The sequence below is a fragment of the Flavobacterium frigidum genome (assembly GCF_048286735.1).
Lineage (GTDB): Bacteria > Bacteroidota > Bacteroidia > Flavobacteriales > Flavobacteriaceae > Flavobacterium.
On the sequence record NZ_JBLVPU010000009.1, the window covers coordinates 1 to 57,671 of the forward strand.

General features: G+C 34.2%; 49 protein-coding genes (1 of these 49 running past the window's edge). 33 read left to right on the forward strand and 16 right to left on the reverse strand.

Annotated features, from left to right (window positions below):
- The 3 genes from ACNQGO_RS06950 to ACNQGO_RS06960 all read right to left on the reverse strand — a co-directional run.
- Window positions 1-195: ISAon1 family transposase N-terminal region protein (locus ACNQGO_RS06950; RefSeq protein ID WP_470303445.1), on the reverse strand; the 195-nt coding region annotated here is incomplete at its 3' end.
- Window positions 196-373: 178 nt separating this feature from the next.
- Window positions 374-1,537: an iron-containing alcohol dehydrogenase gene (locus tag ACNQGO_RS06955; RefSeq protein WP_417984795.1), complete on the reverse strand. Its 1,164-nt coding sequence runs from the start codon at window positions 1,535-1,537 to the stop codon at window positions 374-376.
- 4 nt (window positions 1,538-1,541) lie between these two features.
- Window positions 1,542-2,312 (reverse strand): type 1 glutamine amidotransferase domain-containing protein, encoded by a 771-nt coding sequence (locus ACNQGO_RS06960; RefSeq protein WP_417945789.1) that lies wholly within the window; start codon window positions 2,310-2,312, stop codon window positions 1,542-1,544.
- Between the two features lie 86 nt (window positions 2,313-2,398).
- On the opposite strand from ACNQGO_RS06960, the gene ACNQGO_RS06965 reads away from it, so the two are divergent.
- From ACNQGO_RS06965 to ACNQGO_RS07005, 9 genes are all read left to right on the forward strand, one after another.
- Window positions 2,399-3,292 (forward strand): LysR family transcriptional regulator, encoded by an 894-nt coding sequence (locus tag ACNQGO_RS06965; RefSeq protein ID WP_417984796.1) that lies wholly within the window; start codon window positions 2,399-2,401, stop codon window positions 3,290-3,292.
- A 102-nt stretch (window positions 3,293-3,394) separates the two neighbouring features.
- Window positions 3,395-4,087 carry an NUDIX hydrolase gene (locus tag ACNQGO_RS06970; protein ID WP_417947816.1) on the forward strand — a complete coding sequence of 231 codons (693 nt, stop codon included), beginning with the start codon at window positions 3,395-3,397 and terminating at the stop codon, window positions 4,085-4,087.
- Between the two features lie 10 nt (window positions 4,088-4,097).
- Complete coding sequence (locus ACNQGO_RS06975; RefSeq protein WP_417984797.1) at window positions 4,098-5,300, forward strand: M48 family metalloprotease; 1,203 nt, start codon at window positions 4,098-4,100, stop codon at window positions 5,298-5,300.
- A 1-nt stretch (window position 5,301) separates the two neighbouring features.
- Window positions 5,302-10,710 (forward strand): AAA domain-containing protein, encoded by a 5,409-nt coding sequence (locus ACNQGO_RS06980; RefSeq protein WP_417984798.1) that lies wholly within the window; start codon window positions 5,302-5,304, stop codon window positions 10,708-10,710.
- Between the two features lie 93 nt (window positions 10,711-10,803).
- Entirely contained in the window at window positions 10,804-11,637 is an 834-nt protein-coding gene (gene prs / locus ACNQGO_RS06985; RefSeq protein ID WP_417945780.1) for a ribose-phosphate diphosphokinase, read from the forward strand.
- A 25-nt stretch (window positions 11,638-11,662) separates the two neighbouring features.
- Window positions 11,663-11,998, forward strand: coding sequence for a hypothetical protein (locus tag ACNQGO_RS06990; RefSeq protein WP_417984799.1), 336 nt, complete (start codon window positions 11,663-11,665; stop codon window positions 11,996-11,998).
- Between the two features lie 2 nt (window positions 11,999-12,000).
- Window positions 12,001-12,855, forward strand: a complete 855-nt coding sequence (locus tag ACNQGO_RS06995) for a hypothetical protein (protein WP_417945784.1) — start codon at window positions 12,001-12,003, stop codon at window positions 12,853-12,855.
- A gap of 3 nt (window positions 12,856-12,858) precedes the next feature.
- Window positions 12,859-13,932, forward strand: a complete 1,074-nt coding sequence (locus ACNQGO_RS07000) for an adenylosuccinate synthetase (RefSeq protein ID WP_417984800.1) — start codon at window positions 12,859-12,861, stop codon at window positions 13,930-13,932.
- 42 nt (window positions 13,933-13,974) lie between these two features.
- Window positions 13,975-15,447 carry a nicotinate phosphoribosyltransferase gene (locus tag ACNQGO_RS07005; protein WP_417984801.1) on the forward strand — a complete coding sequence of 491 codons (1,473 nt, stop codon included), beginning with the start codon at window positions 13,975-13,977 and terminating at the stop codon, window positions 15,445-15,447.
- Window positions 15,448-15,492: 45 nt separating this feature from the next.
- Here ACNQGO_RS07005 and nadD read toward each other — a convergent pair whose 3' ends face one another.
- The 7 genes from nadD to ACNQGO_RS07040 form a co-directional block, all read right to left on the reverse strand.
- A complete protein-coding gene (gene nadD, locus ACNQGO_RS07010) occupies window positions 15,493-16,074 on the reverse strand; it encodes a nicotinate (nicotinamide) nucleotide adenylyltransferase (RefSeq protein WP_417984802.1) in 582 nt (193 codons plus the stop codon).
- A 124-nt stretch (window positions 16,075-16,198) separates the two neighbouring features.
- Window positions 16,199-16,561: a four helix bundle protein gene (locus ACNQGO_RS07015; protein ID WP_417948155.1), complete on the reverse strand. Its 363-nt coding sequence runs from the start codon at window positions 16,559-16,561 to the stop codon at window positions 16,199-16,201.
- 99 nt (window positions 16,562-16,660) lie between these two features.
- Window positions 16,661-17,233 carry a guanylate kinase gene (gmk, locus tag ACNQGO_RS07020; protein WP_417948156.1) on the reverse strand — a complete coding sequence of 191 codons (573 nt, stop codon included), beginning with the start codon at window positions 17,231-17,233 and terminating at the stop codon, window positions 16,661-16,663.
- 30 nt (window positions 17,234-17,263) lie between these two features.
- The gene (locus tag ACNQGO_RS07025; RefSeq protein ID WP_417984803.1) at window positions 17,264-18,256 is read right to left on the reverse strand and encodes a PDDEXK nuclease domain-containing protein; all 993 of its coding nucleotides are present in this window, start codon (window positions 18,254-18,256) and stop codon (window positions 17,264-17,266) included.
- A gap of 10 nt (window positions 18,257-18,266) precedes the next feature.
- Window positions 18,267-19,127 (reverse strand): YicC/YloC family endoribonuclease, encoded by an 861-nt coding sequence (locus tag ACNQGO_RS07030; RefSeq protein ID WP_417984804.1) that lies wholly within the window; start codon window positions 19,125-19,127, stop codon window positions 18,267-18,269.
- Window positions 19,128-19,200: 73 nt separating this feature from the next.
- On the reverse strand, window positions 19,201-20,097 hold the full coding sequence (locus ACNQGO_RS07035; RefSeq protein WP_417984805.1) for a DMT family transporter: 897 nt from the start codon (window positions 20,095-20,097) through the stop codon (window positions 19,201-19,203).
- Complete coding sequence (locus ACNQGO_RS07040; RefSeq protein ID WP_417984806.1) at window positions 20,097-20,447, reverse strand: arsenate reductase family protein; 351 nt, start codon at window positions 20,445-20,447, stop codon at window positions 20,097-20,099. Before ACNQGO_RS07040 ends, ACNQGO_RS07035 begins: the two co-directional genes overlap by 1 nt.
- Window positions 20,448-20,525: 78 nt before the next feature.
- Here ACNQGO_RS07040 and ACNQGO_RS07045 point away from each other — a divergent pair, with 78 nt between their 5' ends.
- Window positions 20,526-20,984, forward strand: coding sequence for a DinB family protein (locus ACNQGO_RS07045; RefSeq protein ID WP_417984807.1), 459 nt, complete (start codon window positions 20,526-20,528; stop codon window positions 20,982-20,984).
- Window positions 20,985-21,249: 265 nt separating this feature from the next.
- On the opposite strand, the gene ACNQGO_RS07050 is transcribed toward ACNQGO_RS07045, so the two are convergent.
- Window positions 21,250-21,993, reverse strand: a complete 744-nt coding sequence (locus ACNQGO_RS07050; RefSeq protein ID WP_417984808.1) for a DUF3298 and DUF4163 domain-containing protein — start codon at window positions 21,991-21,993, stop codon at window positions 21,250-21,252.
- Window positions 21,994-22,185: 192 nt separating this feature from the next.
- Here ACNQGO_RS07050 and ACNQGO_RS07055 point away from each other — a divergent pair, with 192 nt between their 5' ends.
- Window positions 22,186-23,331, forward strand: a complete 1,146-nt coding sequence (locus ACNQGO_RS07055) for a cystathionine gamma-synthase (protein ID WP_417975841.1) — start codon at window positions 22,186-22,188, stop codon at window positions 23,329-23,331.
- 68 nt (window positions 23,332-23,399) lie between these two features.
- On the opposite strand, the gene ACNQGO_RS07060 is transcribed toward ACNQGO_RS07055, so the two are convergent.
- On the reverse strand, window positions 23,400-24,203 hold the full coding sequence (locus tag ACNQGO_RS07060) for a THC0290_0291 family protein (protein ID WP_417984809.1): 804 nt from the start codon (window positions 24,201-24,203) through the stop codon (window positions 23,400-23,402).
- Between the two features lie 276 nt (window positions 24,204-24,479).
- On the opposite strand from ACNQGO_RS07060, the gene gdhA reads away from it, so the two are divergent.
- The 9 genes from gdhA (at window position 24,480) to ACNQGO_RS07105 (ending at window position 36,463) form a co-directional block, all read left to right on the forward strand.
- Window positions 24,480-25,823 (forward strand): NADP-specific glutamate dehydrogenase, encoded by a 1,344-nt coding sequence (gene gdhA / locus ACNQGO_RS07065; RefSeq protein WP_309756852.1) that lies wholly within the window; start codon window positions 24,480-24,482, stop codon window positions 25,821-25,823.
- Window positions 25,824-25,957: 134 nt separating this feature from the next.
- Window positions 25,958-28,246 carry a type IX secretion system anionic LPS delivery protein PorZ gene (gene porZ, locus ACNQGO_RS07070; RefSeq protein ID WP_417984810.1) on the forward strand — a complete coding sequence of 763 codons (2,289 nt, stop codon included), beginning with the start codon at window positions 25,958-25,960 and terminating at the stop codon, window positions 28,244-28,246.
- 72 nt (window positions 28,247-28,318) lie between these two features.
- Complete coding sequence (recO, locus tag ACNQGO_RS07075; protein WP_417984811.1) at window positions 28,319-29,032, forward strand: DNA repair protein RecO; 714 nt, start codon at window positions 28,319-28,321, stop codon at window positions 29,030-29,032.
- 462 nt (window positions 29,033-29,494) lie between these two features.
- A complete protein-coding gene (locus ACNQGO_RS07080; RefSeq protein ID WP_417947871.1) occupies window positions 29,495-30,166 on the forward strand; it encodes a hypothetical protein in 672 nt (223 codons plus the stop codon).
- Window positions 30,167-31,124: 958 nt separating this feature from the next.
- A complete protein-coding gene (locus tag ACNQGO_RS07085; RefSeq protein WP_417984812.1) occupies window positions 31,125-31,589 on the forward strand; it encodes a hypothetical protein in 465 nt (154 codons plus the stop codon).
- Window positions 31,579-31,779 carry a helix-turn-helix transcriptional regulator gene (locus ACNQGO_RS07090; protein ID WP_309755511.1) on the forward strand — a complete coding sequence of 67 codons (201 nt, stop codon included), beginning with the start codon at window positions 31,579-31,581 and terminating at the stop codon, window positions 31,777-31,779. The genes ACNQGO_RS07085 and ACNQGO_RS07090 overlap by 11 nt, the downstream gene beginning before the upstream one ends.
- Before the next feature lie 128 nt (window positions 31,780-31,907).
- Window positions 31,908-35,366, forward strand: coding sequence for an isoleucine--tRNA ligase (gene ileS / locus ACNQGO_RS07095; protein WP_417984813.1), 3,459 nt, complete (start codon window positions 31,908-31,910; stop codon window positions 35,364-35,366).
- 6 nt (window positions 35,367-35,372) lie between these two features.
- Complete coding sequence (locus ACNQGO_RS07100) at window positions 35,373-35,753, forward strand: TraR/DksA family transcriptional regulator (RefSeq protein WP_099714108.1); 381 nt, start codon at window positions 35,373-35,375, stop codon at window positions 35,751-35,753.
- A gap of 113 nt (window positions 35,754-35,866) precedes the next feature.
- Window positions 35,867-36,463, forward strand: coding sequence for a lipoprotein signal peptidase (locus ACNQGO_RS07105; RefSeq protein WP_417984814.1), 597 nt, complete (start codon window positions 35,867-35,869; stop codon window positions 36,461-36,463).
- A gap of 67 nt (window positions 36,464-36,530) precedes the next feature.
- Here the strand turns inward: ACNQGO_RS07105 and ACNQGO_RS07110 are convergent, their stop codons facing one another.
- Window positions 36,531-36,725 (reverse strand): hypothetical protein, encoded by a 195-nt coding sequence (locus ACNQGO_RS07110; protein WP_417945397.1) that lies wholly within the window; start codon window positions 36,723-36,725, stop codon window positions 36,531-36,533.
- A 381-nt stretch (window positions 36,726-37,106) separates the two neighbouring features.
- Here ACNQGO_RS07110 and ACNQGO_RS07115 point away from each other — a divergent pair, with 381 nt between their 5' ends.
- Window positions 37,107-37,607 carry a CAP domain-containing protein gene (locus tag ACNQGO_RS07115; RefSeq protein WP_417984815.1) on the forward strand — a complete coding sequence of 167 codons (501 nt, stop codon included), beginning with the start codon at window positions 37,107-37,109 and terminating at the stop codon, window positions 37,605-37,607.
- 19 nt (window positions 37,608-37,626) lie between these two features.
- Here the strand turns inward: ACNQGO_RS07115 and ACNQGO_RS07120 are convergent, their stop codons facing one another.
- A complete protein-coding gene (locus ACNQGO_RS07120; protein ID WP_417984816.1) occupies window positions 37,627-38,193 on the reverse strand; it encodes a 5-formyltetrahydrofolate cyclo-ligase in 567 nt (188 codons plus the stop codon).
- Window positions 38,183-39,166, reverse strand: coding sequence for a succinylglutamate desuccinylase/aspartoacylase family protein (locus ACNQGO_RS07125; RefSeq protein WP_417984817.1), 984 nt, complete (start codon window positions 39,164-39,166; stop codon window positions 38,183-38,185). The genes ACNQGO_RS07120 and ACNQGO_RS07125 overlap by 11 nt, the downstream gene beginning before the upstream one ends.
- Window positions 39,167-39,292: 126 nt before the next feature.
- On the opposite strand from ACNQGO_RS07125, the gene uvrC reads away from it, so the two are divergent.
- The 11 genes from uvrC (at window position 39,293) to ACNQGO_RS07180 (ending at window position 56,063) form a co-directional block, all read left to right on the forward strand.
- Entirely contained in the window at window positions 39,293-41,086 is a 1,794-nt protein-coding gene (gene uvrC, locus ACNQGO_RS07130; RefSeq protein ID WP_417984818.1) for an excinuclease ABC subunit UvrC, read from the forward strand.
- 7 nt (window positions 41,087-41,093) lie between these two features.
- A complete protein-coding gene (locus ACNQGO_RS07135; protein WP_417984819.1) occupies window positions 41,094-43,466 on the forward strand; it encodes a patatin-like phospholipase family protein in 2,373 nt (790 codons plus the stop codon).
- A 187-nt stretch (window positions 43,467-43,653) separates the two neighbouring features.
- Entirely contained in the window at window positions 43,654-44,811 is a 1,158-nt protein-coding gene (locus ACNQGO_RS07140; RefSeq protein WP_417967501.1) for a homogentisate 1,2-dioxygenase, read from the forward strand.
- 260 nt (window positions 44,812-45,071) lie between these two features.
- The gene (gene hppD, locus ACNQGO_RS07145) at window positions 45,072-46,232 is read left to right on the forward strand and encodes a 4-hydroxyphenylpyruvate dioxygenase (RefSeq protein ID WP_417984820.1); all 1,161 of its coding nucleotides are present in this window, start codon (window positions 45,072-45,074) and stop codon (window positions 46,230-46,232) included.
- A 291-nt stretch (window positions 46,233-46,523) separates the two neighbouring features.
- Window positions 46,524-47,294, forward strand: a complete 771-nt coding sequence (locus tag ACNQGO_RS07150; RefSeq protein WP_417984866.1) for a DUF3108 domain-containing protein — start codon at window positions 46,524-46,526, stop codon at window positions 47,292-47,294.
- A complete protein-coding gene (locus ACNQGO_RS07155; protein ID WP_417945381.1) occupies window positions 47,294-48,229 on the forward strand; it encodes a tryptophan 2,3-dioxygenase family protein in 936 nt (311 codons plus the stop codon). The genes ACNQGO_RS07150 and ACNQGO_RS07155 overlap by 1 nt, the downstream gene beginning before the upstream one ends.
- 20 nt (window positions 48,230-48,249) lie before the next feature.
- Window positions 48,250-49,470, forward strand: coding sequence for a M23 family metallopeptidase (locus ACNQGO_RS07160; protein ID WP_417984821.1), 1,221 nt, complete (start codon window positions 48,250-48,252; stop codon window positions 49,468-49,470).
- 186 nt (window positions 49,471-49,656) lie between these two features.
- The gene (gene pgi, locus ACNQGO_RS07165; protein ID WP_417984822.1) at window positions 49,657-51,315 is read left to right on the forward strand and encodes a glucose-6-phosphate isomerase; all 1,659 of its coding nucleotides are present in this window, start codon (window positions 49,657-49,659) and stop codon (window positions 51,313-51,315) included.
- A 362-nt stretch (window positions 51,316-51,677) separates the two neighbouring features.
- Window positions 51,678-54,971 (forward strand): TonB-dependent receptor, encoded by a 3,294-nt coding sequence (locus tag ACNQGO_RS07170; RefSeq protein WP_417984823.1) that lies wholly within the window; start codon window positions 51,678-51,680, stop codon window positions 54,969-54,971.
- A 93-nt stretch (window positions 54,972-55,064) separates the two neighbouring features.
- Window positions 55,065-55,499 carry a hypothetical protein gene (locus tag ACNQGO_RS07175; RefSeq protein WP_417975806.1) on the forward strand — a complete coding sequence of 145 codons (435 nt, stop codon included), beginning with the start codon at window positions 55,065-55,067 and terminating at the stop codon, window positions 55,497-55,499.
- Between the two features lie 81 nt (window positions 55,500-55,580).
- Complete coding sequence (locus ACNQGO_RS07180; RefSeq protein WP_417975804.1) at window positions 55,581-56,063, forward strand: septal ring lytic transglycosylase RlpA family protein; 483 nt, start codon at window positions 55,581-55,583, stop codon at window positions 56,061-56,063.
- A gap of 1 nt (window position 56,064) precedes the next feature.
- On the opposite strand, the gene ACNQGO_RS07185 is transcribed toward ACNQGO_RS07180, so the two are convergent.
- Window positions 56,065-56,532, reverse strand: coding sequence for a CYTH domain-containing protein (locus ACNQGO_RS07185; RefSeq protein ID WP_417984824.1), 468 nt, complete (start codon window positions 56,530-56,532; stop codon window positions 56,065-56,067).
- A gap of 497 nt (window positions 56,533-57,029) precedes the next feature.
- Here ACNQGO_RS07185 and dinB point away from each other — a divergent pair, with 497 nt between their 5' ends.
- A protein-coding gene (gene dinB / locus ACNQGO_RS07190) for a DNA polymerase IV (protein ID WP_417984825.1) crosses the window boundary here: on the forward strand, window positions 57,030-57,671 show its 5' portion. Its footprint extends 441 nt past the window's final position; 642 of the gene's 1,083 nt are visible here — the first part of the coding sequence; it begins with the start codon at window positions 57,030-57,032; its stop codon lies off the right edge, out of view.

Here is a 57,671-nt window from a genome sequence, read left to right on the forward strand (position 1 = left end):
ATCTTGAACTGTTATCTCTTCAAAGAATCCTTTTGAGCTTAATTTATTCTGTCGGTACTCTTTGGGGACTGAATTAATTTCTTTTAAATATAAATGAAGTATCTCTTCTCCTTTTTCATACGAAGTCAATTTAAAATAATCCACAACAATTTCAGGTAATAATAATTTGATTAGCTCACTAGAAGAATCTTGCATTTGTATCTATTTTTAAAATACAAATATCGAAATTTAATATTTCCCCACAACTTTTAGACTTGATCCAAATTAATGCGAATTGAGTTAGTTAGTTATATTTTAGAATTTAAAAGGCGCTCCCACAAAATGAGAACGCCTTTTTATTTGACTTGAATTAACCCAGAAATAATTATGATGATTAATAGCTCATTTCCACAATTGCTTTTACTTTTTCTAAAGTGATATTTTGTTTTTCTCCCAATCCTAACCAGCCTCTTTCTTCGAAACGATTTACAATAAAATTAGCTGTTTTATCAAAATCTTTGGTATAATCAGATAATTTAGTGTCCATTCCCATGGTATGGAAAAACGCAACGGTTTTATTGATGGCTTCGTTTGCGATTTCGTCCTCAGTTCCAGTTAAATTGAAAATACGTTTTCCGTATTGTGCCAATTTTCCTTTTTTAGTTTCAAACATCACTCGGTATAAATTTGGACCCACAACTGCCAATGTTCTGGCATGATCTATTCCGTACAAGGCTGTCAATTCATGACCAATCATATGTGTAGCCCAATCTGAAGGAACTCCTTTTTGGATTAATCCATTCAGCGCCATCGTACAACTCCACATGAAATTAGAAGCTAGTGCATAATCTTTAGGATTTTCGACTACTTCAGGACCTACTTGGATTAAAGTTTGTAGAATTCCTTCGGCAATGCGATCTTGTAAAAAACCTTCATGCGGATAGGTTAAATATTGCTCTAAAACATGAGTATAAGCATCTACGACACCATTTTGCAATTGTCTTTTTGGTAAAGATTCAATTACTGTTGGATCACAAATGGAAAATTTTGGAAACAATGCGCTACCACCAAAAGCCAATTTTTCCTGCGTAGCTTCAATAGTTACTACAGCTCCAGAATTCATCTCGCTACCAGTTGCAGGTAAAGTTAATATTGTTCCAAAAGGAATTACTTTAGACAAATCTTTAATCAATAATCTCTTTTGAAGAATTTCCATTGGATTCCCTTCAAAATGTACGGCTGCTGAAATGAATTTCACGCCATCAATTACAGAACCTCCACCAACGGCAAGGATAAAATCTATGTTTTGTTCCTTGATAACGGCAACGGCTTTCATCAATGTCTCAAAATGCGGATTTGGTTCAATTCCCGAAAATTCTACGATTTCGTGTCCTTTTAAGTTATGTATTACTTGCTCGTGAATTCCATTTTTGAAAATGCTTCCACCGCCATACGCCAAAAGGATTTTTGCTCCTTGTGGTGCCAAAGTAGATAATTTTTCAATTTGTCCTTTTCCAAAAACTAAATTGGTAGGATTGTATAATTCGAAATTTAGCATCTTGTTATTTTTTTGAATTCAATTGGTTCAATAATTTTTCGGCTACTAATTTAGACGAAGCTGGGTTTTGACCTGTAATCAATAAACCATCTTCTACAGCGTAGGGCTGCCAATCTCCTATTTTTGAATATGAAGCACCGTTAGCTTTCAAGGCATCTTCTAATAAAAACGGAACAACATTTGTTAATCCCACCGCTTCTTCTTCTGTATTTGAAAATCCGGTTACTTTTTTACCTTTAACTAAAAATTCCCCATTTACTTTTACGTTTTTCAACACTGCTGGCGAATGACATACAAAAGCAACAGGTTTGTTATTCGTATAAAAAGCTTCAATTAAAGCACTTGAAGATGCATCAGTTGCTAAATCCCATAATGGACCATGACCTCCAGGATAAAAAACAGCATCATAATCAGCTTGTTTAACATCAGCTAGTTTGTGTGTTTTACTTAGTTTAGCTTGTAGTTCACTGTCTTTATCAAATCTTTTAGTGTCTTCAGTAGCCGAAGATGGATCTGAACTTTTAGGGTCAATTGGTGGCTGTCCTCCTAGTGGCGATGCAATATCAATGATCACTCCTTTATCTACTAACTCATAATAAGGAGCAGCAAATTCTTCAATCCAAAATCCTGTTTTTTCTCCTGTATTCCCAAGCTTATCGTGGCTTGTAAGAACAAATAATACTTTTTTCATAACTTTTTTATTTTGCTTCTGTGCAGTTGCTGAAATGCAACTTAATGTTAATACTATAATTGATAATAAGGCAATTTTTTTCATAACGTTATTCATAGATGCAAATTTAAGGCTATTATGCTATTAGTAAAAATAATTTAAGTTATGTTTGTGATAAAGAAATTTATATCATGACAAATCTAGAATGGTACCGAACTTTTAAATCCGTTTACAAAAACGGAAATTTTTCGTTGGCAGCTAAAGAATTATTTATTAGTCAACCCGCTGTTAGTCAACAAATATCAATGTTGGAAGCCCATGTAGGATATAAACTTTTCAATCGAAAGTCAAAAGGCGTTGAACCAACGGAATATGCTAAGTTACTCAATAATTTAATCATCGAGGCGCTTGACCGACTGGAAAATGTAGAGAATGGTTTTCGGGCCAAAGCCTTTAATGCCAACAGGTTAATTTCAATTGGAATCTCTAAACATTTGATGCAAAGTTTAGGGAGTGCATTGGTTTCAAAATTTGATTTTATCGATTTTAGCTTTCATGAAAACGACATGCTTTTTGAATTAGTTGATTCTAAAAAACTTGATTTTGCGGTTGTCACCAAACAATATGATACGTTTGACACGATTCAGAAAAAGGTTGGCGAAATCAAACAAGTAATTGTAGGTTCCAATACTATTGATGCTTCCGAGTTGAAATCTAGTATTAAAACAAAGGATTTCTCTGCTATCGAACATTGGTTGAACGACCAAAAATGGTTCAGTCATAATGCTCAAATTCCGCATATCAAATTATTTTGGTTGCATGTTTTTAATAAAAAAAGACCTTCGATGGTTCCCAATTATATTATTCCGTCTGAATATGAAATGATCGAAATTCTAAGTAAAAACAATGGAATAGCGGTTGTTTGGGATTGCAATGCCAAAAATTTAATCGAAGAAAATAAAATCCAATTGTTGTGGAACAGCAAACAGATGCCGAGTACCGAAGTTTTTTTATTATCCGGTAAAAACGATAATTTGAGTGCGGTTTTTGAGAATATTCAAATAGAGTTGAAAAAGGTTTTTTGATTTTTATTTAATTATTCAATTATCATAACTTAAGGAGCAAATTAATAAGATTAGAAGTATAAAACTATTTCTATATTTGTTTAAATATTACGCATTTAGAATATGAGTGAAAATCAAAATATAAAAGTTGCCGTTGACGCCATTGTTTTTGGTTATCAAAACAATCAGCTTTACGTATTATTAATACAGCAAAAATTTGGAACAAACGATTCTTATTGGGCACTTCCAGGTGGATTAGTACAAAATCATGAGTCCTTAGAAGATGCTGTGAAAAGAGAGTTGAAAGAAGAAACTAATATTAGCGTTAATTACTTTGAGCAGCTGTTTACTTTCGGTGACGATGTGTTTCGCGACCCCAGAAATCGTGTAATTTCAGTGGCATATTTTGCCTTAGTAGATTCCTCAAAACTTAAGGTCAAGGCCGATTCGGATGCTGAAAATGCACAATGGTTTAAAATTGATGAAGTGCCAGCTTTAGCTTTTGATCATACTGTCATTTTAAGGAAGGCTATGCAGCGATTAAAGGCAAAACTCACGTATGAGCCTATAGGATTTGATCTGTTACCAAAAGAGTTCTTATTCTCAGAGCTCGAAAATTTATACTGCACTATTTTGGAAAAAGAAATAGATCGTAGAAACTTTAGAAAAAAAATACTAAGCTTTGAAATTATTGAAGAAACAGATCATTTTTCTCCTTTAAAAAGCGGAAGACCTGCAAAACTATTCAAGTTTAACAAACAGAAATATAATGCTTTATTGAAGAAAGGTTTTCACTTCGAAATAAAGTTTACCTAGATAAATGATTATGATAAAGCCATTTCCATTTCATACGGATTTAAGAAACCATTTCAAGAAACAATTCAAAACATGGTCTTGGTTTTCCGAAGAAAAAGTAAAAGAAGACCAACAAGAAACCTATAAAACCGATTTGTTGAAAAATGCATACCGAATTGATTCAGAAACGGAACCAATTGTGTATCAAACTTTAGCGAGAGCAAAGGATAAATTGGGGATACTTATTCCGATTACGATTTATCAATCGCAAACAATTGAGGCTAATAATGCGGGTATTGTTTTTTTTGAAAAAGAAGCACATATTATTCTTTCTGGAACAATTTTAAAATTACTGAACGAGGAGGAGTTACTAGTTTTGTTCGCTCACGAATTGTCGCACATTTTGTTGTTTACTCTAGAGAATGGCGAATTCGAAATCACAAACAGAATCATTAATACTATTGCAAGTGATAACACAAGTGAATTATTTTATTACGAAACGGCAAGATTGTACCAACTTTACACTGAATTATTTTGTGATTTGGGAGCTTTAAAAGTAAGCGGGAGTTTGGAATCTACAATTAGTACTTTGATTAAATTAAATACAGGTTTAGAAAAAGTTTCGGCAGAAAGTTATCTAAAACAAGCCGATGAAATTCTAGAAAGAATTAGGGAAGGATCAGATGGTGAAACACATCCAGAAATTTTTATTCGCGCAAAATCGTTACAAATCTTTGAAAAGGATAAAGCCAATTATTATACGAGAACAGAAAAAATTATTTCTGGAAAAACCGATTTGCATCAATTAAACTTGTTTACTAAAACGGTTGTTTTTGAAATTACAAAAGAATTAATTTCAATTATCTTGAAACCAAAATGGACACAATCTGAATATAGTAGAACACTATACAAACAGTATTTTTCAAATAGTGACAAAATCAGCAATGCGTTCATTGATGATAGTTTTAAATTGAGAATTGAAAATAGCAGGGAAAATTTAAAAGACTATTATGCTTATGTCATGCTCGATTTTGCACTTTGCGATGGTGATTTAAAGGATGGTTTTATTGGGCATATTTTGGATATTTCGGAGCAATTAGCTTTGGAGGATAATTTGAAAACGATCTTGAAAAAAGAGCTGAACCTTACCGAAAAAACATATAAATCATTCTGTCAAAACTGCACCACTACATTAAATAGCATTTTAGAGGCAGACAAAGAAAATACGTATTAACATGATTACACCAATAAAGGAATCGGCTTTTTATCAATTCATTACCGAAAATTTTCAGAAAGGAAATTTTGCGAACGACGATATTATTGCCATAATACTGCCATTGTTAAAAACGGTTGCCGCCATTCATAATCAGGGAAAAGTTGCTTCGTTAAACGATATTGCTACTCTCTATGTTGAAGATGAGCATTTTAATATTGCTGATAAATCATTTGAAATAAATAATAATTCTTCTCCCATTGCAAAATTGTTTAAAAGCAAAAGCAGTGCATTTGAGATTACTGGTGAGCATTATAATACTGTAGAAATTGGCGAAAAGATCAGCAGAGAGTATGCAGATAAAAGTGTTGCTGATAATGATGTAGAAAATGTAAAAAAAGCAGCTTATGTAAAAGATTATAGCTGTTTTGAACTTGAATTTGAGCATCATGATCCGTTGACCGATATTTTTATTTTGGGGATGATTCTGGCAAGCATCACTTTGCAATTTGATTTTACCGATGTTGATGATGTCAAAAAATTTGTTGATTACAGAAGGAAAATGTACTTTTTAAATAGCAAAATAAATCCCGCAATTGCCAACATTATTTTGGGAATGACCGAATTGAACCGGGACAATCGCTGGAAGGATTTAAACGAAATTATCGAGAAACTAAAAAATTATAGGGATTATAACCCCGAAACTGAATACGATTTATCAAATTTGGTCGATGCTAAAGTGCAAAATAGAAATCAGTTTATTCATGAAAAACTCCGCAACAGGCTTTTTGACAATAGTAAACGAAATAGATTATTGTATTTCCAACCGAATTTGAAATTCCTCAATCTTACGGTTTCATCGGTTCCGCAAGCTTTGAATTATCAAAATATCAACCCCAATTCTATTTTCTACTGGAATCCCGAAATCTCAAAAAAAATCAGCACTACAAGCACGATTTCACTCAATAAGTATTTAGAAATTGGAGATAATCCGTACATCATCCCGACATTGGATAAAATTCGTTTAGAAGCGAATAAAGACATCAATGAATATGGTTTTAGTCAGTTAAAACTAGCTTTATGTAATCTGAATTGGTTTAATACCAAAGAAAATAACTCTGAAAAAATAATTTCCCCTTTGCTTTTGGTTTCGGTAACCCTAACCAAGAAAAAAGGCGTAAAAGATCAATATTCATTAGAATTTTTAGATTCGGAAGTGGAGATAAATCCGGTTTTGGCTAATATGCTAAAAGAGTTGTATGATGTCCGTTTACCGGAACGAATTCAGCTTTCGGAAACTAAAATAGAAGAAGTCTATGGATTATTGAAAGTGCAAGTAGAGAAAAATAATTCTGGTATTGCCCTAGATTATATTGATAAGCCTAAAATTAAACTGATTCATTCACAAGCTAAGCAGATTCTGACACAGTTTAATAAACGTTCCAAAAAGAAGCTGGCAATTCAGGATCAGCGCACTTTGAATTATTCTTACCAGTCCGAAAATTTTCAGCCGTATGGTTTAGAGTTGTTTAGAAATTATGTTTATACACAAGCATCATCTTTAGAATATTTGATTAACAGCGATATCAAAAGAAATGCTCAGTTTTTTAATGAAAATAAAACCATTGAAAGAGAATTTTATCAGCTCGATGAAGGAGAAACCAATCCTTTTCGTTGGGAATTTGATACGTGTAATTTGATTTTAGGTAATTTTAATTACAAAAAAATGTCACTGGTTCGAGATTATAATCAGGTAATCGAAAATCAAGTGGAGAGCGATGTTTTTAAAAGTCTGTTCAATTCGTTAGCGCAAAAAAATTTCAAGAACGAAGTAGAATCCAACAACAGTTTTACTAAAACTTTTAATGTTGTTGCAAGTGACCCTACACAAAATAATGCTGTAAAGTATTCAGAAACGGGCGAAAGCTACATTATTCAAGGACCGCCTGGGACTGGAAAATCTCAGACAATCGCCAATTTGATAGCTAATTATGTCGCTAATGATAAAAAGGTTTTGTTTGTTTGCGAGAAACGAGCCGCACTCGATGTAGTTTTTTACCGATTAATGAATCAGGGATTAGATGATTTATGCTGTTTAATTCACGATTCACAAGCCGATAAAAAAGAATTTATTTTTGATTTGAAAAAAACTTTTTACGCGTTTACAGCATCAAAAAACAATTTTCAAGCGATAGCCGAAAATCGCAATAAATTGGTTCAGAAAATTGATGACGAAATCAATAAAGTTGCGGTCTTTCATGATTTTATGAATGCTAGGATTGATCCTGAAAATCATCTTACGGTTAAATCGCTTTTTGATGTTTTGATTTCTAATCCTCATAAAGTAGTATTAGAGGATATGAATATTCTGGATGATAATGCCGGTTTGCTAGATTGGGAAAAAAACCAGCACGTGTTGGAAAAATTATATGCTATCAATCAGGAAACGAATCAATCTGAGTTTTTCTCAATACATCCTTTTCGTTTTTTAAAGATGGATGTGTTTCGCACCTATCAGCAAGTATCCGACCTAAAAAAGGATTTGGAAAACAGTCAGGTACTATTAGAAAACATTTCAGAACGATTGGATTTTGTGTCTATTCCAACAAACGTTGATACTTTTTTGGATATTTATACATATCTTCAAAAAGCAATGTCCAGTTTTATATATTTTGACAATAATGTGTCCGAATTATTGGAGCCAAACAGTACGCTTTTCAGATCGCTTGATAATGAAGTTGAAACTTTATTGAACTTAAGAAATGAAATGGAGAAGTTAGCCCAACAATATCCGTATTGGACAAAAACGCTATCTGAAACCGATGCCAAGACTGCTTTGGAAGTTATCACAAAAAATGAAAGCAGCTTTTTTAATTTTATAAATTCAGATTATAAAAAAACACGAAGTGAAATTCTTGCCGTTTATGACATCAATAAACATAATGTGAAGCCTCGTTTATCACTTATTTTAGAAAACTATAATGCTCAATTTGAGCTAGAAGGAAAATTTAATGCTTTAAAAAGTGATTTCGAAAGCAAGTATAATCTTGGGGATTTATTTGAATTAAAATACCATACCGAAACGCTAAAAAAAGAACTGGATTCTACCATTTTAGATTTTGTAAAAAACCTTAATGACACAGAAAGAAAAGAAGTTGCTGTAATTAATGATTTATTCGTAAAAGTAAATTCTTCTTTGTGCGACAGCATTGAAAATTATGAGAATTTAAATTTAATAGTTATTGAGAATCAAATTATAGCGATCAATGCAAAGAAAGCCTATTTTGACTTGTACGCTTCTTTTTTTGATGAAATACAAGATGTAAATCCATCTATAATTCAATTATTAAAAGCAAAAAACATCCCGCTCGATCATTTAAAAATTACTTTAGCAGAAAGATCATTAGAGAAATATTATGCGATTCATTATACGCATAAAAAATTCAATATGGATTTGTTGCATTCATCCATTGAAAAAGTAAAAAAAATGTATGCCGATTTATTAGAACTAAACGGAAAATATATCATTGCAAAACAGATCAGCAATTTAAAAGAATTGATTTTGACTTCTGAAATGTCAGTTTCTGGAATGACAGCAGCACAAAAAGAAAGCAAAAGAGCTATTACAGAAGGAAGAAAAATTCTGGAAAATGAATTTAGTAAAAGCATTCGATTTAAGTCCATACGGGATTTGGCCTCTTTGGATTCGGGTCCCATTATCAGAGAAATAAAACCAGTGTGGCTGATGAGTCCTTTGAGTGTTTCGGATGCCTTGCCAGTTGATGAAAACTATTTTGATGTTGTCATTTTTGATGAGGCCAGCCAAATTACACTCGAGGAAGGACTTGTGCCCATTTACAGAGCAAAACAAACGATAATTGTAGGTGATGAAATGCAAATGCCACCGAGTAATTTCTTTGGCAGTTCGTCAGGAAATCAAGATGATTTATGGGCAGATGCAACGGCTGAGGACAATGATTCTTTTTCATTAGATGCCGATAGTTTCTTGACGCAAGGTGCGCGTAAATTTCCTTCTGTTATGTTGGGCTGGCATTATCGAAGCAAGCATGAAGCGTTAATTGGTTTTTCGAATGCTTCGTTTTATGACAGCAAATTATTGACAATTCCTGATTTGAAAGATCATGGCAAGTTAGCTGAACCTATTATTGTTACTGATGTTTTCGAGGCCAAAGACAATTTGGAACATTTGATTGCTAAGCCAATTTCCTATCATTATATTGAAAATGGAGTATATAATGCGAGGTCAAATGTGAAAGAAGCACAGTATATTGCCAATATGGTTCAGGAACTTTTGGTGCAAAATAAGGAGCAAAGCATTGGAATTGTAGCATTTTCGATGGAACAGCAAAATGAAATAGAAACTGCAATCGAAGCGATTTGTATTGAGGATAAAGTATTTGAAAACTTGCTTGAAGAAGAATACAAACGCATGGAAAACAACCAATTTGTTGGACTTTTTGTAAAAAATCTAGAAAATGTTCAGGGTGATGAACGTGATATTATCATTATGAGTACATGCTATGGCTACAATCCAAACGGGAAAATGCTGATGAATTTTGGACCAATAAATAAACGGGGAGGAGAAAAACGATTGAATGTAATATTCTCTAGAGCTAAGAAAAGTATGTGTGTGGTGAGCTCCATTAAGTATTTTGATATTAAAAATGAATACAATGAGGGTGCCAATTATTTTAGAAAATACCTGCAGTATGCCGAATTGATTAGCTTGGGGCAATTGGAAGCTGCTAATAATGTTTTGAATTCGATAAATAGTAAAAATAGTATCCAAGAATCAAGTCAGATTGCTGAGCAGCTACAAGCTGAAATTGAAAAAATGGGATATGCTGTCACAAGAAATATTGGTCAAAGTAAGTTCAAGTGCCATTTAGGAATTAAAAAATCTACAGAAGATGAAGAATTTGTTTTAGGAATTATGATTGATGATGATCTTCATTATTCGAACAATGATATTCTGGAACAGTATCTTTTGAGACCTGAAATCTTGAAAGCTAATGGTTGGAATATCTGTCAAATTTATTCGAAGGATTGGATAGAAAACAAACCAAGAGTTTTGAAGATGATAGCGGCATCATTGAATAATGAACTGTTTTTTGAGGAAGTTGAAGTTGAAAATAGCTTTATTGAAATTGAAAACGAATCCACTGAAGATGAAGCAAATCATCCAGATTCAAATGAAAGCACTGATTTTGAAAAATACATTAACATATCCAATGGGAGTAAAAAGTTCTGGGAAATAGGTACTGATGGCAAAAATGTAATTGTTCAATATGGCAGAATTGGAACTAAAGGACAACGTATGGTAAAAGCCTTTGAAAGTGAGGATGATGCAGTAAAAGAAAAGCGAAAATTGATTGCTCAAAAGCTGGCAAAGGAATACTTTAAAGAATAAATACAGATATTTGTGTAAATTTTACGCAAATAAAATTGTTTATTTAAAAATACTATTTATATTTGCGTATAATTAACGCAAAATTTAAAAACTATGATACTAAATTTAGACCAAAACTTTAAACCATTTGCTCCAGAGCAAGAAATCAATTTTCAAAATTTTACATTTTCAGGAGGAGAGCCACATATAAAAATCAATCCTGATTTTGATACTACTCAAAAAGTAACCATTACACATCGCTTAAATTCTTTCAATGATTTTGGATTATTGTGTGTTGCAGTTGATGCTTTGCGCAGAATGGATGTAAAAAATATGGAGCTTTTTATTCCCTACTTTCCCGCTGCAAGACAGGATAGAGTTATGATAAAAGGAGAGCCATTATCTGTTAAAGTGTATGCCGATATTATTAATGCAATGCAATTCGATAAAGTATTTGTATTTGATGCGCATTCAGAAGTTACTCTGGCATTGGTCAATAATTGCGAAGTGATTTCTAATCATACTTTTATTGAAGCGGTAGTTAAAGCAATTGGGAACGATGTCAGATTAATCTCTCCAGACGGAGGCGCTTTAAAGAAAATTTTTAAAGTTTCAGAATTTATAGGCGGAGTTGAAGTAGTAGAATGCAGTAAAAGCCGCGATGTTAAAACAGGAAGATTATCTGGTTTTAAAGTCTATAATGACGATTTACAAGGAATGGATTGTCTGATTGTAGATGATATTTGTGACGGAGGTGGAACTTTTGTAGGTCTTGCCGAAGTGCTGAAAAATAAGAACGCCGGTAAGTTATTTTTGGCGGTAAGCCACGGAATTTTTAATAAAGGATTTGAAGTTTTAGATTGTTTCGAGAAAATATTTACCACCAACTCATTTAAAGATTTTGAAGGAGAGCGTGTTGAAGTGATAGGATTAAATCAATTAATATAACTATTAACAAACTAAATAAGAAATTATGAGTGACAATTTAAAACCAAGATTCATTGAATCTTTAAAAAGAAACAATGATCAAATTAGAGAAGACAGAGCCAATATTATTGGTGCAGATTCCGAATTAATTTATAGAAGACGAGTGGAAGATATTGAGCTAAAAATAAAAAGACTAGAGAGAGAACAAGAAGGTCTTATTGACGTAAGTCCATTAGACAAAAACAGTCTGACATTTGCCGATTTTCAACCAGAGGCATTCGTGCAAAAAGACATGGAATTAGCATTAATAATTAGGAATTTAAATATCCACTTAGAGATTACAAGAATGAGATTCGAATATTTATTTGGTAAAATATTTTAGTTATGGGAGGTACAAGATACGATAATGATGCTCGTAGCAGCAGAGCATTAAAAGCAGGTTATGCATCAAAATCTGCTGGTGAAATTTTTGAGCAAAACGCCAAAAGAATGGCGCATGAATCTATGAATCCCACTGGAATTACTTTTAGAGAAGCAAGAGATTCTGCTATTCATCCTAATTCTGTTCCAATTATTCTAGGGTTGGATGTTACAGGGAGTATGGGACATATTCCATTTGAATTAATCAAAGAAGGTCTTCCAAAATTAATGGGAGGAATTATTGAGGGTGGAGTTTCTGATCCTGCTCTTTTATTCTTAGGAATTGGAGATCATGAATGTGATGGTTATCCGTTGCAAGTTGGACAATTTGAATCTGGTGATGAAGAATTGGACATGTGGTTAACTAGAACGTACATTGAAGGTGGTGGTGGTGGAAATGGTGGTGAAAGTTATCTTTTGGCGTGGTATTTTGCCGCTTTTCACACTAAAACAGATGCCTTCGAGAAACGTAATCAAAAAGGATTGCTGTTTACCGTTGGTGATGAACCTAATTTAGAAGTATTGCCTGCAATCGCAATTAAGGAAATTATGGGTGCTGGACAACTGACTTATACAGCTAAAGAACTTTTGGAAGAGGCTAAAAAAAAGTATGACGTATACCATATCAGCGTGTTGCATTCTGATCAGGCAAAAAGAGCTAATAGTGGTTGGAAAGAATCATTAGGTCAAAATTGTTTGTCAATTGAAGATCATAAAGAAATTCCAAATGTAATTAAGGATGTTATCTGCAAAAAATATAAAGTTGGCTCATCAGGATCTGTAGATTTAGGAGGATTGGATTTTCTAGAAATGCTATAAATAATGAAAAAAGCACAAATAGTTATAGGTTTGGGTTTTGGTGATGAGGGAAAAGGAATCACAACTGATTTTTTAGCTCATCAAAACCCAGAATCTATAGTAATTCGATTTTCTGGAGGACAACAAGCGGCACATACAGTAATGATCGATGACAAAAAACATATTCATTCGAGTTTTGCCAGCGGAGCACTTCGAGGTTTGCCTTCTTATTTTAGTGAGCATTGTACCCTTCATCCGACTTTTTTATTTAATGAAAGGGAAGAATTAAAAGGAAACAAAGGAAATACAGAACTGCACATTCATCCATTAGCAAAAGTGACAACCCCTTTTGATGTTTTTCAAAATAGAAAAAATACCAAAAATTTAGAGCATGGAACTTGTGGAAAAGGAGTGGGAGCTACAATGAAACGCAACGAAAGTCCGTATAAATTATTTGCCATTGATTTGATTGCACCAAGGCAAATGCTGATTGAAAAATTAAAAGGGATTGCCTATTACTATGGATTTTTTGATGGAAGTCAAATTGAAAAAGAGTTAGAGTTTTTTTTAGAAGCAATAGATGTTATCGATTGGAAAATAAGCGATTACAGTTATCTAGAATCCTTTGATAATCTTATTTTTGAAGGCAGTCAAGGTGTTTTATTGGACATGGATCATGGTGTTTTTCCTAACGTCACTTATGCGAATACTACATCAAAAAATGCGTTCGAAATATGTAAACTATTAAAGATTGAAGATATAGAAATGTATTATGTGACCCGAAATTATTCGACTCGACATGGAAGTGGTTGGATGAGCAAAGAAAGTCATATTACATTAAAAAATAACGAAGAAGAAACGTGCATTTATAATGACTATCAAAAAGAACTTCGGTTTGGTGATTTGGATTATGATTTACTGAATTATGCCATTCAAGTAGATGCAGCTTATACTTCTTCAACCAAAAAAAATTTGGTCGTTACTTGTTTGGATCAAAACGAAGAGACATTTAAGACAGAAAAAATTATAATAGAACTGGATAAAATTTACGGTTCTTATTCGCCATTTTCAAAGGATTTCAAACAGCTAATATTATAAAATTAAATATACATTTTCAGCAATAATTAAAAAAATAGTAACATGAACCCATTATTATTAACAGACGGTTACAAAGTTGACCATAAAAGACAATATCCTGACGGAACGACATTAGTATATTCTAACTGGACTCCAAGGAAATCTAGAGTAGAAGGAATTGATGAAGTTGTGTTTTTTGGATTGCAATATTTCCTAAAAAAGTACATCATTCAAGATTTTGATTTGCATTTTTTCAAACAGCCAAAAGAAGAAGTGGTAAAAAAATATGCCCGCAGAATCAACAATTATTTGGGCGAAAACCAAGTCGGTACCAAACATATTGAAGATTTGCACGATTTGGGATATATCCCGTTGGTTTTCAAAGCCTTGCCAGAAGGAGCCAGCGTGCCTATTCGCATACCTATGTTCACAATGTACAATACGATTCCTGAGTTTTTCTGGTTAACCAATTATTTTGAAACATTGCTTTCTGCGGTAATTTGGTTGCCTTGTAATTCGGCTACAATAGCAAAGCAATATCGTATTGTTTTAGACAAATATGCCGAAGAAACATCTTCAATGCCGGAGTTTGTCGATTGGCAAGGTCACGATTTCTCTATGCGAGGAATGGGAGGTATCGAAGCAGCGGTAACATCTGCAGCAGGACATTTATTGAGTTTTACGGGCTCGGATACCATTCCTGCTATTGATTTTTTTGAAGAATATTACAAGGCCAATTCTGATACCGAATTAATAGCTGGTTCTGTTGCCGCAACTGAGCATTCCGTAATGTGTATGGGTACTACCGAAGGAGAATATGAAACGTTCAAAAGATTAATTTGTGAGGTCTATCCAAAAGGAATTGTTTCTATTGTTTCAGACACTTGGGATTTATGGAAAGTATTAACAGATTATTTACCTCGATTGAAAGATGAAATTCTTTCAAGAGAAGGAAAAGTAGTGGTGCGTCCAGACAGTGGAGATCCAGTTGACATTATTTGCGGTAATCCAAATGGCAAAACCGAACAAGAAAAGAAAGGAGTAATCGAACTGCTTTGGGATGTTTTTGGAGGTACTGTAAATGCAAAAGGATTTAAAGAATTAGTTCCTCAAATAGGAGCTATTTATGGAGACAGTATTACCGTAACTAGAGCCACGGCCATCTGTGAACGATTAAAAGCTAAAGGGTTTGCTTCTACTAATGTGGTTCTTGGAATTGGTTCATTTACCTATCAATACAATACAAGAGATACTTTTGGTTTTGCAATGAAAGCAACTTATGGAGAAGTAAACAGAGAAGGAAGAGCTATTTTTAAAGACCCGATTACGGATGATGGTACCAAAAAATCAGCTAAAGGTTTAATGAAAATAGAATTGGTTGAGGGTCAATATACTTTAACGGATGAGGTTTCTTGGGAAGAAGAACAAAAAGGGGAATTGAAAGAAGTTTTTAGAGATGGAAAACTTTTAATTGACTTAAGTTTATCTGAGATTCGGAGTCAAGTAAAGAACAGTTTGTTGCAACCAAATTTGTAAAACAAAAAGCCTAAATGTAAATTTTCATTTAGGCTTTTTTTGATTTTATTTCTTATAAAAATTATTATGATCAATGTACTCCCAAACTTTTGCAGGCAACAGCGGTTGAATGTTTTTGCCTTTTTTGATGTTGTCACGGATAAAAGTTGCTGAAATCTCTACAACAGGAGCATCAATCAGATGGATTTTTGGATGATTTTTAAATTCCAAATTTTCTTCTTCGGATGAGATTCGTGGATACACATAAATGTCATGACGCTTCAGGATTACTGCGTAGTTTTTCCATTTGTGTAACGATTTCAAATTATCTTCTCCCATGATTAAAGAGAATTCGTAATTAGGATATTTGTCTTCTAAATGAGCGAGTGTATTTACCGTATAATTTGGCTGTGCTAGTTTGAATTCAATATCCGAAGGCTTGATTTTTGGGAAATCCTCAGTAGCTAGATGGACCATTTGCAAACGGTGATAATCATCAAGTAGTGTGCTTTTTTTCTTCAAAGGATTGTGTGGCGTAACTACCATCCAAACCTGATCTAAATCAGAATGCTCTGCCATGTGATTGGCAATGATAAGATGCCCAACATGAATGGGATTAAATGTTCCGAAATAAAGTCCGATTTTCATTTTTCTAGTCCTTAGTTTTTTTGTTTTTAGTCCTTAGTTCATAGTCCTTAGTCCTTAGTTTTTAGTTCTTAGTGTATAGTCCTTAATGTTTTTAAAAGGGGGTAAAGTGTTTATATGGTGCAAATTACTTTAAGTTTTTTGCAAAAGCATTAATCATTTTACTTTCTTCTTCAATTAAAGACATAATTTCAGTAATCAAGTTGTCATCGGTAATAAATCCTAATTCTCTAGCGATGATTAGTTGGGTTTCTATTTCGTTTAAGGAACCTCTAGCAATATTTAAAAAATGATTGAATGACTTGTCTGTTTGACGTCCGAAACCTTCTGCAATATTTGAAGGAACTGATACACTTGCTCTTTTTAACTGGCTAGTAAGAGCGTATATTTCGTCTTTTGGAAAATCCTTTGTAAGCTTATAAACCAAAACCACAATTTTAATTCCTTTTTGCCAAATAAGTAATTCTTTATATGATTTAACTCCACTCATAAATAAATGATATAATCGTTGTTTTTTTGCAGGCTACAATTTACTAAAAACTAATTACTGATGACTTAGGACTAATGACTAAGTACTTAGGACTAAAAACTACTCAGAAACAAAATCCTTCACCAATTGATAGGCTTCTTCAAGAGCAACTGGCAAATCATAGTTCTTGATAATCACATCAAATTGTGGCGCTGTTGCAAGTTCTACAGATGCTTTAGCAATACGCATGTTGATTTTATCGTCACTTTCAGTGGAGCGTTCCTTTAATCTTCTTTTGAGTTCATCCACGCTTGGTGGTTTTACAAAAACAGCAAGAGTTTCTTCGGGAAATTTATGTTTGATACGCAATCCGCCGGCTACATCAATATCAAAAATTACGTTTTTACCGAGTGCCCAAATGCGTTCTACTTCGCTTTTTAAGGTTCCATAAAAGTTGTCTCTGTAGACTTCTTCCCATTCTACAAAATCCTCGTTTTTAATGTGTGTTTTAAAGTCTTTTAGCGACATAAAATAGTAATCCTTGCCACTTATTTCTTCACCACGAGCCTCGCGCGTAGCTGCTGATATGGAAAACTCTAAATTCAAGTCTTCTTGTTTTAATAAATGCCTAACTATAGTAGTTTTTCCTGAACCTGACGGTGCAGAGAATACGATTAATTTTCCTTTTTTCATTTGTATGATGAATTTGTTTAGGTGTGTGAATTAGTGACCTAATAATTTCAATTTTATTTTTTCTCGTTCAATTTCTTCTATCAATTCTTTTTCGCTAGGTAAATACGGTAGATATTTTGTAGCAAAAAGATGCGGTGAATCATTAATAATAGAATATTTAACAACTGTTTCGCTTTTTTCGGTACAAAGAATTATACCAATGGTTGGTAAATCACCCTCTGGTTTTTTTAAATCATCAAACATACGACGATACATATCCATTTGTCCAATATCCTGATGATTGAGTTTTCCGATTTTTAAATCAAATAAAACAAAACATTTTAGGATATAATTATAAAAAACTAAATCAATATAATAATGTTCAGTTTCACTGCTTATACGGTATTGTCTTCCTACAAATGAAAATCCTTTACCAAGTTCCATTAAGAAAACCTGAAAATTCTGTATCAAAATACTTTCTACTTCTTGTTCGGAATGGCTTTTAGGTTCAGGAATATCTAAAAATTCGAATACATAAGGGTCTTTGATGAAGTCTTTAATGTTGACTTTGGTTTCGTTTACCTCACTATTTGAAATTGTTTTAGAGGATAATAAGCGATTGTAGTAGAATGTTTTGATATTTCGTTCTAAAGTTCTGACACTCCAATTTTCTTGGGAGGCTTCAGTAAGATAGAATTGTCTAGCCTCTAGGTTGTCAATTCGCATTATTAGTCTATTATGACTCCAGCTTAATTTGCTACACACTGTGTAGCAAATTTGTTCGTGAGGATAAGTCAAGTAAAACTGTCGAAAATTGCGAAGATTAGCAGAAGAAAATCCTTTTCCGAATTCTGCGGATAAATTCTTTGACAATTCTTTTAATACTGCTTCACCATAATTGGCTTTTTCTTTGCCATTTTGCTCTTGAACAACAATTTTTTGACCAATTTTCCAATACGCTTCAATCATTGCAAGATTAATTGCCCGATACGATTGTTGTCGGGCTGTGATCAATATTTGCTTTATTTCTTGAATGTATTGCATCTTAAATTATCTAGAGCACGTTCAACACCTGCTCCTTTATTTTTTCCAATTCGTCTTTCATCTGAACGACTAATTTTTGCATTTGTGCGTGATTGGATTTAGAACCCATCGTATTGATTTCACGTCCCATTTCCTGGGTAATAAAACCTAATTTTCTACCGTTAGCTTCCGTTCCGTTGATGGTTTCCAGGAAATAATCCAGGTGATTTGTCAAACGTACTTTTTCTTCGGTGATGTCTAATTTCTCTAAATAATAAATCAATTCTTGCTCAAAACGATTTTCATCTACATTCACTTTCAATTCTGAGATTGCCGTTTGCAAACGGTCTTTTATTGCTTGAACGCGTTCTGGATCAAGTGCCAAAGCTTCGGTCATGTATTGACGAATATTGCCAATTCGCAATTGAAATTCTTTTTCAAGAGACATTCCTTCATCTTTTCTAAAGTTCAAGATGTTCTGCAACGCGTCTTCGATAACGGTTTGGATTTGTACCCAGTCGTTTTCATCGATTTCGTCGCGTTCTATTTTCATGGTATCCGGCATGCGAACCGCCATTTTCATTAGTTCAGTTTCATCAGCATCAGCATAAACTTCTCTTAACTGATTGATATATGCTTTTACAATTGGTACATTTACTTTCGTAGAAGTTTGTTCCGCGGTACTTTCGATAAAAATAGAAAAATCTACTTTTCCTCTTTCCAGTTTTAGTGCAATTTGGTTGCGTAAACCCAATTCCATTTCGCGGTACAGCGAAGGCATTCTCACATTCAAATCTAAACCTTTACTGTTTAAAGATTTCACTTCTACTGTAATTTTTTTGGTTGATAATTGCAAAGTCGCTTTACCAAAACCCGTCATTGATTGTATCATATAATTTTTTAAGAAAGTGCAAATATAAGGAAAAAAATTCCCCTAGCTCCCGAAGGAGGAATTGGATTGTTTTCTATTCCCCTCCTTTGGAGGGGCTTGGGGAGGATACCAAATACACCCCACCAAATATCAAAACTGCCGAACCAATTTTCACCAAACTCAATTCGTCTTTTCCTAAACTAATTGCGAAAATAGTAGCAAATAGCGGTTGTAAATAAATAAAAACGGCAACTGTGGTGGGTTTTAATTCTTTCATCGAGAGCAAATTCAGTAAATAGGTCAGGAAAGTCGAAAAAACCACCACAAATCCTATTTTCCAGCAAATATCCATTGGAACCAAAGCCCAATTAACAGCTTGAAATTGGCTCCAGCCAAAAGGCAAAACCATAATAAAACCGAACAAATAAATCCATTTTACAAATGTAAAAGCATTGTACTTATCCATTAATTTCTTGACGATAATCAGGTAAAATCCATAGGAAATGGCGTTGACCAATACCAGAAAATTCCCGAGTCCTGCATGGGTTGCATTCCCAATAGATTTTCCGTACAATATTAGAAAAGCAGTTCCAATGAGTCCCAGAACGATTCCAAAAACTTTTGGTTTTTGCATGCGATCTTTCATAATAATTGCCGAAAGTGTCAAAACAATCATTGGTGTCGAAACCATGATTACTGCAGCACTAATAGGAGAGGTCAGGCTTAATCCTTTAAAAAAAGTCAGCATGTTAAACGCCACACCAAAGAAAGCGGCAGCAATAATTCGGGGAAAATCAGTTAGTGCAATTTTCTCTTTTGGCATAAAAAGCCAAACCAGCCAAAACAAAAGCACCGAACCGCCCACCCGCAACAGGATAAAACCGTAGGCATCAATGTAAGCCGGCATCACATCTTTGGCGATGGTAAAAGTGACACCGTAAATTATGGAAACTAGTGTAGCGCCAATAAGGGCGAGATTTCTTTTAGACATTAAACCAGCGCTTTCATTACCTGCAACATATTTTGTTGGGTGTTGCCAATGTAAATTTTGTCCTTAATAATAAAAACGGGCCGACTCAAAAACGTGTAATGTTCCAAAATGTATTTTTTGTAATCATCTTCGGTTAACGATTTATTCTTCAAATCCATTGATTTATACAACTGTGCTTTTTTACTGAAAAGTGCTTCATAACTTCCTGAAAGCTTGCGCATTTTTTCTAATTCGGCAACAGTAATTGGATCTTGTTTGATGTCGTGAAATTTAAAATCATGTTCTTTAGGTAATGATTTTATAATTTTTCTGCAGGTATCGCAGGAAGCGAGGTAGTATATTATATCCATATAAATTGCGATTTCTTTCTGCAAAGAAAATTCATTTAACACGGAAAATGATTATTTTTATCAAAAAAAATATAAAAAATGAATCAATTATTCGACGTCAGCACTACTAGCAGAAATATGGTTTCAAAATTTTTATCAGGATACAATCTTGATCAACTCAACACGATTCCAGAGGGTTTCAGCAATAATCTAATTTGGAATATCGGTCATATTATCGTGTCGCAACAACTATTGGTTTACAAACTTTCGGGTTTGCCGATGATGGTTTCTGATGAATTGGTCGAAAAATACAAAAAAGGAACCAAGCCGGAACACAATGCAACGGAAGATGAAGTTGAGAAACTCAAAGCTTTGTTGTTTTCCACCATTCAGCAAACCAAGTTAGATTACGATGCAAAATTGTTTCAAAACTACCACGAGTACACCACCTCAACAGGGAATCATGACTTGAAAAATGCTGAGGATGCTATGGCTTTCAGTAATTTCCACGAAGGGCTTCACATTGGTATTATGACAATTATTTGTAAGTTTCTTTAGGATTTATTTCTAAGAATATTGGGAGCTTTTTCCCGTCCTACGTTACAATCTCATCATCAAAACACCTTTTTTCTAAGTCATAAAAGGAGCTTCCTTCGGTCGCTCTTTTCTGCCAAGAAAAAATAGTGTTTTGATCACGAGGATTTTCACTGCGGCCGCGGCTAAGGAACAGTAGTAACGAGAAGTATTTGGTGTAAAACTTAAAATTTTAGTAGTTAGAGTTCAAAACTTTAAAATGAGGATCATTAATTTGATTTAAATAAATTTATTTCAACCTTAAAAATTCCTCCACTTCCACATACGGCAGCAACAATTCCTTTGGGCCATCAGCATACGAAGCTGCTTCGTATGAATTGTAATAAAGCAGCAATCCTTTATCGGTATAAAAAATATTTTGAGGAAGATTGAATTTTTCGTCTTCAAACATCAATCCGGTTGCATTGATTGATTTGTTTGCAGGGATTTTATATTTGGCTCTGAATTTTTTTTCGGCGAAAGCCATAAAAGCATTCTTGTCACGGAACAATGCTACATTTGGAATCGATTTTCCTGTACTTGGGTCAAAAAGTAAAGAACGTAATCCTTGATATCCGTGAGCGCCACCCGTGTAGGTGTAATGGTTGATTTCTATATTTAAAACACTTTCAGATTGGTATTTTACACTTGCTTCAATTTTAGCTTCCCAACCAAAGGTGTCATTCGGAAATTCTTTTTGGAGTTTCTCATAGGAATCAATAAAAGAAGCCAGCAATCCTGCGTAATCTGTTGAGGTGTATGGTTTCTCGCCAAAATAAACAATCTCTTTCAATACCGAAAACACTTTTTTATTAATGCTGTCAGCTACTATAAGGTCGTTTTTTGCAACAGGAATTTTTACAGTTATTTCAGGACAATGTTCTTTGCAGGGTAAAGTTGTTGTTTTTTGAAAAGATTGGTCTTTAAATTTTAATTCATTCGAACAACTGGTCATTAAAAAAAAGAATATTGCAAAAACTACAGGGTGTTTCATCTCATAATTGTTAATTATATACAAAGGTATCAACTTGTGGCTTGGTTAAAATAAATTAATGGGTAAATTTGTCACTTTATTTAGCATTAAAATTCAAAAGATATGAAATGAGCATGAATGTAAATTGGTCGCAAGCACCAATGAAAATATGCAAATTACATATGACCTTTAAAAAACAATAAATTTATAGATATGAAATTCAATACAAAGGTTATTCACGGCGGACAGCATCACGATCCAAGTACTGGTGCGGTTATGCCACCAGTATATCAAACATCAACATTTATACAAACCAGTCCAGGACAGCCTTTAAATCCGGATTACGAGTACAGTAGAGCTGCAAATCCAACTAGAAGTGCACTTGAAAATGCTTTGGCGAGTATAGAAAACGGAACTCGTGGATTGGCTTTCTCATCTGGATTAGCCGCTACCGATTGTGTTTTGCGTTCTTTTAAAGCAGGTGACGAAATCATTGCTATGGACGATTTGTATGGTGGAACCTATAGAATGTTTACCCGTATTTATAAAGATTCCGGAATAAAATTCCATTTTGTAGATATGAATAACATCGAGAAATTCAAGTCATTAATCAACGAAAATACAAAATTGGTTTGGGTAGAAACTCCAACGAATCCTTTGATGAAATTGGCCGATATTCAAGAAATCGCTGCCATTACAAAAGAGAAAAAAATTCTTTTTGCAGTAGACAATACTTTTGCAACACCTTATTTGCAGAAACCATTAGATCTAGGAGCTGATATCGTAATGCACTCGGCCACTAAATATTTAGGAGGACATTCTGATGTTATTGCAGGGGCTTTGATTGTCAAAGACGAAGCGCTTGGAGAACAATTACACTTTCAACAATTTGCAACTGGAGCTACACTGGGACCAATGGATAGTTTCTTGGTGCTTAGAGGAATAAAAACCTTGCATTTGCGTGTAGAAAGACATTGCGAAAATGGAGGGAAAGTGGTAGAGTTTTTAAACAATCACCCAAAAGTAAAAACAGTATACTACCCGGGATTACCAAGCCATCCGTATCATGAAATTGCCAAAAAACAAATGAGCGGTTTTGGAGGAATGGTGTCGTTTACTTTTGTTTCTGGCAAAAAGGAAGACGCTGTTGATTTTCTAGAAAAACTGAAAGTATTCACTTTAGCCGAATCATTGGGCGGAGTAGAGTCGTTGGCAAATCATCCTGCGCTGATGACACACGCTTCCATTCCAGAAGACAAACGAAAAGAAATTGGTATTACTGATGACTTGGTTCGTTTAAGTGTAGGAATCGAAGATGCTACAGATTTAATAGAAGATTTGACACAAGCATTAGCTTAATAAATACAAAAAGCCCCAACGCTAATTATAATAGTTTTGGGGCTTATTTTTTTATACTTTTTGGGGTATTAATCTAAGTAGCGAATGTATCCCACATTAAACCAAACCAACCAGTCATTTGCTTTGTTTTCTTTATAAATTTCGGGATTAGGATTCAATCCATCCACCCAATTGGAGAAGAAATACTGTAATCGTAAATCTGCCAATAAATCGGCAGAATCATCTAGTTTATATCGAGTTCCCAAACTCGTTACAACGGATAAGACCGTATTTTTTTCGGTAGAAAATCCGAAAGGTCGACCTTCACTCGGAGTTAAATATTTTGGGAATGTAGTAGCAGGAGTTCCCAGAGGGCCTAGTGTTGATGAAGCCTTGGCGTCATAATAACTTATTTGGCCTCCTATACTTACAAAGGGAGCAAAACTTCCAGTAACCGCTGTAAAATCACGAATACTTAGTGGGAAATATTCTAATTGCATGCCAAAATTAGCTATGGATGTACTTCCAGACATCGCTCGTAATTGCTGCGCATCAAGCGAGGTCTTCTTGGGATCTACATATTTTCCAAAATGTTGTAGTTCCGTTTTATTGAATGATAGCTCTGATCTTAATTTAAAATGTTCATTAAAGAACGTTCTTGAGGTATAATTGTAATCTGAATCGAAGGTGAAGTTTAAAAAATGAACAATTCCTATTCCTATTCCAGTATTGCCGGCGTTAGTCTTTAAATCATTACGCTTACCATAATCAGATTGAAAAGCGATTGGCCCAGCAATTATTCCTATTTCATGCGAAAATCCATCAAATTGCGCATATGAATTAGCTGAAAATCCAAAGCAGATTAATAAAAGAAGGATTGTTTGTTTTATCATCGGAAGTATCTTTCTAATCTGCACAAATATATAAAAAACATCAGGTACAGTAATAATTTAAAACAGAAATTAAAAATAAGCAGTCATATTCTTATTTACTTACGAAAGTGTTAGTCAATTCCTTTAAATTAAGATATCCTAAATACAATTGTTTATAAATGCCTAATAAAAAGATAATTCTATCTATAAATTATTAAAAAGGGAGTCCAAATATTTTATAAAATGTATCTTTGTGAATTATAACGAAATCGTTTTCTTAATTAATTATAATAATCTATGTCATTAAAAATAAATGATTTTATGGCTCAAGTTGAAGCCAAAAATCCAAATGAACCTGAATTTATACAAGCTGTTAGGGAATTTGCAGAGACTGTTATTCCATTTATCGCAGAGCAAAAAAAATATGACGGCAAAAATCTACTTTTAAGAATGTCTGAACCAGAACGTTCAATCATATTTCGAGTGCCATGGGTAGATGACAAAGGGGAGATTCAAGTAAATAGAGGCTTTAGAATTCAAATGAATTCAGCAATTGGTCCATACAAAGGTGGAATTCGTTTTCATCACACTGTAAATTTATCAGTGCTTAAATTTTTAGCATTTGAACAAGTTTTCAAAAACAGCTTGACTACTTTGCCAATGGGTGGAGGAAAAGGAGGATCTGATTTTGATCCACAAGGAAAATCGGATGCTGAAGTAATGCGTTTTTGCCAGTCATTCATGACAGAATTGTGCAGACATATTGGCCCACAACTAGACGTTCCTGCTGGAGATATTGGAGTAGGAGCTAGAGAAATTGGCTATTTATTTGGTCAATACAAAAGAATTAGAAATGAATTTACAGGAGTTTTGACCGGTAAAGGATTGGCTTACGGAGGATCATTAATTAGACCAGAAGCCACAGGTTACGGAGTAGTTTATTTTGCAGAGCAAATGCTAAACACCATCGATCAAAAAATTAAAGGAAAAACAGTTTCGATTTCTGGTTTTGGAAATGTGGCTTGGGGAGTAGCTTTAAAAGTAAATGATTTAGGCGGAAAAGTAGTTACTATTTCTGGTCCTGACGGATATATTTATGACGAAGAAGGAATTTCTGGCGATAAGATAGATTTTATGCTCGAAATGAGAGCAAGAGGTGATAACAGAGCCGAAGCCTATTTAGAAAAATATCCAAACGCAGTTTTTCATAAAGGAAAAAGTGTTTGGGAAGTAAAAGTTGATATTGCAATTCCGTGTGCTACTCAAAATGAGTTGAACGAAGAGGATGCAAAACACTTAATTGCAAATGGCGTTATGTGTGTAACGGAGGCGGCAAATATGCCATGTACTCTAGAAGCGATCAAGTTGTTCTTGAAAGCGAAAGTACTTTTTGCACCAGGAAAAGCAGCAAATGCTGGAGGTGTAGCAGCTTCAGGATTAGAGATGACTCAAAACTCTATTCGATTGAACTGGACTAGTGAAGAGGTAGACGGTAGATTGAAAGAGATCATGGTTGGTATTCACAATCAATGTAAAAAATACGGAACCGATTCAGAAGGATACGTAAACTACGTAAAAGGAGCTAACGTTGCTGGATTTGTAAAAGTTGCTGATGCTATGCTTGCTCAAGGAGTGGTATAAAACAAAGCTTCAATAATTTTCAAAGCCTTTCATCAACCAGATCATTCTGGATAAGATGAAAGGCTTTTTTTTATGTAACAAAATGCTAAGACTTCCGTTTGGTTTATATTTGCAATTCAACAGTCGCGCTAATAATGAAAAAGTACGTTTTATTTTTTTTGCTGATATTTTTTACCCAAAATAGTTTTGCCCAGGAAAATTTGTCTTGGCAAGGTTATTTTTCATACACAGATATCAAAGATTTGTCAGCATCAACAACACAAGTTTTTGCAGCTTCTGAAAATGCTTTATTCTCCAAGAATCTCACAACAAACGTTGTCAAAACTACCAATACCATTGATGGTCTTTCGGGACAAACGATTTCTGCACTATACTATAGCGCAGCAAGCAATAAAACCTTGGTAGGGTACGAAAATGGACTTATAATTGCAATCAATGAGACCGATGGAACACTATTGAATATTGTAGATATTATCAATAAACAGCTTCCTCCTAATATAAAGAAAATCAATCATTTCATGGAAATTGGCGGAACCGCCTACGTTTCCTGTGATTTTGGGATTGTTCAATTCAACTTGGCGACTATGCAATTTGGGGATACTTATTTTATTGGTGACAATGGTGCCGAAATTATAGTAAATCAAACAGCAGTGTACAATGGTTTTATCTATGCAGCCACAAATAGCGGTATTCGTAGAGCTACGGTGACCAATAAAAATTTGATAGACTACAGGCAATGGGAAACTATAGCTACAGGGAATTGGTCTAGTGTACTAGTTTTTGGTGCTGATTTGTATGCTATCAATGGAGCAGGTTCTGTGCATAAATTTGATTCAGTATCCAATACTTTTGTGGGTTTTATTGTTCTTCCTCAGTCCGCTGTTGACGCGAGATCAACCGATAATTATCTGATCATTACTACTGGGAGCAGTGTTTATATTTACAACAATCAGATGGCATTAGTGCGCCAAATAAACTCCAATCAAATTACGGATAGCAATCCACTTTTCTCGTGCGCCACCATAATAGGGGATTCCGTTTTTATTGGAACAAAAGAAAACGGATTGATTGTGGCTGCCTTGTCTAATGCCGGGATTTTTGAGAATATAACACCCCTTGGTCCTACCAGGAACAATATATTTTCGCTTCAAGCAACTGCCACTTCTTTGTGGGCGGTATATGGAGATTATACAGCCGATTACAATCCGTATCCGTTGGATAGTTACGGAATCAGTAAATTTAATGCAAATGGCTGGTTGAATATTCCTTATAAAGATGTTTTGGGCGCGCAATCATTGACCCGTATTCTTGTGAATCCTAGTAATGAAAATGAAGTATATGCGAGTTCTTTTTTCTCGGGATTACTCAAATTAGAGAACGATATCCCAAAAATTTTATACAATCAGACGAACAGCGGTTTAGAATCGTTAACTTTTGTGGGTCCTACATATATTGACATCAGGATAAATGGAACTGCATTTGACAAATCAGGAAACTTGTGGGTCACGAACAGCCGAATAAAAAATGGATTAAAAGTTTTGAAAACCAGCGGTCAATGGCAAAGTTATGCTATGGATGGAATTTTAGAATCACCAAATGATAATAATTTTGGCACTATAGCCATTGATAAAAATGGAACAAAATGGCTTTCAACCAATAGCGACGGCGTGGTTGGTTTTAATGAAAGTACCAATACATTTAAGAAAATAACGGCAGGATCTGATACGGGAAATTTACCTTCTTCAAATGTAAGTACCGTTGCAATAGATACCAGAAATCAATTGTGGATAGGCACAACCAAAGGTTTGCGGGTTTTGCCCAACATAGGAAATTTTCAAACGGAAGACCAAATGAAAGCGAATCCTATCATTATTTTAGAGGATAATTTAGCTCAAGAATTATTATTCGAACAGTTTATTACTGATATTGCTGTTGATGGAGCTAATAATAAGTGGATTGGCACTGCCGATTCTGGTTTGTTTTTAGTCTCACCAAACGGTCAGGAAACCAAGTATCATTTTACTATAAACAATTCGCCGCTACCCAGCAATGTGATTAATGACGTTGCTATTAATAATCTCACAGGCGAAGTTTTTATTGCTACTTCCAAAGGATTAATATCTTTTAAAGGGACTGCAACGACAGCAAATGACGATTTAAGCAAAGTTTATGTGTATCCAAATCCCGTGCGACCAGAATATACGGGAACTGTTAAGGTTGCTGGTTTGTTAAATAAAGCAAATATTAAGATCACCGATATCGAAGGTAATTTAGTGTACGAAACTACATCAGAGGGCGGAACGATCGAATGGGATACGACCGCTTTTGGTAAATACAAAGTAGCCTCAGGAGTGTATATGATCTTTATTTCGGCACAAGATGGCGTGGAAACCAAAGTCAAAAAAGTAATGATAATCAGGTAATTTGTTTTTGGTTTTGAGTCTGGTTTGTCTTTACAATCTGAAACTTTAAACTTTAAACTTTAAACAAAAAAAATGCTCGTAAAAACAAAAGCCATCGTCCTTTCCTCTTTAAAATTTCAAGAAAAAAGCTTGATTGTAAAATGTTTTACGCTGTCTCATGGCTTGAAATCGTATTTTGTTCGGGATGCTTTTTCAGGAAGGAAATCGAATCAAAAAATCGCTTATTTTCAACCCTTAACCATTCTCGAAATCGAAGCCGTTCACAAAAACAAAGGCACTTTAGAAAATTTCAAAGAGATTAAAATCGCTTCGGCTTTTCATTCCATTCATTCGGATGTTTACAAAAGTACCATGGTGATGTTTATCTCCGAAATGCTGCATCATTCGATTCATGAAGAGGAAGAAAACGAATCACTTTTTACATTTTTAGAAACGGCATTACATTGGCTAGACAACCACGATGAAATAGCTAATTTTCACCTAATCCTACTACTAGAAACCACCAAATATTTGGGTTTTTACCCTGATACTTCTGATGTCGACATGCCTTTTTTTGAAATGATCGAAGGTGTTTTTACACCTTTTCATGCCGTTAGTTCGCTCACAGAACATGAAAGCAATTTGTTTAAAAAACTGATTGATTTAAAGTTCGACAACAGTCAAAAGATCTTTCATGTCATAGAACGGCAAATCCTGTTAAGAATACTGATTGATTACTACAGTTTTCACTTGGACGGCTTTAGAAAACCAAAATCACTGGATGTTTTAAAAGAAGTTTTTTCTTAAATATTGGGCGTGCCCCTGCGTAAAAACTACGGGTCAGGCTGTCCGCTGTATCTTTTATTCCGTAAACTCCATAAAAGGATGCCGCTTCCATCCTTCACGCAAAACCACATGATAAATTGTACAAAAACAATAAACTTGTAGCTCATTTTGTAGTATTAGTTTGTATATTAGCCGAAATAAATGCTGCTGTTTGCTAAATAAAGCACCTTGTTTTGGGTGTAAATGTGCAATGAAGCTGCATTTATTTATGAGTTGGCAGAAAATTTTGAACTCGAACGAAAAAAAACCTAATTAAAACTATAATATAACTGAAATTATAGCATTAGTAAACAATTAAAGTTTTGATTATAAATAATTAAGCTAAAAGGCGGAGTGTAATTTAACTCTATAAAGTACCCAAATCTTCGTCTTATCGTCTATTCGGTTTATCAATAAGGGTAGCTATCAATAAATATTATAAAAATGAAAAAATCAATTTTAAGCTTATCCATGTTACTGTTTGTGATTTTGTTAACATTCAACAGTTGCACTAAAGATAATATAAATGAACCTAAACAAGTTGAAAATTTAGAAGTAAATATAAAGAAATTTGCAAAAGTACATGTATCCATAAGTAAGGAAATTTTCAACCTCCTTGATAACGAAAACAAGTTAAACTTTGATAATTTTCCTTATGCAAAATTAGATGCTTCTCACAATGAAGAAGAATTTAAATTAGCTTTAGCACAAACAGGTATGGTTAGATATGAAGAAATGTATGATTTAATTATACGTATAAATCAAAACTCTAATGAATTTATTATCAATAATAAACAATTTGCATTATTGAAACCCGAAAAAAGAAAAGCTATTATTACTGATGCAATCAAATTATCCATGATTGATAACCCATTGAAATTTATACCTCCTCCTGCAAACACTACGGTACTTACTGCTAGGATGTCATGTCGAGACAGTTATCTTCAAGACAGAGAAGATTGCGCCGAAGATTCACTAATTAATATGGGTATATTAGCATCAGGTTGCTGGTTTGGCACTCCTGCAGCTTGTGCGGTTGGTGGTGTAGGAGTACTCGCAATTGCAGCAGTATGCTCTAATAGAGCTAAACGTGATTATGCAGAGTGTTCAAACTAAATCATTATGAGAAAAAAATTGAAAATTTTATTTTATATACTTTCAGCCTTATTTTTTTATAGTTGGCTTATTCCAATTGAGTTTAATATAAAATCATTTTATATTAAGATAGCTTATATCTCTTTTTTAATACCTTATATGATGTATGAAGCAATACAATTAACTAATGATGATAAAATTAAAGGCACATACTTTTTCGTAAACAGATTGTATTTAGCAATTATTTGTTCTGTTCTTTTGCTATTATTAATTATTTTGTCAAAATAGATTTTATTTTACTAGCATTGTACTTTATTACTATTATTCTAAAATACAGTTTTGTGAAATCAAAACTGTATTTTTTTATTCGTTTTATGACAAAATGAATCACCCGCTGCTCGAAGTGTCCTTAAAAAAAAGTACTTAAAGACTGCGGGCTGCTGCGAATTTCTCTGACTTCGCGCCATTTTAAATCGTTTTGCCATCCGTAAACGTGATAAAAGTCTCAGGACTTTTTACTATAACTATCCTTAGAATAATTAGCGTTTCAAAAGGGATAAAAAATACAAAGTAACCGTTTGGATTATTTTATAGTTTTTGGGTTTTATTTAAAATGGAGTATTATGATTTATCACTTAACGATTTGAATTTAATAAGACATCTACGAAAAAGTCGGCAGACTTTTATTAGATTTACGTATGACAAGAACATTCAAGAAAAGGTCGAAGTCGGGAGACTTCGCCGAGCGGGGGTCCTCCAGGGCGTAAAACCTGGAACTACTGCGTTATCGTAAAGTTTTAAGAAAGAATATCAAGAGGATGTAGTGTCCTCTTTTTTTATGAATTAATTTTAAGGTTGTTTTTTCTTAAAGATAAACATAACATAAAATTTATTTTTTTATTTCAAAAAGTAAAGTATATTTGTCTTTTAATCTAGTTCGTTGTTCTTTATGGAAAGCAAACTTTAAACAAATAACGATATGGAATCAAAAATGAAACAAGAAGGCGATATCGCAAAAATTGATAAATTCACCAGTTATTTATTGCCTAATAAGTTTAAAATTGTTGGGCTGGTAATTGTTATTCTTTCGATTTTGTCAATTGTTACTTCAAGTAAAAACTATCTATTGGACGATATATATCACGATTTATTCGAGAGAATAGCTTTGTCAGGAATGGTTTTTGGAACACTTATTATTTCGATTTCAAGAGAAAAAATAGAAGATGAGTTAATTGCAAAAATCCGTATGCAATCGTTCCATTATGCTGTTTTGGGAACAGTACTATTTTATTTAGCAATTCCATTTGTGCATTTTACAATTAAAGTACTATTATCTGATATGCCTACAATTGAAGGGAGTAAAGATGTTTCTGTTTTGGGAGTTTTACTTATGATGCAAATTCTAACTTTCAAAAAGTTAAAAAAAGCCTATTATGAAGAATAGACTCAAGGTAGAACGCGCCATTTTGAATGTAACCCAAGAGGAATTGGCTGAAAAAATAGGCGTTTCGAGGCAAACTATCAATTCTATCGAGACCAATCGATTTGTGCCTTCAACCGTTTTAGCCCTAAAATTATCAAAATTGTTTGGCAAACCAGTAAATGATTTTTTTGAATTAGAAGGGGATGAATAAATGTGTTTTGTCTCTTTGACAAAATCCCAATAGGTCGATTTTGGCTTAAAGCGTAACTTTCGACCTACGACTTTCAACTTTCGACTTTAATTTATTACTTTCGCACTTCGATTAAAGAAAAGGATAAAATGAGCACAAAATTTACTGAATACAAAGGACTTGACTTGCCAACTGTAGCATCAGAAGTACTAGATTTTTGGAAGAAAGAAAATATATTTGAGAGAAGTGTAACTACTCGCGAAGGAAGTACTCCGTTTGTATTTTTTGAAGGTCCGCCTTCGGCAAATGGATTACCGGGAATTCACCATGTGATGGCGCGTGCCATTAAAGATATTTTTTGCCGATATAAAACGCAAAAAGGATTTCAAGTAAAGCGTAAAGCGGGATGGGATACCCACGGTTTACCTGTAGAATTAGGTACTGAAAAGGAATTAGGAATTACAAAAGAAGATATAGGAAAAACGATTACCATCGAAGAGTACAACGAAGCGTGTAAGAAAACCGTGATGCGTTATACCGATGTGTGGAATGATTTGACCGAAAAAATGGGCTACTGGGTTGATATGGAAGATCCGTATGTAACGTACAAATCCAAATACATGGAAACCGTTTGGTGGATTTTGAAACAAATCTACAACAAGGATTTGATGTACAAAGGCTACACCATCCAGCCGTATTCTCCAAAAGCAGGAACGGGTTTATCATCACACGAAGTGAACCAACCGGGAAGTTATAGAGATGTAACGGATACGACGGTTGTGGCACAATTTAAAGTGATTGACGCGCACAAAGAATTGTTGTTCGCTAAATTTTACAATTACATCAGTTCAAATAATTTACTGCATTATAAGTTAGAAGCGTTGGATTTAGACGAAATCTTTATCCTAGCTTGGACCACAACGCCTTGGACATTGCCAAGTAATACGGCTTTGACTGTAGGTCCAAAAATTGAATATGCTTTAGTAAAAACGTTCAATCAATATACATTTCGTCCGGCAACATTGATTTTGGCTAAGAATTTAGTTGGAAAACAATTCGGAAAAGGATTCTTTGAAAGTACAGAACCTGCTGACTTTGAAAATTTTAAAGAAGGTGATAAGAAAATTCCATATCAGGTTTTGGCTGAATGCAAAGGAGCTGATTTAGTGGATATTCGTTACGAACAATTAATGCCATTGGTATTGCCTTATCAAAATGCTGAAAATGCTTTTAGAGTAATTTTAGGAGATTTTGTTACTACCGAAGATGGAACAGGAATTGTACATACTTCGCCAACTTTTGGTGCCGATGATGCGAAAGTAGCTAAAGACGCCACACCAGAAATCCCACCAATGTTGGTTTTAGACGAAAATGGAACTCCGGTTCCGTTAGTGGATTTGCAGGGAAAATTTGTTAAAGGACTTGGTGGTCTTTCAGGAAAATATGTAAAAAACGAATATTACAACGAAGGAGAAGCACCAGAGCGTTCTGTAGATGTTGAAATCGCTATCCAGTTAAAAGAAGAAAACAAAGCTTTTAAAGTAGAAAAATACGTGCACAGTTACCCGCATTGTTGGAGAACAGACAAGCCAATTTTATACTATCCTTTGGATTCGTGGTTTATAAAAATTTCGGAAGTTAAAGACAGAATGTTCGATCTAAACGAAACCATCAACTGGAAGCCAAAAGCGACTGGTGAAGGACGTTTTGGAAATTGGTTGAAAAATGCCAATGACTGGAATTTATCGCGATCCAGATTCTGGGGAATTCCACTGCCTATCTGGAGAACCGAAGACAATCAAGAAGAAATCTTAATTGGTTCTGTTGAAGAATTATACAACGAAATTGAAAAATCTATTGCTGCCGGTTTCCAAAAAGAAAATCCTTTTAAAGGTTTTGAAATTGGGAATATGACCGAATCCAATTACGATTTAGTCGATTTGCATAAAAATGTTGTTGATGAAATCACCTTGGTTTCTGCCTCTGGCAAACCAATGAAGCGTGAAGCTGATTTGATTGATGTTTGGTTTGATTCTGGTTCAATGCCTTATGCACAATGGCATTATCCTTTTGAAAACAAAGATAAAATTGACGAAAACAAAGATTTTCCAGCTGACTTTATTGCAGAAGGTGTCGATCAAACGCGCGGTTGGTTTTATACCTTGCACGCTATTGGAACCTTAGTTTTTGATAAAGTAGCGTATAAAAATGTAGTTTCAAACGGATTAGTTTTAGACAAAAACGGACAAAAAATGTCTAAACGTTTAGGGAATGCCGCAGATCCTTTTGAGACCTTAAAAGAATATGGTCCTGATGCAACGCGCTGGTATATGATATCGAACGCGAATCCTTGGGACAACTTGAAATTTGACTTAGAAGGAATTGCTGAGGTGCGCCGAAAATTCTTTGGAACGTTATACAACACGTATTCGTTCTTTAGTTTGTATGCCAATATTGATGGTTTTAAGTACGAGGAAGCCGAAATTCCAGTAAACGAAAGACCTGAAATAGACCAGTGGATTATCTCAGAGTTGAACACCTTGATCAAAGAAGTAGATGGTTTTTATGCAGATTATGAACCTACAAAAGCAGCTCGTGCAATCTCTGAATTTGTTCAGGAAAATTTAAGCAATTGGTACGTTCGTTTGTGTAGAAGACGCTTCTGGAAAGGAGAATATGCGCAGGACAAAATCGCGGCTTACCAAACTTTATATACCTGTTTGTTAACCATAAGTAAACTTGGTGCGCCAATCGCTCCGTTCTTCATGGACAAACTTTACAGAGACTTAACGGTAGCAACACAGACTGAAAAATTTGACAGTGTACATTTGGCGAAGTTTCCAATTTCGGTTGAAAACTATGTTAATAAAATACTAGAGAGCAAAATGCAGAAAGCACAGACCATTTCATCATTGGTTTTATCACTCCGTAAAAAGGAAATGATAAAGGTACGCCAACCGTTGCAAAAGGTAATGATTCCAGTACTTGACGACAATCAAAGAGTTGAAATCGAAGCTATTTCTGACTTGATAAAAGCAGAGGTAAACGTGAAAGAAATCGTACTTTTGGATGATGCTTCAGGTGTTTTAGTGAAACAAATTAAGCCTAATTTTAAGACGCTAGGACCTCGATTTGGAAAAGATATGGGTCTGATTTCTAAGGAAATACAAGGGTTTTCAAAAGAGCAAATCAGTCAGTTAGATAAGGAAGGAAGCTTGAATGTAGTTATTGCTGGAAATAACGTACTTTTAACATTAGAAGATGTAGAAATAACATCACAAGATATTGAGGGATGGTTGGTAGCCAACTCAAACGGAATAACGGTTGCGCTTGATATTACGATTTCATCAGCATTAAAACAAGAGGGAATTGCCAGAGAATTAGTAAACAGAATTCAGAATATCCGTAAAGATTCTGGATTTGAAGTTACTGATAAAATTAAAGTTCAGTTGAAAAGAAATGGAATTTTAGAAGAGGCGATTCTTGTAAACGAAGCGTATATTAAATCAGAAACATTAACCAGTGATTTGGTTTTTGTTAATGCACTAGAAAACGGTACGGAAATTGAATTTGATGAAATAAAAACAATGATTTTAATTTCAAAATAATATAAAATGGTAGATGAAGCTACAAAATACTCCGAAGCAGATTTAGCGGAGTTCAAGGAAATAATACTCAATAAAATTCAAAAAGCGCAATTAGATCTAGATTTAATAAAAAGTGCTTATATGAATGACTTAAATAATGGGACAGATGATACTTCCCCAACATTTAAAGCCTTTGAGGAAGGAAGTGAAACCATGTCTAAAGAAGCAAACTCACAACTGGCGATTCGTCAAGAAAAGTTTATCAGAGATTTGAAAAACGCACTTTTCCGTGTTGAAAACAAAACGTATGGCGTTTGTAAAGTTACGGGTAAACTAATAGGGAAAGAAAGATTGAAAATCGTTCCTCATGCAACCATGAGTATCGAAGCAAAGAATTTACAGCGTTAATACGTTTTAAATCACATACAGGATTCCGAATTCCAATAATTGCTTATTAAATTATTGGGATTTGGAATTTTATTTTTTTATTTACCTATTTTTACGCTTTTAAAATTTACATAATGACATTACGAAAAGCATACCTCCTTATTTTTATCTTATTGCTTGTTGACCAAGTCTCTAAAATTTATATTAAAACTAATTTTATTTTAGGGGAAGAAGTTGAAGTATTTAAATGGTTTAAAATTTTGTTCATTGAAAATGAAGGAATGGCTTGGGGAGTTCAAATTCCTGGGACGTACGGTAAATTATTTTTAACTCTTTTTAGAATCGCTGCAGTTGGCGGAATCGGGTATTGGTTGTGGGATTCAGTAAAAAAGAAGAGCTCTGATTATTTAATTGTTGCCATTTCGCTGATTCTTGTAGGTGCTTTTGGGAATATAATTGATTCTGTTTTTTACGGAGTTATCTTCAATGACAGTCAGCAACAATTAGCGACTTTGTTCTCAGATCAGCCTTACGGGACTTGGTTTCACGGAAAAGTAGTCGACATGCTTTATTTTCCTTTTTGGCACGGAACCCTACCAACTTGGTTGCCTATTTGGGGCGGAAAAGAATTTACTTTTTTTAATGCCATCTTCAATGTTGCCGATATGGCGATATCTACAGGAGTTGGAATCTTGATTTTTTTCAACAAAAAAGCATTTCATCAACAATAAATTTAAAGTAATTATCTAATAAAAAAGACCTGTTCAAATCACGAACAGGTCTTTTACATTTAAAAACTTATTTATTTTGTCCTGGTGCGTATCGTTTAGCGCTTTTCCCACCATATATTTTTTTGGCTTGACCTGGAGGAAGTTTTTTTGCTTTATAGGTAGTTTGTCTAGTTCCAGTGTGAATAGTACAACCTGAAAAAGAAACGGCAAGGAGTAAAACCAAGATGATTACCACTGATTTTGAATTTTGGAATATTTGCATGATTTAGCTAAAATTTATTGGTAAAAATACAGATTTAAAATGAAAGCGGATAAAATTCACATCTAGTTTTAGAAATATGATTTCAACAACACTTTTAATACACCGGTAATTATATCTTTAAAATTTAAATAAGGAAATTCAAATAGCTTCAAATTAATTGTATTGTAATTTAAAATGAAACATACACGTTTTTCAAATAGTGAAAGTGCTTCTCAACTGCAATTAAAAGACAAATTTATTATATTAAAAATAAAAAAGGTCATTCATCGATTAAATTGGTATTTAAATCGATTTTTTATTATGTTTGCATACTAATTTTGAGGCAGTTAAGTACAAACAGTACAATTGTGTTCCGAATTAAATCAACATAATTAAAGCCTTATGAAATTTAGTTTATTTTATTTATTCCTATTTACTACTGCTATTTCTTTGCACAGTTGCTCTACAGATTCAACAAATAGAACCGATACAGAATTATCTGCTTTACTCGATGAGAACTTCATTTATAATGAAATTGAATTAGAGGAAATGAAATTAATCAATGCACATCGCGTGAGTATTGGTTTGAAAGTTTTGCAAAAAATAAATTATATTTCAAAAAAAGCTGAAGAACACAATTATTATATGATTGCTAATAATGCAATTAGTCATGATGGGTTTGTGGCCAGATCAGAGAGTATTATAAAAGCAGTTGGTGCAAAAAGTGTTAGTGAAAATCTCGCGTATAATTATGCTACTGCTCAGGAAGCCCTTACTGCTTGGTTAAATAGTCCAACTCATAAAGTAACAATTGAAGGGGATTTTACTCATTTTGGAATTGCAGTACGAGAAAACACTACAACAGGAAAAAAATATTACACTAACATTTTTGTAAAAATCTAATAGTTTTAAAGTCTTATAATTAGAATTTATAAATTGAATCAGGCGTAACGCAATAATCCAATTGTACGTCGCCTTCAAAAATACCATCAATCAATTCCTCAGGTTCAAAAAAGGATAGGCCAATTTTTACCACATCGGGTTTGCATTGGGATAAAAAAATGTCATAAAAACCTTTACCATAACCTACACGATGTCCTTTTTTGTCGAAAGCCAAAAGAGGTACAAAAACTACATCAATTTTATGTGAGGGAACTTCAATGCCATCTACAGGTTCGGGAATGTTGTATTCGTTTTTCTTAATTTTAGTATTATCAGTTAATAAAAAATGAGTCATTTTTCGGGTTTCAAAATCGGCCTTTGAAACGATAATTTCTTTGTCTTTTCCGGATAGTAAGTGCAAAATAAATTCGGTATTTACCTCTTTTTGTTCTGTAATAGGCAAGAAAATATGGAAATAAGTGTTCTCCCAAATAGGAAGTGTCAGTATTTTATTGGCTACAGCCAAACTCTTTTCCTCAATATCAGTATCAGAAAGTAAGTGCCGCAACCTTTTGTATTCCTGTCGCAATTCAGTTTTATTCTTCATCTTCTCCATTAGTATTTGATAAGTGGTAAATAGCATCCCCTTCGTAAACAATTGGGGAATGGTTCGCGTTGATCACGTAACCGTCATTTGGTGCTTTCACTTTTCGTTCAAATTTTCCGTAAGGATCGGTAATGATTGCTAATACAGTTCCCTTTTTTACAAAAGTACCAATTGTATTATAGTCGTGCAATAATCCAGAACATTTGGCTCTAATCCAGCCCGATTTTTCAATATAAATTGATGGTGAATTTGGTTTAGATATCGTGTGTTTAGGGTCTAACATCTCGAGATGGGCTAGGATTCGTTTAGCACCATTTACGCCTTCATCAGCAACTGCATTATTGATGTCTAATGATTTACCGCCTTCAAAAAGTAACATTTTCACATTCATACGTTCGCTCGAATTCCTAAAAGAGCCTATGATATTTCTAGAATACAAAGTGAATGGCGCATTAAAAACATCGGCCAAAAGTTTTAACTCTGGATTGCTAGGTGAAATTCTTATTTGTGGGGCATTAAAACGGCTGGCACCGCCGGCATGAAAATCGACTGCGTAATTTACAATAGGCATAATTTCACTTAAAATATGAAAGGCAAATCGGCTTGCCAAAGACCCAGTTTTGCTTCCCGGAAAAACCCGATTCAAGTCTCGACCATCTGGAAATTCTCGAGATTTATTGACAAATCCATATACGTTGATGATAGGGATACAAATAATAGTTCCTTTTTTTGGTCGGTTTATTTTCTTGCTGATCAATTGCCGAATAATTTCGACTCCATTAATTTCATCACCATGAATTCCTGCTGAAAAAAGCACCACCGGACCATCAATTTTAGATCGTCTTACAATAACGGGTATATTCAATTTTGTAGTGGTGTGTAGTCGCGCAATCTCTACATTGATGGTTTTGCTTTCACCTGAAATAATGCTTTCGCCGAAAATTACGATCGGTGTGTTCTTGGTTTTTATCATAGGTTCTTGAAAAGATAAAAATAAGGATAATAAGGTAGTAGGAACTAAAATTCTAGAAAAAATTTATCACAAAGAATTCGAGAGTATTGATTTGTATTTCGTGATTTTTGAGATTAACTTTGTTTCATGAATCCAACTGCTTTAGCCCTTCAAATCCAGACCTTGCCAGACAATCCTGGTGTGTACCAATATTACGACAAGGAAGGCAAAATTTTGTATGTAGGAAAGGCTAAGAATTTAAAGAAAAGAGTTTCTTCGTATTTCAATAAAATTCACGATACGGCCAAAACTAATGTATTGGTCAAGAAAATTGTAACCATCAAACACATTGTAGTTCCTACGGAAACCGATGCGCTTTTATTGGAAAACAATTTGATAAAAACCATGCAGCCCCGTTATAATGTGTTGCTACGCGACGACAAGAGTTATCCGTGGTTGTGCATCAAGAAAGAACCTTTTCCACGGATATTTGCTACTCGAAGAATGGTCAAAGACGGATCGGAATATTTTGGTCCCTACACTAGTTTTAAGACGGTTTCTACCATATTAGAATTAATAAAAGAATTGTATCCACTACGCACGTGCAACTATGATTTAAGTAAGAGCAACATCGATAGTGGAAAATTTAAGGTGTGTCTCGAATACCATATTGGAAATTGCATGGGGCCTTGTGAAGGACATGAAGCCATAGAAAATTACCAAAAGCAAGTCGATGCTATTCGCGAAATTCTGAAAGGAAATTTCAAAGAAAGCATGAAGGATTTTAAGCGTGTCATGACGGATCTGGCACTGAACATGCATTTTGAAGAAGCTCAAAAAATCAAAGAGAAAATTGAAATTTTGGAGAATTACCAGTCCCGTTCTACGATTGTTAACCCGAAAATTACCAATATTGATGTCTTTTCGATAGTTTCTGATGAAAGTGCTGCCTATGTCAATTTCTTGCAAATTTCCCACGGTTCCATCATTCGATCCCACACTATGGAAATCAAAAAGAAACTTGACGAAACCGATGAGGAATTACTAGAATTAGCTATTATTGAGTTGCGCGAACGTTTTCAATTACTTTCCCGTGAGGTAATTGTTCCCTTTCACGTAGACTTGGGTGAGAATATAAAAATTACGGTTCCTCAATTGGGAGATAAAAAGCAAATTCTAGATTTGTCTGTTCGTAACGCTAAGTTTTACCGCATCGAGCAGCTAAAGCAATTGCAAATTGTAGATCCAGATCGCCATACTAAAAGGATTATGGCGCAAATGCAAAAAGACTTGCGTTTGCCCGTAGAGCCTAGGCATATTGAGTGTTTTGATAACTCGAATATTCAGGGAACCAATCCTGTTGCGGCTTGTGTGGTATTTAAGGATGGAAAACCAAGTAAGAAAGATTACCGCCACTTTAATATAAAAACAGTCGAAGGGCCAGATGATTTTGCTTCGATGACTGAAGTAGTTTATAGAAGATACAAACGATTATTAGACGAAAACCAACCCTTGCCCAATCTAATCATCATCGATGGTGGAAAAGGACAATTATCATCGGCGTTAAAAAGTATTGATGAATTGGGATTGCGAGGCAAAATAGCCATTATCGGTATTGCCAAAAGGCTCGAAGAGCTTTTTTATCCAGGAGATTCAATCCCGCTGTATTTAGATAAAAAATCTGAAACCCTCAAGATCATCCAGCAATTGCGGAACGAGGCGCACCGTTTTGGGATCACGCATCACCGCGATCAGCGGAGCAAAGCGGCGCTTAATTCTTCGATAGAATCTATCCCGGGCATTGGAGAAAAAACCATGCTTACTTTGATTCAGCACTTTAAAAGTGTTAAAAGATTGAAATTAGCAACAGAAAAGGAAATTTCGGACGTTATAGGTAGTTCCAAAGCCAAAAAAATTGTCGAATTTTACAATACAAACTAGTTTTTTTATGAGCCTATTCCAGCTGTGCGTTTCAAGCTTTCTGCAACACTTCTTTTTTTCTACTAAAAAAAAAGGAGCTTCTAGGGTCGCTCTTTTTTTTCAAGAAAAAATAGAAGTGTCGCTATCAAGGCTTTTTACTTCTATCTGGGGCTTTAGACTATCTTCAAAAGTGCTATTTCCTACTATTCTGGTTTATCTATTCTCATTTATCTTTCTTACGCAAAGCACCTTGGCACAAGAACAAAAAAAACCTAAAATAGGGTTGGTCTTAAGTGGCGGTGGTGCAAAAGGATTTGCTCATATTGGCGTTTTAAAAGTTTTAGAAGAAGCTGGAGTCCAGATTGATTACATAGGTGGAACCAGCATGGGTGCCGTTGTGGGTGGGCTTTACGCATCTGGGTACAACGCTAGTCAAATTGATTCTATATTTCAAGCTACTAATTTTAACGAGTTGCTAAACGATTTTATTCCGCGCTCTTCAAAGAATTTTTACGAACGTAGAAATGAGGAGCTGTATGCACTCGTTTTGCCTTTTAATAAAATGAAAATCGGAATTCCAGAAGCCTTATCCAAAGGAATGTATAATTACAATTTGTTAAGTAGAATCACCAGAAATTCAAGACACATAAAGGATTTTAATAAACTTCCAATTCCGTTTTTATGTATCGGAACAAATATAGAAACGGGAGAACAAGTGGTGTTGAATAAAGGAAATTTGGCCCAAGCAATGATTGCAAGTTCAGCATTTCCATCGTTGTTTAGCCCTATAGAAATTGATGGTAAACTACTGGTAGATGGCGGTGTAATTAACAATTATCCTATTGAGGAGGTGCGAAAATTAGGTGCAGATATCATCATTGGTGTCGATGTACAAGACGGTTTATTGGATAGAAGCCAACTCAAAGATGCCACTAAAATTTTGGTGCAAATTAACAATCTCAATTCAATAGAGCGAATGCAACGCAATATTTTGGATACCGACATTTATATCAAACCAGATATATCGCAGTACGGTGTGATTTCATTTGATAAAGGAAGAGAAATAATAAGAAAAGGCGAAGAAGCTACATTTGCCGTTTATGAGCAATTAAAAAAAATACTAGACAAGTCTACTCCATACAAAAAACCAAAACTAATATTACAGTCAGACAGTTTGCAGATAAGAGAAATCAATAGTAACGAACTCGACAATTATACAAAAGAGTATGTCATTGGAAAATTAAAATTTAAGCCAGGAACTAAAACCTGTTATGATGATTTAATTATAGGCATTAATAACATCAATGCTACTCAAAATTTTAGTTCGATTTCGTATTCATTAGATAAAAATAAGAATGAAGATAATTTAAATTTAACACTTACAGAAAATGCCTCAAAAACGTATCTAAAATTTGGGTTGCATTATGATAATTTATTCAAGAGTGCTGTTTTGATTAACCTAACCCACAAGAAAACTTTTTTTAAAAACGACAGAACTTCTCTCGATTTGGTTTTTGGAGACAATATTAGATACAATTTGGATTATTATATTGAGCAGGGTTTTAATTTGAGTTTTGGATTCAAGTCCCAGTTCAATCAATTCAATAGAAATGTAGCCAAAGAAATAAGCAGCCTTGATCTAGGTTCATTAGGCATAAATAGCATCAATGTAGATTTTCAAGATTTAACCAATCAAGCGTATTTTCAATCTTTGTTTGTCAATAAGTTTTTAATAGGTGGAGGAGCTGAATTAAAGTATTTAAAAATTAAATCAGAGACATTGTCAAATGTAAATCCTACTATAGATAACAGTACGTATTTCAGTCTTTTTGGCTACTTGAAATATGATTCTTTTGACAATAAATATTTTCCAAAAAAAGGATGGTGTTTTTCTGGTGACATTCAGTCGTATCTGGTATCTTCTAATTATACAGGAAATTTTCAACCTTTTTCCATAGCAAAAGCAGATATTGGGGTTGCAGCAACACTTTTTAAAAATGCAACTTTTAAATTCCATACCGATGCAGGTTTTTCATTTGGTAATGAAAGCATTTCATTTTTTAATTTTATTTTAGGGGGTTACGGCTACAATCTCATCAATAATTTTAAATATTTTTATGGATATGATTATTTAAGTATTGCAGCAAACAGTTATATAAAATCAACCGGAACCATTGATTATGAGTTTTATAAAAAAAACCATGTCAATTTTTCGGCAAATTTTGCAAATGTGGGAGACCGTATTTTTGAGCGCGTTGATTGGATTTCAATCCCTAAATATTCCGGTTATGCTGTAGGATATGGTTTAGAGACAATCATTGGGCCTATAGAAATAAAGTATTCATGGTCCCCAGAAAATGCAAAAGGGTATACCTGGTTTAGTATTGGGTTTTTGTTTTAATTGTAATGTAATTCAATATTAATTCCGATATTTGTTATCATGAAAACAACTTGGAGCGGTTTATTAGGATATCTGCAATTCCTCATAAAGAGGAATCCTGAATAGATTGTATTTTTTTGATTTAATTAAATAAGTTTAGTTCGGTACAACCATAAACTTGTAAACTTTAACTTTAAACAAAAAAATCATGCCTTTATACCACAAATTAGGGACCTTTCCCCAAAAAAGACATACACAATTCGAAAAACCAAATGGAGGTTTATATTACGAACAGCTCTTTGGCACCGAAGGATTTCACGGGCATTCCTCATTACTCTATCATGTACATAGACCAACACAAGTCAAAGAAATTCTAAAATCATACTCGGTTGAGCCTAAAATTGCTATTGGTAAAAACATCAAATCGTTATTGTTAAAAGGCTTTGAACTAAAACCTGAAGATGACTTTTTAGACAGCCGCAAACCCATGTTGGTTAATAAAGATTGTACAATAGGATTGGCTGCTCCAAGACAATCATTGCGCAACTATTTCTATAAAAATGCCGATGCCGATGAAATGATTTTCATCCACAAAGGAAAAGGAAAATTACGCACCATGATGGGGAACATTCCTTTTGAGTATGGCGATTACTTGATAATTCCTCGCGGAATGATTTACCAAATTGATTTTGAAACAACCGAAAACCGTTTGTTCTATGTTGAATCTTTTGCTCCATTTTATACCCCAAAAAGATATAAAAACGAATCGGGTCAGCACTTAGAGCATTCTCCTTTTTGCGAGCGTGATTTTATTTTGCCTACCGAATTAGAAACACATGACGAAAAAGGAGATTTCCTGATTAAAATAAAAAAAGAAGGAATGATACATGAAGTGGTTTATGCCACACATCCCTTTGACGTAGTAGGTTGGGACGGGTACAATTTCCCATACGGTTTTAGCATTCACAATTTTGAGCCCATTACAGGTCGTGTGCATCAGCCACCACCGGTTCATCAAACCTTCGAAACAGCCACTTTCGTTGTATGTTCGTTCTGTCCAAGACTGTATGACTACCACCCAAAATCTATTCCTGCACCTTATAATCATAGCAATATTGATAGTGATGAGGTTTTGTATTATGTCGATGGCGATTTTATGTCTCGCAACAATATTGAGCAAGGTCACATTACATTGCATCCCAAAGGCATTCCCCATGGTCCAGCGCCCGGAGCTATGGAACGCAGTATAGGTCACACGGAAACCCACGAACTAGCGGTAATGGTAGATACATTTCGTCCTTTGATGGTGACCGAAGAGGCGATGGGATTAGATGACGGCCAGTACTATAAATCTTGGGTAGAGTAGTTATTGCTAGGTATGAAGCAATCACACTTATCTCTAATAATAAGGAGCTATTTCCTGCTGTACGCTATATCTTTCTATTCCTGAACTTGTTTCAGGATCCTGAAACAAGTTCAGGAATAGAAAGGATGCCGCTACCATCAGGGCTAGGGCTTTAGAATGAATAAGAACTTTTTTTTAAATTAATAAATCCGTGTACATCTGTTTTATCCGTGTCAATCGCGTTCCAAAACGAGAAGTACCGAATCAAAAAATAAATCACAATGAGCAAAGAAGTAAAATCAGTAGAATACGGACTAGAAAAAATATTTGAAGGCGCACAAGATTTCCTTCCGTTACTAGGAACCGATTATGTAGAATTCTACGTAGGAAACGCAAAACAATCCGCACATTATTATAAAACTGCTTTCGGGTATCAGTCTTTGGCGTATGCCGGATTAGAAACCGGAGTACGAGATAGAACATCGTATGTCTTAAAACAAGATAAGATACGTATTGTACTTACTACGCCATTAACGCAAGATTCGCCTATTCATGAACATTTGCAAAAGCATGGTGATGGTGTAAAAGTAGCAGCGCTATGGGTTGAAGATGCGACAAGTGCGTACGAAGAAACGATGAAACGTGGTGCCCGTTCTTTTATGGAGCCAACGGTAGAGAAAGATGAATTTGGAGAAGTAGTGCGTTCTGGGATTTATACCTACGGCGAAACGGTGCATATTTTTGTGGAGCGCAAAAATTATACGGGCGTTTTCCTTCCTGGCTACAAGGAATGGAAATCCGATTACAATCCGGAGCCAACTGGATTAAAGTATATTGATCACATGGTAGGGAATGTGGGTTGGAACGAAATGAATACTTGGGTTAAGTTTTATGAAGAAGTAATGGGATTTGTAAATTTCCTTTCTTTTGATGACAAACAAATCAATACCGAATATTCAGCATTGATGAGTAAAGTAATGTCAAACGGAAATGGTAGAATTAAATTCCCAATCAACGAACCTGCCGAAGGAAAGAAAAAATCTCAAATTGAGGAATACTTAGATTTTTATGGCGGACCTGGAATTCAGCATATCGCTATTGCAACAGATGACATTATCAAAACAGTAAGTCAATTGAAAGCAAGAGGAATCGAATTTTTATCTGCTCCGCCACATACGTATTATGAAGCTATACCGGAGCGTCTTGGTGCGCATATGGGAATGATGAAAGAAGATATTAACGAAATTGAAAAACTAGCCATCATGGTCGATGCTGATGAGGACGGGTATTTATTGCAAATATTTACCAAGCCAGTACAAGATAGACCAACCTTGTTTTTTGAAATTATTCAAAGAATGGGTGCCAAAGGGTTCGGTGCAGGAAACTTTAAAGCTCTTTTTGAGTCAATTGAGAGAGAACAGCAATTGCGAGGAACGTTATAAAAAAGCATTATTTTTACATATTGTGAAAAAATAACCAATAATCAACCTATTTCTTGGTAAATGTTGTGTTAAACTTTATTTTTCGCTAAAATAACTGAATTTGTTAGCTACCTTTGCACTCGCAAAAAGGGAAGGGGTGGTTTCCTTCCTGATTTCATATAAATTTCATAGTTTATAGTTTTTTGGTTAGTTAATAGCATAAAAACTCAGTCATTACTTGACTGAGTTTTTTTGTTTTAATATATTTGGAATAAAATTTGCTTATACAATCAATAAATGACAAAAAAAATAATGAAAAAACTGATTTTATTTTTTGTATTGATACTAACAGCAAGTTTTGATACTCCCCAAGAAGATGCTTACGCTGCTGGCGAATGGTTTAAGTTTAGAATTCATTATGGAATTGTGAACGCCGGTTACGCCACTTTAGAAGTAAAAGATGCTACACTCAATAACAAAAAAACTTTTCACGTAGTAGGGAAAGGCTATACCACAGGAATGTCTCGATTTTTTTTTAAAGTCGACGATTTGTATGAAAGCTACATTGATAAGGATACCAGAAATCCGTACCAGTTTGTTCGAAAAATCAATGAAGGCGGTTATACCAAAAACCAAGAAGGATTTTTTAATCAGGCTGCAAACAAAGTTCTTGTTAAGGATTATAAAAACAAAAAAGAAAAAACACTTTTTGTTTCAAAAAACACGCAAGATATTTTATCTACGTTCTATTATTTAAGAAATTATCCTGGAATTGACAAACTAAAAGTAGGTGAGTCAGTTGCAATCGATATGTTTTTTGATGATGAAACAACAAAATTTAAACTCAAATTTATGGGTCGTGAAACCATTGCTACTAAATTTGGTAACGTGTCTACTATGGTTTTTAGACCTTTAGTACAATCAGGACGAGTGTTTAAAGAACAAGAGAGTTTAACGGTTTGGATTTCTGATGACGATAATAAATTGCCCATTAGGATAAAAGCCAGCCTAGCAGTAGGATCCATAAAAGCAGATATAGAAGCCTATAGAGGACTGAAAAATCCTTTTAAAACAAACAAATAATGAACGACAATGCTACTTCGGAGGCGATTTTAAAAGAAATTGAAACTAAATACCAAGCAATTAATCAAAAAACAGAAACGCAGCTGGAAGGGTTATTATGGTCAAAACCAATTACCTATTGGGATTACATTCAAACCGATGCTTTACTGAATTTGCAAATACAAAGAACCACTCTTCCCGATGAGATGGTTTTTATTATGTATCACCAAGTCAACGAATTGATTTTTAAAATGATACTTTGGGAAATGCGCCAAATTTCCTATTGTGAAAATATTCAAACTGATTTTTTTACAGAAAGATTAATGCGAATCAGTCGCTATTTTGATATGCTAACCAATTCTTTTAGCATTATGGGTGACGGAATGGAAGTAGACCAGTATATGAAATTTAGAAATACGCTTACTCCTGCAAGTGGTTTTCAAAGTGCGCAGTACCGTTTAATAGAATTTTCATCTACAGACCTAATAAATCTTATAGATCACCGTTATAGAGATTCGATAGATAGAAACACACCGTATGAATTTGCACTAGAGCATTTGTATTGGCAAGCAGCCGGAAAAGAATATCATACGGGTAAAAAATCGTTTCTTTTGGAAGAGTTTGAAAGAAAATACAAGACGCTATTTCTAAATCACATGGAAGAATACAACACCATCAATATTTGGCAAAAATTCAAACAACTTCCAGATGTAGATCAAAAAAATCCTGAACTAATAAATGCCATGCGCCATTATGATCACACGGTAAATATAACTTGGGTAATGCAACATTTGAATACTGCAAAAAAATATATTGAACAAAGCGGTAAAGGTGATGGTGAAGCAACTGGTGGAAGTGACTGGAAAAAATACATGCATCCAAAATATCAGAAGAGAATTTTTTTTCCTGAACTGTGGAGTAGCCATGAATTAAAAAACTGGGGAGTAGAAATGTAGATTGAATTAAAAAAAACGATTTGAAACAAATATTCATAGTTATAACTATACTTTTTTCTTTGGTTTCATGTAAAAAGACGGAAGAAATAACAGCAGAAAAAGTAGTCAAACGTGCTCCTAAAAAAAGTGAATTTGGTTTTGTTTATTCTGATTTTAATGTGGTTCATGATACCGTGGCAAAAGGAGATACCTTTGGAACTTTATTGGAGGAACAAAACATTGGAAATCGACAAGTATATGATATTATTGCAAAAGTAAAGGATAGTTTTGATGTGAGAACCATCAGAATAAAAAAGCCTTTTACGATGCTTCGATCCAAAAACAAGAAGAATGATTTACAGGTTTTTATCTACCAACCGGATAATTTGAGCTATTATGTGGTTGATTTTAGAGATATGGCTGTAACTGTTTATAAAAAAATAAAACCAATCACCATAAAACGTCGATCCATTGGCGGAGTTCTCAAGGAATCATTATCTGAAACTTTAGGGAATGCTAGAATTGAAGGTGCTCTAGCCAGTAAAATAACAAAAATCTATGCCTATTCTATTGATTTCATGAAGCTCAAAAAAGGGGATCGTTTTGCGCTAATTTTTACGGAGCGATTCATTAATGATACCGTGTATGATGGCGTAGAGGAACTAGAAGCTTCTTTTTTTGAATACAAAGGAAAAATTATTTATGCTTTTCCTTTTGTTCAAAATGCCACATCAGGTAAAGTAGATTATTATGACGAGCAAGGGAAAACACTTAAAAATTTCTTTCTGAAGTCACCCATAAAATTCAGTAGAATTTCTTCTCGGTTTTCTACGAGTAGATTTCATCCGGTACAGCACCGCTGGAAAGCGCACAAGGGAACGGATTATGCGGCACCTCGGGGCACTCCCATAGCCGCTACGGCAGGTGGAGTTGTAGAGCAAAGCGGTTTTACAGCCGGAAATGGAAATTTTGTAAAAGTAAAACATAACGGAACTTTTTCGACACAGTACCTGCACATGTCTAAAATACTTGTGAGACGAGGGCAACGTGTCAGTCAAGGACAAGTTATTGGTTTAGTAGGAAGTACTGGTCTTGCCACTGGTCCTCATGTGTGCTATCGCTTTTGGAAAAATGGTGTTCAAGTTGATGCCTTGCGATTAAAATTGCCAACTAGAGAACCTATGACGGGAAGCAATAAAAGAAATTTTATGAATAAAATCTCTCCACTGAAATTCGAATTGGACAGTCTTGCAAATCTATAACCGTATCCATCAACACTCGAGTTAGAACTTATTTTGGTAAACACGTAGTCATTTGATTTCAGCGGTAAATGAATAGTATCTGATGGTTTTCTTAGTAAATTGTGATATTAATGAAAACACATTTAGCGTTAAAACTAATTTCAGTATTTTTGCCGAATTCAAATAATATTACAAACTACCTATTAAATGGCTTTACATACAATAAATCCAACAAGAACTAGTGCTTGGAAGAAACTGGAATTGCATTACCACGAAATGCAAAATGCATCTATGAAAGAAATGTTTCTGTTGGATGCAAACAGAACAGATAAATTTAATTTAAAATGGAATGAATTTTTACTGGATTATTCAAAAAACATAATCAATCAAGAAACGATTCAGCTATTGTTGGAATTGGCTGATGAAGTAGGACTCAAAAGTGCTATTACTGATTATTTTGATGGAGCAATCATTAATCAAACCGAAAACAGAGCCGTGCTTCATACTGCATTGCGTGCAAAGGAATCCCAAACAATAAAAGTGGATGGAGTTAATGTAGTTCCAGAAGTTTATGGAGTAAAAAATAAAATAAAAGCTTTTTCACATGAAGTTATTTCGGGTTCAAGAACCGGTTTTACTGGGAAGCGTTTTACAGATGTTGTCAATATAGGAATTGGAGGGTCAGATTTAGGGCCTGCAATGGCAGTTGAAGCATTGCAATTTTATAAAAATAATCTCAATATTCATTTCGTTTCTAATGTGGATGGTGACCATGTAAATGAAATTATAAAAAAACTAAATCCAGAAACAACACTTTTTGTGATTGTCTCCAAGACTTTTACAACACAAGAAACATTAACCAATTCTGAAACTATCAGGAAATGGTTTTTATCTCAGGAATTTGGTACAAGCCAAGACGATGTAGCGAAACATTTTGTTGCAGTTTCCACAAATATTGAAAAGGTAACCAAGTTTGGAATAAATCCAGATAATGTTTTCCCGATGTGGGATTGGGTAGGCGGACGTTTTTCTTTATGGAGTGCGGTCGGATTAACAATTAGTCTAGCTGTTGGCTATGATAATTTTGAGGAACTATTAGAAGGAGCTAATGAAATGGATACGCATTTTAAAACGGCTGATTTCGATAAAAATATGCCAGTTATATTGGCATTATTGAGTGTATGGTACAATAATTTCTTTGGTGCCGAAAGTGAAGCCTTAATTCCGTACACACAATATTTGCAGAAATTAGCGCCTTATTTACAACAGGGAACCATGGAGAGCAATGGCAAAAGTATAGGTCGCGATGGGAAACCAGTACAGTACCAAACAGGAACTATTATTTGGGGCGAGCCAGGAACAAATGCGCAACACGCCTTTTTTCAGTTGATACACCAAGGCACAAAATTAATCCCAGCTGATTTTATAGGTTTTGTAAATCCTTTGTATGGAGACACAGACCATCATGATAAATTAATGTCTAACTTTTTTGCTCAAACAGAGGCATTGCTGCATGGCAAATCTGCTGCTGTAGTTCAAGCTGAATTTCAAAAGCAAGGAATCTCACAGGAGGAAGCGAAGTTTCTGCTGCCGTTTAAAGTTTTTGTGGGTAACAAACCGACGAATACCATACTGATTGATACATTAGCACCAAAAACGATAGGCTCCTTGATTGCAGTGTATGAACATAAAATTTTTGTGCAAGGAATTATCTGGAATATTTTTAGCTTTGATCAGTGGGGTGTTGAACTCGGAAAGCAGCTTGCAAACTCTATTTTGGAGGAAATTAATACAAATACAATTCAAAACCATGATAGCTCTACTTCTTTCTTATTGAATCATTTTTTGAGAAATAAAAAGAGCTAAAAAATCAATTTTTTTATGAAATAACGCTTGATTTTTAGTTTCATGACGTTTTTTTAATTTACAGTGGTACTTCTAGAAACCTGATTTCACTTAAATCAGGTTTTTTTATGTCTAAGTGGCTCTAATGTAGTAGTTTTTAAAAAAACAATCATTATTTTTAAATAGATATAATTCAGTAATATATGATAATAATGCATCGAAAATAAATTTTGATTGATGTAATCTCATCTTTTTTTTTAAAAAAACTCTTAAATCATTTTAAGTCGATTTTAGATAAATAAAAAAAGTCGATTCTTAACGTTGCGTTAACTTATTCAAACAAAAATGTTATATTTTTGCCAAATATTAATAAACAAAACAATATGAAAAAATTATTAAAGTTGTTATTTGTGCTGGCGGTCTTATTTTTCGCCAACCCTACCATTTATGCACAGGGTAACACTAATTCTTCTATTAGTGGTAATGTGTATGATAAAGAAATGTTAACCTTACCTGGTGCGTCAATTCTTGCAGTACACACTCCATCCGGTACTCGTTATACGGCTTCTACTGATTACACAGGTAATTTTAGTATTTCGAATATGAGAGTTGGTGGGCCATACAAGGTTACTATAACATTTGTTGGTTTCTCTGATTTTGTTAATCCTGACGTGTATTTGCAATTAGGAGAAAACAAAACGTTTAAAGTTGTTTTATCTGAAGAGTCTAATCAATTACAAGAAGTTGTAGTTAAAGCTTCAAAAAACAACACTTTCAATTCGCAAAGAACTGGGGCGCAAACAACAATCAACTCAGATCAAATTAAAGCGTTGCCATCATTATCACGAAATATATCTGACTTTGCAAGGTTGACGCCTCAAGCTCAGTTAAGAGGAGATGATGTCTTATCTATTGGAGGTCAAAATAATAGATTCAACGCAATTTATATTGATGGAGCTGTAAGTAATGATGTTTTTGGTTTAGCTGCAAACGGTACTAATGGTGGGCAAACAGGAGTTAGTCCAATATCTGTAGATGCTATCGAGCAATTTCAAGTGAGTGTTGCTCCTTATGATGTAAAATTATCAGGTTTTGCTGGTGGTGCCATTAGTGCTATTACACGTTCAGGAACAAACAATTTTGAAGGATCTGCTTATTTCTTTAACCGTGATGAGTCTATTGCTGGAAAAACACCTCCTTCGTTAGCAGGTGTCAATGGTAGACAAAAATTAGCTGACTTTACTGCTCAAACTTACGGTGTTCGTGCTGGTGGTGCACTTATTACGGATAAATTATTTTATTTCATTAACTACGAAAGACAAGATAACGAAACGCCTCAGCCGTTTGATGTTTCTACATATTTAGGGCCATCTGGAAGTAGAATAGGGGAGTTAAGAACCAAGCTAGCTACTTATGGTTACGATCCAGGTGTTTTTGACAATAACGTTCGTACGTTGGTAAGCGATAAATTAATTGCTAAATTAGACTGGAATATTAATGATAATCATAAACTATCATTGAAGCATAGTTATGTTACTGCTGACGAATTTTCGCCAGGTCGTTCAACGGCAAATGCCATCAACTTTGTTAATGGAAGCCAAACGTTTAAATCTGTAACTAATTCAACAGCTTTAGAGTTAAACTCAAGATTTGGTAATAAATTTTCAAATAACTTAGTAGTTGCTTTCACTAGCGTTGATGATGACAGAAATGCTGCTGGAAATCCTTTTCCTACAGTAAGAATTAATGACGGTAGTACTAGGAATAACATTAATTTTGGTGCAGAGGGATTTTCTACAGCAAATTTATTAGAGCAACGTGTCTTAACTATTACTGATAATTTTGAGATTAATGTTGGTAAAAATAAGATTACCATTGGAACTCATAATGAATTTGCACAGTCTAAAAATGTATTTTTCGGAAATAACTTTGGTTCTTACACATTTCGTAGTCTTGATGACTTCTTGCTAGACAGAAAACCAATTACGTTTGCAATGAACTATTCATTAATTGGCGGAGAGGGTGATGGATCTCTTGGAGCAGCTGAATTTGGGACTAAACAATTTGGTTTTTATGTCCAAAATGAAATGAGAGTAACTGATAACTTCAAGTTCTCATATGGTGTAAGAGTTGATGTTCCAGTTTGGGAAGATGGTCTAACAAATACAGATTTTAATACAAGAACTATTCCTTTATTAGGAGCTGCAGGAAAAAATTTGCAAGGCGCAACTGTAGGTTCTTCTATAAGAACTACTCCTCATTTTGCACCACGTGTAGGTTTTAATTACGATGTAAATGGTAAAAAATCTACTCAAATTAGAGGTGGTTTAGGTGTCTTTACTTCAAGATTACCTTTAGTTTGGCCAGGTGGTACTTACAATAATAATGGAGTATCTCAGGGAGCTATTTTTATAAATGCTTCGTCATCAGGTGTAATTCCTGCAACGATGCCGTCTTTTAATCCAAATCCAAGTGTGGCTGCTCAATTTACTGGATTACCAAATACTCCTCAATTTCCAAGACCAGGTTCAGGCCGTGTAGGTGGAGATATCAACTTATTTTCAAAAGATTTTAAGTTACCACAAGTATTCAAAGCTAGTTTTGGTGTTGACCAAAAATTACCTTTAGGTTTTGTTTTAAGTTCTGAAATTACTTATAATGATAACATCAGCGCAGTTACTTATGAAAATTTAAATATTAGGGCTGCTTCAAGTAATTTAACAGGAGCAGACACAAGACCTCGCTATAACGGTAGGAATAATCGCGTAGATGGAACTTACGAGGGAATTTATTTAGGTTCTAATACAAGTGAAGGTAAAGCGTATAACGTAGCTTTTACATTGGCTAAGAACTTTAGGTCTGATTTTATTGATGCTAATATTTCTGGAACTTATTCTTATGGTAAATCTACTGTTTTGCTAGATGCTACTTCATCTCAAAACAGTTCACAATGGAGAAATACAGAGACAGTTAACGGTGCTAATAGTTTAGAACTATCTAGATCTGATTTTGATCCAGGAAGAAGAATTGTTTCTAATGGTAACGCAACTTTCAAATGGAATAAATTCACTAAAACTAGAATTGGTTTCTTCTATGAAGGTGCTCAAGGTACACCAATTAGTTATGTTTATGCTGACAGAGGTAATCTTTTGCAAGATACTTTTTCTAGCTCGGCATTGATTTTCATTCCTGCAAAACAGGCTGATATTGTTCTTGTGTCATTACCCGTAACACCTACTAACCCAAACCCTTTAACACCGCAACAACAATGGGAAGCTCTTAGTGCTTTTATTGAAGGAAATGAGTACTTACGTGAGAGAAAAGGTGGTTATGCTGAGCGTAATGGAGATCGTTTAAAGACAAGTCATGTAGTTGATTTGAAATTTGCACAGGAGTTCACTATCAATGTTGGTAAAAAGAAACATACGCTAGAATTTACTGCTGATATTTTTAACTTTACTAATTTATTGAACAAAAATTGGGGTAAAAGATATTTTACTGGATTTGATCAAGTGCAATTGTTAACACAAGTTGGTTTTGGTACAGGTGCAAATGCAAACACACCTACTTTTAATTATAGCCCGTCTGCAGGTAATTCAATTAACCAAGCTGATGATGTAGGTTTAAATTCATCAAGATGGCAAATGCAAACTGGTGTTCGTTATACGTTTAACTAGTTTTCTTTTAAATAATTTAACCCTCATTTCTTATGAAATGGGGGTTTTTTTATGTCTTTTTTTCTTATATTTGTTTAAACAAAAACAACATTTATGTATAATTTTATTCAAAAATTTCATTCAGGATGGGCTTATCTTGCTCTTTTAATATTGGTTATTGCAGTGGTAAATTCTTTAATTGGGATGTCTTCAAAAAAAGAGTTCACACTAAAAGATAGAAAAATCGCCTTGTTTGCTTTAATAGCGATTCACATTCAGTTTTTAGTAGGTATCATTTTATATTTTGTTTCTCCAAATGGATTACAAATGATAAAAGCAGTTGGTATGGGAGGCCTTACAACAGAGAGTAGGTTATTAGCATTGGAGCATCCGTTAATCAATATTATTGCTATTACGTTAATTACGATAGGTTGGTCCAAGCATAAAAAACTTTTGACTAGTGAATCAAAATTTAAAACTTTCTCTATTTTTTATGGTTTGGGATTAGTTCTGATTTTAAGTAGGATTCCTTGGAAAATTTGGTTGTAAAATCGAATCAAAGCTCTAGAAATAGAGCTTTTTTTATCAGGGTATGGTTTTTGTAAAATAGGCTTAACAAATACATTAAATATGAAAAAAGCAATAACGTTATTTTTTTTACTGGCCAGTATTGCCTTTGTCAGTAGTCAAAGCACAAACTTAGAAAAACAAAAAGCAGTTACTCAAAAAGATACGCTCAAGAAAAATAAAGCAACAATTGAACTTGAGGAAAGTAAAACAGATTCTTTGCTTGCGTCATTAGGTAAATTTAAAATCTATAAAAAAGAAGCTCATGCCTCCTATTATGCCGATAAATTTAATGGAAGACGAACTACAAGCGGAAGAAAATTTGACAACAACAAATATACCGCAGCACATAAAAAACTTCCTTTTGGAACTAAAGTAAAAGTGACTAATGAAAAAAATGGCAAGTCTGTGATTGTAGAAATTACCGATAGAGGTCCATTTGTTAAATCTAGAGAAATCGACCTTTCTAAAAGAGCTTTTATGGATATTACCTCCAACAAAAATAGTGGTGGAATGAAAGTAACAATAGCCGTACTAAACAATTAGATCACCAACTTTTATAAGGATGTGTACTTAAATAAGCGTTGTAATAGCGGTTAATGTGGGTTACTTCTTCACCCAGCCAACTAGGTCTTTCAAAAGTTTCCGTTTCAGAACTAAGTTCAATTTCTGCGACAAATAATCCTTCATTTTCACCATAAAATTCATCGACCTCATAAATATGAGAGCCACATTTGATTTCAAAACGGGTTTTGTCAATAGCACCTTTTTCGCATAACAATAATAATTCCCTTGCTTCGGTTAAAGGAATTTCTTTTTCCCACTCAAATCGAGACATACCCGAATCATTTGAAATCCCTTTTATGGTCAAATATCCTTTTTCGCCTTTTATTCGTACTCGAACCGTGCGTTCGGGGACCGAACTTAAATAGCCTTGTGCAATTCGATTTTGATCAAAAGCTGCTGCCTTAAACGAATCGTCTGTAACCAAAAATTTTCTTTCTATTTCAATCATGTTTGTTTTGTTTGATTATTTAAAGCTTTTCCAGCTATTCGTTTCAATTTCTCAATCATAAAACTTTTTTTCTTTTATAAAAAAGGAGCTTCTTGGGGCGCTCTTTTCTAAAAGAAAAAATAGTTTTTTTCAATCGAAGATTTCACTGCTATCTGGGCTAAAACACTATACGATTTTAAAGATCAAATGTAGGGATTATTTATAGTTACTTCATTTATGCCTTTTTTATTTTAATAAATTCTTTGAACTGTAGCGATAGTAATGATTAACTTTATAGAGTTTTTTATCTCTTGGTAATAATGTAAATTGTGCTAAAAGCAGTTTAAAAGTTGGATTTATTATTATGTAGTTTAATAGCAATGTTTAAATATTTTAATTGTTAGAAATTGTTCAATGGTGTACATTGTCATTCTTAGCAATGAAATAAAACGGAATTATAGATTTCTATGCACTTTAAAAAAGAGTAAAATTTAACATTCGATTAGTTAAAAAGTGTAATGCAAGAAGCAAGCCCTAATAGAAAAATCATACACGTTGACATGGATGCCTTTTATGCATCGGTAGAGCAAATGGACAATCCGTTATTGCGTGGCAAACCAATTGCGGTTGGCGGTTCTGAAAACCGAGGTGTAGTTGCTGCCGCAAGTTATGAGGCAAGGAAATTTGGAGTTCGAAGTGCAATTAGTGGCGTTATGGCCAAAAAAAATTGTCCAGAACTCATCTTTGTACGTCCTCGTTTTGATCGGTATAAAGAAATTTCTAGTAAGATTCAAAAGATTTTTTATGAATATACAGATTTAGTAGAGCCCTTGTCACTTGATGAAGCGTATCTGGATGTAACGCACAACAAAAAAGGCAATCTTAGCGCAACACTATTAGCACAAGAAATAAGACAACGAATTTTTGACGAGGTGGGTTTAACGGCTTCTGCAGGCATATCGGTTAATAAGTTTGTTGCTAAAATAGCCAGTGATTTTAACAAACCAAATGGGCAAAAAACCGTACGTCCGGATGAAGTGCTATCATTCTTAGAGGAATTACCTATTCGAAAATTTTATGGTGTAGGAAAAGTGACAACTGAAAAAATGTACCAACTCGGTATTTTTACTGGAGTAGAGCTGAAAAGTAAATCTTTAGAA

Coding starts and splice junctions, on each gene's coding strand:
- ileS (WP_417984813.1), top strand. CDS start 31,908: ATGAGCACAAAATTTACTGAATACAAAGGACTTGACTTGCCAACTGTA.
- ACNQGO_RS07125 (WP_417984817.1), bottom strand. CDS start 39,166: ATGATAAAAACCAAGAACACACCGATCGTAATTTTCGGCGAAAGCATT.
- ACNQGO_RS07055 (WP_417975841.1), top strand. CDS start 22,186: ATGAAATTCAATACAAAGGTTATTCACGGCGGACAGCATCACGATCCA.
- ACNQGO_RS07035 (WP_417984805.1), bottom strand. CDS start 20,097: ATGTCTAAAAGAAATCTCGCCCTTATTGGCGCTACACTAGTTTCCATA.
- ACNQGO_RS06975 (WP_417984797.1), top strand. CDS start 4,098: ATGATAAAGCCATTTCCATTTCATACGGATTTAAGAAACCATTTCAAG.
- ACNQGO_RS07000 (WP_417984800.1), top strand. CDS start 12,859: ATGAAAAAAGCACAAATAGTTATAGGTTTGGGTTTTGGTGATGAGGGA.
- ACNQGO_RS07105 (WP_417984814.1), top strand. CDS start 35,867: ATGACATTACGAAAAGCATACCTCCTTATTTTTATCTTATTGCTTGTT.
- ACNQGO_RS07030 (WP_417984804.1), bottom strand. CDS start 19,127: ATGATACAATCAATGACGGGTTTTGGTAAAGCGACTTTGCAATTATCA.
- ACNQGO_RS07115 (WP_417984815.1), top strand. CDS start 37,107: ATGAAATTTAGTTTATTTTATTTATTCCTATTTACTACTGCTATTTCT.
- ACNQGO_RS07100 (WP_099714108.1), top strand. CDS start 35,373: ATGGTAGATGAAGCTACAAAATACTCCGAAGCAGATTTAGCGGAGTTC.
- ACNQGO_RS07090 (WP_309755511.1), top strand. CDS start 31,579: ATGAAGAATAGACTCAAGGTAGAACGCGCCATTTTGAATGTAACCCAA.
- hppD (WP_417984820.1), top strand. CDS start 45,072: ATGAGCAAAGAAGTAAAATCAGTAGAATACGGACTAGAAAAAATATTT.
- ACNQGO_RS07015 (WP_417948155.1), bottom strand. CDS start 16,561: ATGAGTGGAGTTAAATCATATAAAGAATTACTTATTTGGCAAAAAGGA.
- prs (WP_417945780.1), top strand. CDS start 10,804: ATGATACTAAATTTAGACCAAAACTTTAAACCATTTGCTCCAGAGCAA.
- ACNQGO_RS07080 (WP_417947871.1), top strand. CDS start 29,495: ATGAAAAAATCAATTTTAAGCTTATCCATGTTACTGTTTGTGATTTTG.
- ACNQGO_RS07180 (WP_417975804.1), top strand. CDS start 55,581: ATGAAAAAAGCAATAACGTTATTTTTTTTACTGGCCAGTATTGCCTTT.
- ACNQGO_RS06960 (WP_417945789.1), bottom strand. CDS start 2,312: ATGAAAAAAATTGCCTTATTATCAATTATAGTATTAACATTAAGTTGC.
- ACNQGO_RS07110 (WP_417945397.1), bottom strand. CDS start 36,725: ATGCAAATATTCCAAAATTCAAAATCAGTGGTAATCATCTTGGTTTTA.
- nadD (WP_417984802.1), bottom strand. CDS start 16,074: ATGAAAATCGGACTTTATTTCGGAACATTTAATCCCATTCATGTTGGG.
- ACNQGO_RS07140 (WP_417967501.1), top strand. CDS start 43,654: ATGCCTTTATACCACAAATTAGGGACCTTTCCCCAAAAAAGACATACA.
- ACNQGO_RS07005 (WP_417984801.1), top strand. CDS start 13,975: ATGAACCCATTATTATTAACAGACGGTTACAAAGTTGACCATAAAAGA.
- ACNQGO_RS07045 (WP_417984807.1), top strand. CDS start 20,526: ATGAATCAATTATTCGACGTCAGCACTACTAGCAGAAATATGGTTTCA.
- ACNQGO_RS07050 (WP_417984808.1), bottom strand. CDS start 21,993: ATGAAACACCCTGTAGTTTTTGCAATATTCTTTTTTTTAATGACCAGT.
- uvrC (WP_417984818.1), top strand. CDS start 39,293: ATGAATCCAACTGCTTTAGCCCTTCAAATCCAGACCTTGCCAGACAAT.
- ACNQGO_RS07060 (WP_417984809.1), bottom strand. CDS start 24,203: ATGATAAAACAAACAATCCTTCTTTTATTAATCTGCTTTGGATTTTCA.
- ACNQGO_RS06995 (WP_417945784.1), top strand. CDS start 12,001: ATGGGAGGTACAAGATACGATAATGATGCTCGTAGCAGCAGAGCATTA.
- ACNQGO_RS06990 (WP_417984799.1), top strand. CDS start 11,663: ATGAGTGACAATTTAAAACCAAGATTCATTGAATCTTTAAAAAGAAAC.
- pgi (WP_417984822.1), top strand. CDS start 49,657: ATGGCTTTACATACAATAAATCCAACAAGAACTAGTGCTTGGAAGAAA.
- ACNQGO_RS06955 (WP_417984795.1), bottom strand. CDS start 1,537: ATGCTAAATTTCGAATTATACAATCCTACCAATTTAGTTTTTGGAAAA.
- ACNQGO_RS07175 (WP_417975806.1), top strand. CDS start 55,065: ATGTATAATTTTATTCAAAAATTTCATTCAGGATGGGCTTATCTTGCT.
- ACNQGO_RS07025 (WP_417984803.1), bottom strand. CDS start 18,256: ATGCAATACATTCAAGAAATAAAGCAAATATTGATCACAGCCCGACAA.
- ACNQGO_RS06980 (WP_417984798.1), top strand. CDS start 5,302: ATGATTACACCAATAAAGGAATCGGCTTTTTATCAATTCATTACCGAA.
- ACNQGO_RS07170 (WP_417984823.1), top strand. CDS start 51,678: ATGAAAAAATTATTAAAGTTGTTATTTGTGCTGGCGGTCTTATTTTTC.
- ACNQGO_RS07185 (WP_417984824.1), bottom strand. CDS start 56,532: ATGATTGAAATAGAAAGAAAATTTTTGGTTACAGACGATTCGTTTAAG.
- gmk (WP_417948156.1), bottom strand. CDS start 17,233: ATGAAAAAAGGAAAATTAATCGTATTCTCTGCACCGTCAGGTTCAGGA.
- ACNQGO_RS07135 (WP_417984819.1), top strand. CDS start 41,094: ATGAGCCTATTCCAGCTGTGCGTTTCAAGCTTTCTGCAACACTTCTTT.
- ACNQGO_RS07040 (WP_417984806.1), bottom strand. CDS start 20,447: ATGGATATAATATACTACCTCGCTTCCTGCGATACCTGCAGAAAAATT.
- ACNQGO_RS07085 (WP_417984812.1), top strand. CDS start 31,125: ATGGAATCAAAAATGAAACAAGAAGGCGATATCGCAAAAATTGATAAA.
- ACNQGO_RS07120 (WP_417984816.1), bottom strand. CDS start 38,193: ATGAAGAATAAAACTGAATTGCGACAGGAATACAAAAGGTTGCGGCAC.
- gdhA (WP_309756852.1), top strand. CDS start 24,480: ATGTCATTAAAAATAAATGATTTTATGGCTCAAGTTGAAGCCAAAAAT.
- ACNQGO_RS07150 (WP_417984866.1), top strand. CDS start 46,524: ATGAAAAAACTGATTTTATTTTTTGTATTGATACTAACAGCAAGTTTT.
- porZ (WP_417984810.1), top strand. CDS start 25,958: ATGAAAAAGTACGTTTTATTTTTTTTGCTGATATTTTTTACCCAAAAT.
- ACNQGO_RS06965 (WP_417984796.1), top strand. CDS start 2,399: ATGACAAATCTAGAATGGTACCGAACTTTTAAATCCGTTTACAAAAAC.
- recO (WP_417984811.1), top strand. CDS start 28,319: ATGCTCGTAAAAACAAAAGCCATCGTCCTTTCCTCTTTAAAATTTCAA.
- ACNQGO_RS07155 (WP_417945381.1), top strand. CDS start 47,294: ATGAACGACAATGCTACTTCGGAGGCGATTTTAAAAGAAATTGAAACT.
- ACNQGO_RS06970 (WP_417947816.1), top strand. CDS start 3,395: ATGAGTGAAAATCAAAATATAAAAGTTGCCGTTGACGCCATTGTTTTT.